Genomic DNA, 43,489 nt, shown 5'->3' on the forward strand with positions numbered 1-43,489 from the left:
GGCACGCTGTTCCTCGATGAAATCGGTGAAATGGATCTACTGTTGCAAGCCAAGCTGCTGAAACTGCTGGAAGACCGGACCATTCGCCGGGTCGGCTCGGTGAAGGAGCGCAAGGTCGATCTACGGGTGATCAGCGCCACCAACTGCAATCTTGAGCAAATGGTCCAGCAAGGCAAATTCCGCCGCGACCTGTTTTTCCGCCTGCGCATCATTTCGATCAAGGTGCCGCGCCTGTATGCCCGTGGCAACGATATCCTGCTGCTGGCCCGGCACTTCCTGGGGCTGCATGGCAAACGCTACGGCAAGCCGAACCTGCACTTCAGCAATCAGGCTGAAGATTTGCTGCTCAACTACAGCTGGCCGGGCAACGTGCGGGAATTGCGCAACATGCTGGAGCAAACCGTGTTGCTGGCGCAAAGCGACACCATCGCCGCCCATCAGTTGAACGTCTGCCTGAGCCTGGTGGATGATCCACCGATGTTTCATCCCGAGCCGCAACATTTCAGCGAGCCACGTCCGACCAACGGTAACGGTAACGGTAGCGAATCCATGAACCTGCCGGAAGTGGAGCGTGACATGGTGCGCAAGATGCTCGACAAGACCGACTGGAACGTCACCAAATCGGCACGCCTGCTGGGTCTTAGCCGGGACATGTTGCGCTACCGGATCGAAAAGCTCGGCCTCGCCCGCCCGGACAAACGTCAGTGCTAGGGGGCGTTTTCACTGCAGCACCGGGCCCTGCCTCATGCAGGACAGCACGCAACCGGAGTCCTGGACTTCCTGGTTCACGTAGACGCCATGCTCCGGATCGTAGGTGCGGACAAACACGCGAACCGTGGCGTCGGCCACCGTCGGCAGGCGCGAGTCGTAAAATACGTGCTCGCCTGAAACCGGAGTGAATTCCGCGGGCGCGGTCGGGATGTACGAACCCGGCGGCACGGTGCTCATGGACGGTGGTACGGGGTGGGCGAAGGGTTGGTCGGCGCCGTAGTAGTTGAATTCACTGCTGTAGTTGGTGGTGGGCAGGTCGTCGGCGTGGGCGACGGCGGTCGCGCTCAGGCAGACGGCGAGCAACAGCGTCAGATTGGTTTTGTTCATGGCAACACCTGCGCAATCGGTTTAATCACATGTCCCCAAGGTCATTAACTATAGCTGCCGCCGTGGGCAGCCGTTGGCACGGTGCGGATTACAAGTTCGCAACACCTGCCAGGATGAGGTTGAACTAGACTCCGGCCGGTCAAGTCGACGACCCGAACCCTGGAGCGTGCAATGGAACTGCCGACAAAAGAACAAGCCATCGCCAGTAACCGCGAGGCCTGGAATGACTCCGCCCGTCACCACAAAGACTCAAGCGAATGGCAAGCCTTGTTGAAGGACGTGGCCCACGCGGATTTCTCCTGCCTGGATGACACCTTGACCGCCTTGCTGACCCAGACAGGTGTCGACGGCAAGGAGGTGGTGCAACTGGGCTGCAACAACGGCCGCGAAAGTCTGTCGCTGTTTGCCCTGGGCGCGCGCAGCGTGGTGGGTGTCGACCAGTCCGATGCGTTTCTCGAGCAGGCACGGGAACTGGCGTTCCGCTCGCCCCATGCGCCGCAATTCATCGAAGCGGACATTCACCATTTGCCTGCGCAACTGCAGGAGCGCTTTGACCTGGCGCTGATCACCATCGGCGTCCTGAACTGGATGCCGGACATCGGCGAATTCTTGCGCCATGTGGCGTGCACGCTGAAGCCGGGTGGGGCGCTGGTGGTGTACGAAACCCACCCGTTCCTGGAAATGTTCGACCCCGAGGCAATCGATCCTTTTCGCCTGGCCAGCTCATACTTCCGTCGCGAACCGTTCGTGCAGCACGAACCGATCGTCTACGAAGGCAAGGTCGAACAGCCGTCGGCGGCGTCCTACTGGTTCGTCCATACCCTGGGCGACCTCTTCAGTGCAGCCATTGCGGCAGGGCTGCAGATCCGTCACTTCAGGGAGTACCCGCACTCCAATCGCGAAGAACTCTATGACCGCTATCAGCAGCAGGTGGCGCAGTTGCCGTTGTGTTTTACGTGGGTGGTGGTGAAGCCAGCGACATAACGCGGAGAATCAAATCAGAGATTTGAGTGATTGACGGTGTGCCCTGGCTGCGCGCAGAGATCTATGCCCAGGGCATGAATGACCTTCAGGACCGTATCGAAACGTGGTTTTGCTCCCGGCGCGAAGGCTTTGTAGAGGCTTTCGCGACCCATTCCCGAGTCTTTGGCTATCTGTGTCATGCCACGGGCTTTTACCACATAGCCGATAGCGCGAAGAAACTCCTCATTGTCACCGTCTGCCAGTACCTGAGACAGATACTCGCTAATGGCCTCATCACTGTCGAGCAGCGCCGCCATGTCGAAAGTCGTCAAAGTCTGGCTCATGGTTAAACCTCCTTTGCCATTTTTTTTGCGCGTTTGATATCGGCGGTTTGAGATGACTTGTCACCACCGGCCAGCAGGACAATGACGACACCACCTCGCGTCGTGACGTAAACCCGGTATCCGGCACCCACGTCTACTCGCAATTCAGAAACGCCATCACCGACAGCCTTGTTGTCGCCAAGATTACCTGCAGAGGCGCGGTCAATGCGACGAGCGATAGCTATCTTGGCTCGCAAATCGCGAACCGAGGCGTGCCATGCTGCGAAAGTAGCGGTTTGCTGAATAAGATAATTCATTGCTCGATCGTATCCAAATGGATACGAGTGAGCCGTCAGACATTTCCGCGTTCTGGCGGGTTTTTTCCGGGATGTTTGTGGGAGCCCCATCGCGAGCTTGCTCGCGATGGGGCCTGTCAGCCGACTCAATTCTCACAGGCGAACGAATCCCGCGATCAGGCCGGCCGGTAGGCCGCCTCGGGCGCTGTTGCGGTGTACGCCCCCTCGTGAGGCCGAGTGGAGGTTCTGCGCAGTGGGCAACCCGGCATGGATGCCGGGTTAGCCGCGTACGGCCATGGATGGCCGATCGCGGCGGGCCCACGGAGCAGGACCGGAGCGAGGGCATGCCGAGCCATGGCGAGGCACCGAATGTCAGGGGCAAGAGCCCTTGGTTACTTGGGGCCGGGCGGCGTTCCGTTTTTCCAAGTGACCCGCCATAAGGGCGGAACCATAAGTCGCCGTAACCGCAGCAACGGATATGTACACCAGTAAAAAACACGTCGCCCAGTACACCGCCATCGCGGGCAAGCCACACTCCCACAGGGATTGCGTATTACTCCAGAACGGCCCGCGCACGGTGAGGCGCAGCATCGCCCGCAGCGGTATAGGCCACCCTCGGCACACCCGGCAAGCGCTGTTCCAGCAGTGCACTCAAGGACTCTCCCGGCTCCAGGTAGGCATCGCCGAAGTCGGCGCCGAGCTGGTTCGGGTGGGCGACGATTTCCAGCAGTCCGTCGGGTGGCGGTTCGGCGTTGCGCAGATCCACCGGGGTGCACACGTAGTCGGCGGTGGCGCCGGCCAGGTTGCTCAGGCGACGGTTGAGCAGGTCCTTGAACACGCGCTTGGGCAAGCTGAGGTTTTGTCCCAGGTTGCGTGCCAGACGCACCGGAACCCCCTGGCGGGCGGCGAAGCGCGCGACGATCTCGCCGATCGGCCAGATGTTGTGCACGTGCTGATGGGAGTCCAGGTGGCTGGGGCGCAGGCCGTTGTCCAGGCAGCGCTGCCACTGGGCTTCGAGTTCCTCCAGTACGGCGTGGCGATCCCCGCGCCCGAGCCAGAGGCGGGTACGGGACAGGTTGAGATCGAACACACCGGCACCGTCGCAAAACGTCGGACGTTGCACAATGCTCTGGCTCAATGGACGGCCGTAGGTCAGGTTGAAGTGCAGGCCGATGCGGCCTTCGAGCAATGGATGCCGGGCCATGGCACAGGCCGCTTCGAACGCCGGCATGTTGGCCATGGCGGTGGCGGAGCTGATGAGGCCGGCCTGGAACGCGCCCAGGATCACCGCGTTTTCGCAGGCACTGAGGCCGAAATCGTCAGCGTTGACTATCACTTGCCGAGGCATGTTTACCCTCCTTGAGGTTTTCCGTAGGCGCAGGCGTTTTGACGACAGGTGTCGCGCCGGGCGCTGGGGTGGCGACTGCGGCCGCCGCGCGCCGGGCGCGCCATTGCTGCAATCGGGGTTTGAAACGTTGCCAGACCCGCAAGGCCAGACCCAGCACCAGACCGCTTGGACGCCAGGAGTAAAAACTCCAGCGCCAGTGTTCCAGTTGCCCGGTCATGCGTTCGTGCAGTTGATGGCTGGAGTTTTCCAGGCTGACCCGTGACGCATCGATCCACTGCCAGTTCTCTTCCAGGCCCCAGCGAATCCACTCTTCGAGCAGCACCCGGCCGCTGCCCAGGTCGGCATATTGCGGCAGGAACGCCAAGTTGTAGTCGTACAGTCGGCCCTGTTCCAGCAAGCCGAGGCGATAGCTGATGCAGCGCCCCTCCAGCTCCAGCACCACCACGCGCACCAGGCCCCGGGCCGCGAGGGCGGTAAAGGCGCGGTCCATCCACTGGCGATGGCGCGCATCGGAAAAGATCCCGACCCCTTCATCGCCTTTCCAGCTCACCGCTTCGACTTCACTGATGTCCTGCAACAGCGGCCCCATGGTCAGGGCGTCGGGGGTAATCCGCCGCACCTGGGCCCCGCACGCGGCGATGCGTTTGCGCGCGCGGCGCAGTTTGTAGCGCGGGTCGCCGGAGACTTCCTGATGGTCGGCCTCGCTGATCAGGTGCACCGGCACCCGACAACTGAGGCGTTGTTCGGCGGTCGAACTCAGTGCCTGCCACGGTGCCAGGGCCTGCGCTGTGGAGCCGGCCAGTTCGTTGAGTTGCAGCACGGCATGGGGCAGGTGTTGACGGATCTGCGTCAACGCATTGCGCATAGCGTCGTCGTCCAGCCTCGTCAGCAGCGCGAGGCGGTCGGCGAGGGGATAGCCCAAATGATGCAGGACCCGAAACGGCAAACGCGCAAAGCGTTCCACGGACGCCACCAGCGGCAGGCACAGCGCCAGTTCGTCACCCTGCCAGCCGAGCAGCACGTGCAACTGCTCGCCAGGCTTGAGTGCCAGTTCCGACGCATATAGCCAGGCCAGTTTGTTGAACGGCGTGTGGTCCGTTACGCGCTGGCGCAACGCTTCGTAAGCCGCTATCGGAAAGTCGTCGGTGCACAGCGAAGTGCGCCATTCGAATCGTGCAGACATAAGGTCAGCTCGCCTCGGCGGGAACGGGAGAGGGTGCCGGTTTGCGCAAGGCATCCAGGCGTGAGCCGCTGTAGCGGGTTTCACGGAAGAAGCGCCAGCCGAACAGGTGGTAGATGTTCATGATCCTTCCTTGCTCGCGATACCCCATGCGGATGTGCAGCTTGAGCGCGGGAATGTTGTGGGACTCGCAGATATCCACCACTTTGTTGCAGCCCTGATCAGCCATGGCTTTCCACAGGTTCAGCTGGAAATCTACCGACAGCGTGGTGCCCCGGTAGGCAGGAATCTGCTCGAGAGCGAACTCGAAGAACTCACCTGGCTTCACCGGGAACATGCAGCCGTAGTAGTGACGGTCGAAATAATCGCGGGTGCTGCCCCAGATAAAGGCCACGGCATCACCGTTTTCATTCAGGTACATATGCCCGGTGTACCCTTCGCACGCCAACTCGGTCATGGTGCCCACGCGATCGCCGAAGTGCCTGGCGAACGCCATGGCGTTTTGTGGGGTGATGGTTTCCAGTCGCAACGGTGTATAGGGCCGAAGCTTGTGCGGCGGTACCGGGCTCACCAGATCGCGCTCCATCCACAACAGTTCTTCGTGGAAAAATACGTAGTGTTTCCACAACTTGCCGACGGTGGCGCGCAGGCCTTTTTGCTTGATGTGATCGCTGAGTTTTTTCAGAACATTCATGTTTTTGACTCCTGACGGTGTTGGCCGTGAGTGGAGTGAGTCAATGCGCGGCGGATCGTCCACGGGCAAAAATAAATGACGTTCATGAGGCGCTCCAGCTGAGGGCAAACAGGGTTTCTCCCGGTAAATCGAAGCTGATGCGACCCTCCAGGCATTTGAAAGATGCGTCGCGACTGCGGTTGTCGGCGCCGAAATAGCGCAATGATCCCAGGGGCAATGGACATTGCGCGCCGGCCAGGCTCACACGCTGCAAGCGTGAGCCTTTGTTGACGCCCAGCAGGCTGCGTTGGTACCCGGCAGACATGGCCAGCACGTCAACCTCGAAGGCGTCGTTCTCCAGGCGCATGACATCGTGTAGCCAATGCTGGCGGATAAATTGTTGCGCCAGGCCTACGGGCTTGAGCTCGAATTCATCCTTGCCGAGCACGCGCAACATGCCCTTGGGATACTCAGGTTCGTCGGCGGCCTGGAACCAGCCGAGCATGTCGAGCAAGCCGTCCTGGGAAGCATTGATGATGACCGAGGCCCACCATAACGAGGCGTAGTGGGTTTCCTGATCGTAAGGGCTGAGGCTGGCCCCGCTGGACATGTTGGTCTGGTCCAGCAACAAGGCTTTGCGCGGTCGTCCCTGGGCGTCGAGCCCCACCAGCTCCGCCGCTTTGCGTACGCTATCGCGGTAGACACGGGTCGCCAGCAGGTCGCGGACCATCCATTCGTGCCACGCCAGCGCATCGATCTTGTCGCCGGACTCGGCCAGCAAGCGTCGGGCCCAATCGATGCCGCGCTTGTCGGCGGCATTGTCGATGAGCGGACCATTGACGAACCGGGAGCTGGCCGGCATGGCGATGCGGACGCCGGCTTTGGCGTTGTCCGGGTTGCTGCGCACTTGCCAGGCCATGCTATTGAAGAGGCGCTTGTAGCTTGCGTAGTCCGGATAGTTGAGGTTCGGTTCGTCGGCAAAGCCGATGTAGTGCGTGCCCTTGCCGCCAAGCGCGCGCGTGGCGGCGAGCCAGGCATCGAGGCCGGCGTTGCTGGTGGTGTCGGCGCGCAGGTCGGCCTTGCGCTGACGGCCGGCCAGCAGGGTGATGTCCTGAGTGATGCCCAAGCGATCCTGATACAACCGGCGGAACACGTCTTCGTAATGCGGCCGCGTCGCCATGATGTCGACCAGGCTGTAGTAGGTTCCGGCCTGTGGTTGCAGGGCATCGAGCACGGCGAAACTGGAGTCTGGCAGAAGCGCATAGGGCAGGGCGATACCCAGGTTCGGGGTCTTGCCTAGCACGTCGTTGTGCAGCGTCAGCCGGGTCTGGCCTTCGTCTTCGCGCAAGGGTTTGAGCTGTTGCGGGTTTTGGGCGAACAGGTTGGCCGTGCCGTCGAGCCAGAATGCGACCTTGCCGCTACCGCGCAGGTGCAGGCGCCAGACTTGATCGGTGGTTGCAACGGGCAACTCGACTTTGTCGAATTGCCAATAAGCGGGGTAAGGCTTTAGAGGCAGTGAAAGCTGTTGGCCGTCACTCACGCGCTGCGCTTGCAACGCGCCGACGCCACCGTGGAACTTACCGGCCAGCACCGCGTGCTCACCGGCCGCAACCTTGAAGTACAACTCGTCACCGTCCCGGGGCTCGGCGCTGAAATGCACCTTGGCCGGGGCGAACAGTGCGACGGTGTGGTCGTCGTGCTCAACCGTATAACGGCGGAAGCTGTAGCCAGGAATTTCCAGTCGATAACTGGCGGCGCCCGGCGCCAGGTCCCAGCGTTGACTACCGCTGGGCTCATTGGCGGCTATCAGTCGTTCGCTCTGGAGTTTGCCCTGGCCGTCGAGCAAGTAGAGGTGTTCTTCGTTGGCTTGCGCCTGCCACACCGGGGCCCAGAGCACGGTCAGGGTGTCGGGGCGGTCCGTTTGCAGGTACAGGCTGGCGTCGCGGATATCGGCCCAACGCATGGGCGCAGCTTCGGCGCTCAGCCCGAGGCCAAGACTCACCAGCAATAACAGGTGCTTCATGCCGATTTCCGTTGCAGCATCAGCAGCATCGGCGCGATGTCGCCGGGCAGGACGATGAGCGTTTGCCAGACCGGCACATGGCTCAACCGGCAATACACCACCAGCAGCGCCAGGGTCACGGCCAGGTACGCGATAGAGGATGCGGCTGCTGCGCCGACGATGCCGTAGGTCGGGATCAGCAGCACATTGAGCGCCAGGTTGAGCAGGGCGCTGAGACCCATCAACAACGAAATCGTGCCGGGACGGTTTTTGCCCAGCAGGTCCAGGCGCAGAATGCTCATGTAGCACAGACCAAACAGGCCCGGCAGCAGCGCCAGCAACGCAGGGTAGGCAGGCTGATAGGCCTCGCCAAACAGTGTCACGATCAACCATTCACCGACCACTGCCATGCTCAGACAAGCGCCGAGCATCACCGTAGCGGTCAGGCGCAAGGCCAGTGGCGTGATTTTTTCGATACCTTCTTCCTGTTGCAGCAGGCGCTTCATCAGCGGGGTGGTCACCGCTTCCGGAACGATCAGCAGCAACTCGGCGGCCGCGCTGGCCATGGCGTAATGACCCAGCGCCGTGGTGCCGAGCAGGGCACCGATGAACAGGTAGTCGGAGCGCAGAATCACTTGCTGGAACAGCAGGTCCGGATGGCTGCGGGCGCTGTAGCGCAGTAGTTCGTTTTGACTGGCGCGGTCCCATTGCAGGCTCAGCGGGTGCTCGCGCTTGAGCCAGACCCAACCGGCCAGCACCACCAGGCTGATCCCCGCCAGCCAACTGATCAGCGCCGCTTCCAGGGCTGCGCTTTTCCACATCCAGAACAGGGCAAGGAACACCAGCAGCGGCGCCAGCGACTCGACCAGGCGCAAGGCATTGAAGGCGACCACGCCGCCCGAGGCGTTGTGCAAAGTCAGCAAGCCGCTTTTGAGCACGGTCAGCGGCACCGCCAGCAGCAACAGCCAGGCGAGCAGGCCCAATTGCGTGGTGATGTCCAGTTCTTTGCCGAACTCGCGGGTCAGCGCCACCACCAGCAAGGTCAGCAATGCCGCCAGCAGACAACCGAACAGCAGCACCTGGCTGAGCAGCAAGCCCATCGGTCGTTGCTTGGCCGCCTGATAGCCCACGGCTGAATTCAAGCCGCCGCTGGTGGCGGCGCTGATCAGGTCGGGCAGGGTGTTGAGCAAGGCAAACAAGCCCCGTTCGCTGGGGCCGAGAATCCGCGCCAGCAGTATGTTACGCAGCAAGCGCAGGGCGATCATCGCCAGCTTGGTGCCCATGCTCAGGGCCAGGTGCCTGAGGTAGTTGCTGCGGCTCATGGACGTGCCCCACGGTAGATGCGCCAGGACAGCAACCCGGGATCGCGCGCGGTACGCTGGCTCACGCCGAAACGTGGCAGGGCCAGAGGATCTTCCACCCCTCGATAAATACCGGTGCCGGTACCCAGGGCAAACGGGAAGCCATGCCTGGCCACCTGTTGGCGCACCCGCGCATCGTTGTCGCCATTGGGATAGCAGTAAACCGGCAACGGCCGGTTGCAGCCGTGGAGCAGCGCGTCGCGACTGCGGCTCAGTTCTTCGTCCAGGCGTTGATCGTCGAGGCCGGTGAGGATGGCGTGGCTGGCACCGTGGGGGCCGAAGCGCACCAGGCCGGACGCTTCCAGGTGGCGCACTTGCTGCCAGTCCAGCGCCTGGGGCAACGACTCTTGCGGGCAGGCGTCGGTCAGGCGATTGAGGTCTAGCGGCGACAGGGTTTTCAGACTCTGCAAAAAATTCAGCAGTGCGAGGCTGCGGCGTTGTTCATCCGGGTTTTCGCACAGTCCCGGCAACGGACGCCCAAGTTGCTGCAGGCATTCGATCAGATGCCGGCGTGCCGGTTCGCCATGGCTGTTCCACAGGGTTTCGCCGATGCTTTCCCACCAGAACCGCTGGCGGCTGCCGATGAAATCGGTGGACAGAAAGATGCTCGCCGGCACCTGGTGTTTTTGCAGCAACGGGAAGGCATTCAGCGCGTTGTCGCGCCAGCCGTCGTCGAAGGTCAGCGCCACTTTCGGCCGTTCCGAGCGCGGTGTGCCGGGTTGCAGAATGTCCATCAGCGGCACGCAGTCGAAGTGTTTTTTCAACCACACCAGCAAGTGTTCAAAGGCCTTTGGCCCGACGCACAGTTCATTGCGATGGGGCAGTTCGGCGGCCTGGTCGCTGGCCAGCACCCGGTGCAGCATCAGGATCACACCGGCGCCGTGCAGTTGGTTGCGCCCGACCGGGGAGTTCAGGTACAGCCAGCCACTGGTGCGTTTTAACAGTTGTTTGATTGCCACGGCACGCACCTCTCATCGATTTTGCTCGGGGTTCCATTGGGCGTAACGCTGCCCGCGCAGGAACTGCCACAGACCGATGCTCATCCCGGCAAGGGTCACCAGGAGGAACGCGGCCAGGCGAAAGGGTTTGGGCAAGCGGCGTTGCGAATCCAGCAGGCCGGCAATGGCCATCGTGTAACCGAGCAATTGTGCAATCAGGCTCAGGCGATAAAAGCCGTGGTCTTCCCACAGCCAGAAATTGCTCAGCAGCAACGGCAGCAACAGGATCGGCGCCAGCCGCCGGATCAGCTTGTGGCTGATCAAGGCAATCGCATACAGGCCGTGGGTCAGCGGATTCATCAGCTCCCGGCGCTGGGCCAGGCTTTGCAAGCCACCCACCGTGACCCGCTGACGACGGCGAAATTGCTTGTCGGCTTCGTCCACGCCCTGATCGATCACCCGGGCTTGGGGCACGTAGACAATCCGCTTGAACGCGACGGGTGCGCAGGTGCTGATAAAGAAGTCGTCGTTGACCTCCGCCGGCACGTTCTGAAACAACTCGCGGCGCAGGGCTAGCAATGCGCCGTCGGCGGAGACCATGCAGCCGGTGCGATTTTCCACGTAGCGCAGCCAGCCTTCGTAATGCCGATACAGGCTGTCACCCACGCTCAAGCCCTTGCCGGTCACCGGGATCACCATGTGCCCGGCGCAGCCACCGACCTGCGGGTCGTTGAGCGGCGCGAGCAAATGGCCGAGGGTGTCGGTGGACCATTGGTTGTCGGCGTCGGTGAACACCAGGATCGCGCCGCTGCTGATCGCGACCCCGGCATTGAGCGTCGCCGCCTTGCCCTGGCGGGGCAGATCGAGCACGGTGATGCGCGGATCCTCGACCCGGCGCGCGCAGGCCACGGTGTCGTCGGTCGAACCGTCACTGGCCAGGATGATGTGCAGCGAGCTGGCCTGATAATCCTGGGCCAGCACGGTGCGCAGTTTTTCTTCGATATGCCGCGCTTCGTTGTGCGCGGCAATCACGATGCTCACGTCCATCGGTTGTGCCGGTCCATGGCGCGGTGCCGGGTAAAACGGTGCCAGCAAGGTCAATAACAGGGGATAACCGAGGTAGGCGTAAACCGGTAGCAACAGGCACAACCAGAAAATGAATTCAGCCACGGGCGGGCCTCCTGGCATTCCAATGACAAAGGCTGAGGATGAACCCGGCGCCCGCCAGGTGCAGGCGCACCCAGTGCAGGCCCCAGAGTTGCAGGGTCAGGAGCGGGTCGCGGTGCCTGGCACTCTGACGCAGGCTCAGGGCCAGGGCGGGCAGGACGGTCAGCAGCAGCATCAGCAGCGAATGATGGGGGAAACCGTCGAACAGGGCGGAAATGGCCATGAAATCGATGACCCAGGCGGCAATCGACAGTAGCGGAAAGCGCAGTAAGCGCAGGCTCGGTCCATGGGTGCGCAGCAGTTGCAGATGACTGCCCTGACGCCATAATTCCTTGCCCATCCATTCCCGCCAACTGCATTCATAACCCCAATGCAGCGCCACGCTTTGGTTGACTGAGCGCAGCTTGGCACCGGCGTCGACCAGGCGCATGGTCAGTTCCTTGTCCTCGCCGGTGCGCAGTTGTTCATTGAAACCACCGACCTTGTCGAACCAGCGACGGCGCATCAGCAGGTTGCAAGTAGGCAGCCATTGCGCGACATGCAGCGGCTGCGTGTCGGGGCGCAAGGTGCGGCGCTGCCAGGCGTCGGCGTACCACGGCGCTTCGGTCGGGGTGTGCAGGTCCAGGCCGATGACATCGGCCTGGCCGCTGGACTCGAGGTCGAACAACAGCTTGAGCCAGTTCTCGGGCATCTCGACGTCGGCATCGATAAAGGCCAGCCATTCACCACTGGCAATCGCCGCTCCGCGATTGCGCAATGCGCCGATGAGCAGGCCGGGCAGGACCAGAACCTGGGCACCGAGCTGCCGGGCAATGTCCGGGCCCTGGTCGTCGGAGCCGTTGTCGAGCACGATCAACTCGCATTCGACGTTGGCCGCCTCGGCGGCATGTCGTGCCGCGAGCAGGGTCCGGGCGATGTGCTGCTCCTCGTTGTACATCGGGATGATGATACTGATGCGGTTCATGCCTTGACCTCTTTCAGCGGGGCTTCTTCGGCTTTCGTGCGCAGCACGCCGGTCAACGCGAGCATGATCCACAGGTACTTGTGGTTCGGTGCGCTGAGGAACATCAGGAACAACGTCAACGACAGAAAGCTCATGCTCAGGTGGGTCATCAGATCGGCCTGATGACTGTCTCCTCGCAACAGCCAGATGCGGCGGGCGCGAATCAGGTTGTACAACCCCAGGGCCAGCATGCCGACGAACATCAGGCCGGCGGGAATCCCCAGTTCACTGAAGATTTCCAGGTAGGTATTGTGGGCACGGCGGTACAGGTCGTCGGTCTTGCCGCTGACGGAAAAGGTCTTGGCATAACCGGTGGTGGCGTAGTGTAGCGGGAACGTGCCGGGGCCGGTGCCGAGCAAGGGGTTCTCGGCGATCATGGCGCTGCCGACCACAATGTAGGAGGCGCGACGGCCCAGGGACGCGTCCTGACTCTTGGCCCCGGAGCTGAGGATGCTCAGCGACTGGATGCGCGCCACGTAACTGGCCGGCATCGCATAGAGCCCAAGCGCAATCACAATCGTCAGGCCGAGCATGGCAAAGCCCAGGTGGCGTGGACGAATATGTGGCAACTGCGCGCGGTAGTGCCACGTGCCGATCAACAGGCTGAGGAGCAACACCACCAGCCCCGAACGGGATTCAGTCTTGGTCATGCCGGCCAGCAGCACGAGGGCACAGGCCCCCCAGAACAACCGGTGCAGCCGGTTCGGGCTGCGGACCACCAGCAACAGCGCCATGGGCACGGCGAAGGCGATCATCAGGGCAAATTCGTTCGGGTCATTGAGCATGCCGGACGCACGGCCTTCGTCCTGGTATTTGGCAGAGAACATCGCCATGGCGCAGGTCACCGCGACACTGACGGCAACCAGTCTGGCGAACATGTCGAGGTTCAACTCACGCCCGACCAGCAAGGTGATGACAAACAGAATCAGGCCGACGCTCAATTCGCGCAGGTGGCCCAGGGAGAAGCCCATGTTGTCGGTGTTCAACAGGCTGAGCAGGTACAGCACCATGAACCCGATCAGGAAACGCCAGATATTGCTGCGCAAGCGCTCGGCCGACCGTTGGTGAATCGCCAGTTGCAGCATCAGGATCAGCGCCAGCGAAGCCCCGAGGAACTTGGAACCTGATAACGCGCTGTCCTTGAACAGGCCCTCGAAAGGCAGGATGGCGACAATGCCCAGCAGGCCCCAGGTCGGCTTGCGGTACAGCACCGCGACACCCACCAGGCCCAGCACCGCTCCCGGCGCCAGATACGGATAAGGGCTGGCCAGCAATCCGAGGCAGACCAGGCCGAGCAAGCTGACGATCGAGAGCGGAACAATCACGCGCGTGCCTCCCGTGCAGTCCGGATGTAAAGCTGCGACCAGCGTTCGGCCAGGACCTTGAGGTCGTAGTGATCCCGTTGCGTACGTTTTGCGTTGTCGATCAACTCGTCGGCCAGGGCCGGGTCATCCAGCAGCGCGCCGATCTGGCGGGCGAGGGCGGTGCTGTCGGTGGGCGCGGCCAGCAGGCCGTTGTGGCGGTCCTGCAAGACATCGGGAATCCCGCCGACGCCGAAGGCCACCACCGGCACCCCGGCCTGCATCGCTTCGAGCAGAATCATCGGCGTGCCTTCAGTGCGCGAGCTGATCACCAATGCATCGAGTTGCCGCCACCAGGCGCGCATGTCGGTCTGGTAGCCCGGCAGCGTGATGCGCGCCTGCAAGCCTGCCTCGTCAATGCGTGCCTGCAGGCTTTCCCGCTCCGGCCCGTCGCCGAGCATCACCGCGTCCAGTTGCGGGTACTGCTGACACAGCGGGATCAGCGCATCGAGAAACAGGTCCGGGCCCTTTTCGCTACTCAGGCGCCCGACGTAACCGGCCAGCCAGCGTTGACGTGCGTCACTGTGCGGCGGCAAGTCGTGCGCCGCCGGCAGGCCGTTGGGGATCACCTGCAACTTGTCGGTGCGCACATTGGCCTGACGGTGCAGCGCCGCAATGCTTTCGGCGACACACACCACCCGGTTCACCGAGGCCGTGCGGCACAGTTGCAGGCTCAGCCAGGTGTAGAACTTCTGCTTGCGACTGCGCGGGGTGAAGCCGTGCTGGGTGATCACCAGTGGCAGGCGCAACAGCGTGGCGCCGAGCCAGCCGAACAACAGGCCCTTGAAGTTGTGCGTATTGATCAGTGGCCGCTGGTGCCGTCGCTGGCGCAAATGCCCCAGCAATGCGCCCAGGCCTGCACAGCCGAGGCAATCGACACCGGCCTGGCGAAATCGCGTGATCAGCTCTGGCGGCGCATCGAGAAACAGCACCTGGTGTTGCCCCGGCGTCACCAGGCAATGATCCAGCAGCATCCGCTCGGCACCATAGAAGCCGCCGCTGCTGAGCAAATGAATGATCGGCAGGTCGTGGGTGGTGCCGAGCGGCGCGTTCAATTGCGCACCCAATGCACGAGGGCCGGTACGCTCCAGTTCTTGTGCGGGTTGTTCGGCTGGGTGCTGTGATCATTGATCACCAGCAGCACCGGCAAGCCCAGTTCATGGGTGATTTGCGCAGGGTGCTTGAAGCGGTGGTCGAAGAACTCACGCACATAGACCAGGGCAATCGCCAGCAGCAAACCGGTGAACAGCCCGAACGGAATGATCAGCATCGGCTTGGGGAACGCCGCTTCGGTCGGTTCGAACGGCGGGCTGAGTATCCGTGCGTTGGACAGGTCGTTGTCCAGCGCGCGCGCGGTGCTGCTTTCAGCGAAGCGCTGGGCATAGGTGGCGAACGCCTTGTGCAGCGCGTTGATCTCGGTGTCCATCTGCCGCAGTTTGCTGCGGGTTTCCTGCAACTGATGGATGCGATTCTTGAACTCGGCAATGCGCGCGGTTTTCTGGTCGATGACCGAGCTGATCGTCACCAGGTCGCTGGTGCGCTCTTGAATCCGGTTGCTGACGATCTTCAGGAATTGCCCACGGGCCCGGATGATTTGCTCGCGGGCCATTTGCATCGGATCACTGCCGGGCTGCAAGACCGCCAGGTCGTCCATGTAGCGGCTGACCAGGGTCGTCAGTCGCTCACCCAGTTGCTTGATCTCGCGGTCTTCGAAAGCAACGCTGTCGACCGTGGTGGTGAAGGTGTAGGGGAAGGTGTAGTCGTTGAATCTGGCATTGTTGGCGGTCGCCAGGCTGGTTTTCAGGTAATCGAGCCAGCGCTGGCTTTGCAGCAGTCGGTCCTGATACAGGTTGAGCGCCTGCTCCTCGGTGTTGATCGCGTTGAGGCGGAACGTGATTTCTTCCCTGGGGTCGGACGAACCGATGCTTTCGAGCAAGGCCAGGCGATTGGCTTCCAGGCCATCGAGACGCACCTGGTACTGCAATTTCTTGGTCTCGTAGAAACTCTGCGGCAGGTCGATCGATTGCATTTCCTGGCGGGTGACCAGGTAGTTTTGCAGCAGGGCGGTGACGAATCGGGTGCCCTGGGCCGGGTCAGGGAAGTGGTAGACGATCGAGATCACGTTGGAGCCCGGCAAGGTTTCAACCTTGAGGGCAGCGGACGCTTGTTGCGTGAGGGCATCGAGCAGGGTGTCGCGTACCGGATCGGTCTGCAGCCCGAGCAGGCTGCGAACCGGGTTGATCACGTGTTCGCGAACGGGATTGATCACAAACCGTTTGAGCGGCTGCACCAGCAGTTTGTTGAAGGCGCTCACGGGCTGCGTGTACTCACCCTTTTCGCGCAACTGGCCGATGGTCTGGCGGATCAAGGCCGGCGAACGCAGGATATTGCTCTCGGTCTCCATGTCGGCCAGCGACGGCGGGATGAAGGAAGCGTTTTCCTGAGTGAGGGTGCTGGTGGCATCCCCCTGGGAGATTTTCTTGGACTGCACGATCACCTGCGCGGTGATATCGAAACTCTGCTTGAGCAACAGCGGCAAGACCACGGCGATCACGGCAAAGACCAGGAAGACTCGCTTTACCAACTGCCTGTTGGCGAAGAAGATCCTGAAGAACTCATGCAGGTAGTTTTCCTTTGGATTCATGTGGGTACCTGAGAGTTAGTTGCTGCCGTCGTCTTTGTTGTCGACGCGGTAGCTGAAGCTGAGGCCCATGCCCTGGAACAACACGACGTCCGCCAGTTGCCGCGCGAGCTCACCGGCGCTGGCCAGTTTGGTCTTGGGCACGTACAGCATGTCGTCCGCTTGCAGGTAGGCGATCTGGGTGGCGTCGCCGGACAAGGCTTTTTCCACGTCGTAACGATGCGCGACCACCTGGTTGCCGTTGCGTCGCATGATCATCACCGAGTCCAGGCGTGCCTTGGCGTTGGAACCGCGGGCCATGGTCAGGGCTTCGAGCACCGACACCGGGCGGCGGATCGGATAGGAGCCCGGCTGGCCGACTTCACCCAGTACATAGATTTCGTTGCCGGCGGTGGACTTGAGCAGCACGTCCACGGTCATGCGCCCCGGCAGGGTGGCATAGCGATTATTCAGGTAGGCCTCGAGTTGGCTGATGGTCATGCCTTGCAGCGGCACGGCACCGATTTCCGGGAAGCTGGCGTAGCCGTCGCTGCCCACGGTGATTTCCCGGGTCATGCCGGTGGCGGGGTGGTTGAGTACGGACTTGAGGTTCCATTCACTGGCCAGCGGGTTCACCACCATCACTGACAGCTGATTGCGGTTGGGCTGGAACAGCTGTTTGCGATCGTAGGCGCGCTGAATCGCGTCCCGTGCTTCATCGCGGGTCAGGCCCTCGATTTTCACCGCGGTGTGGGCCCCCGGCAGTTCGATGGTGCCATCGGGCAGCACCAACTGGTTGCCGTTGAACTGGCTGGCGGCGGTGAAGTTCAGCGCAATCGTGTCCCCGGACTGCACGCGATAGGCGGCCGAGCCACTGGTGCTGATGTGGAAGATCACGTCCAGCACATCCTGTGGGCGCAGGGTCTGTTCGACCTTGGGCACGTCGGTGGCCTGGGCGTTGGCCGGTGGGGCCGTGAGGATTTGCACCGGCATGCTTTGTGATTCTTCGGAGGAAGTGCTGGAGCAACCTGCAAGGGGCAGCAACAGCAGGACAAGCATCTTGGCGTTCATGGCGTCATCCTTGTCTGACTGCTCACAGGTTTTTGTACAGCCATTCGGGCATGTAGTACTTGCGTCGGTTGAACACGCTGCCGACCAGCTTCGCTCCCGCCTGGCTCAAGCGCTGGGCCGCGGCCTGGGCCACTTCCCAGCGAGTGTCTTCCGCGGGCACGACCAGGACCACGCCGTCCACCTGGGTGCTGATGACCAGGGTGTCGGAGGCCGAATACACCGCGTCGCCGTCGATCACCACGAAGCGGTAGCGGATGCCGAGTTGATCGAACAGCGGGCTCAGGCGCTCGGGTGTCAGGTGCTCGTTGCCACGGAAGTATCGGCCCAATGGCAGAACGTGAAAGGGTAGGCTGGAGACGTCCACCACGCAGTCCTGCAACAAGGGCGGGCTCTGGGTGTTGAACATCAAGTCGCGAAACCCCCGTTCCTTGCTCAGCCCCAACTGTTGCGTGAGGTTGGTCGCCGAGTGGCTGGCATCCACCAGCAGCACCAGGCCGCTGCTCATCTTCGCCAGTTGACTGGCCAGCGCCAGGGCGCTGGTGGTGGTGCCCGCGCCGGGGTTGGCGGCGGTCAGGTACAGGATCCGCAGGTTCTGGTCGAGTACGGTCGATGTCAGGTTGGACTCGCTCGGGCTGGCAATGCTGAGGCTTTTAGCCGATGAACCGTCCATTTAACTCGCTCCGTGACCGCTGAACACTTTGAAAGGGGTTTTCAGCAGAATCTTCAAATCAAGCAGCAGGCTCTGCTGGGCGATGTAGGCGAGGTCCAACTCAACGCGCTGGTCGAAGTCGATATTGCTGCGCCCGGAGATTTGCCACAGGCCAGTCATGCCGGGGTAGATGCTCAGGCGCGCGAGGTGCCTGTCCTCGTAGCGGTAGGCGTTGAACGAAGTCGGCCTGGGGCCTACCAGGCGCATGTCGCCGGTTACCACGTTGAACAGGTTCGGCAGCTCGTCGAGACTGGTGCGTCGCAGGAAACTGCCGATACCGGTGATGCGCGGGTCTTTGTCGATCTTGAAGTCGATGGCGTCGGCGCCATGCTTGTTCAGGTGCCGCAGGGACTCCTTGAGCTCCTCGGCGTTGACGACCATGGTGCGGAATTTGTACATGCCGAACAGGCGGCCGCGGTAGCCGGTGCGTTTCTGCACGAACATCACCGGCCCCGGGCTGGTCAGTTTGATGGTCAGCGCCAGCCCCAGCAGCACCGGGGAAATCAGCACCAGGACCAGTGCTGCGCCGAAACCGGCCAGGACGCGGTTGGTGCGCGACAGGGTCCACGGCCGGCCACCTTCGCGGCCGGTTATCCAGCCACAACCCTGCATGTGGATGGCGGCATCCATGCGCTTGCGTTGCTCGGGGTCCAAGCGCTTGTCTCTACGCATTTTGTTAAGAGGCACACTTTTTTCGTGTTCAGACATAGATTCTCCGCAGAGTTAAGCCGTGTGCGGCATGGCCGACGCAGTCAGTCGTAAGTGCGGGACCAGGCAACGACGCGCCCCGGTCCCTCATCGGACACCCATAAACCGGCTGCTGCGGTGACGAGAGTCTTCATGGATGGACGGCCTCGGGCACGATGTGGCGCAAGCCAATGCCGCTGTAATGCAGGCCGGCGGCCGCCACCTGTTCCGGGCTGTACAGGTTGCGCCCGTCCACGATCACCCGGTTACGCAGTTTGCTCGCCAGCTTGTCGAAGTCGACCACGCGGAAGTTCTTCCACTCGGTGCAGATCACCAGGGCGTCAGCGTCTTCGAGTGTGTCATCGCGGGTGGCGCACAGATGCAGGTCGTCGCGGTAGCCGTAAAGGCGCCGGCATTCGGACATGGCTTCCGGGTCGTAGGCCTGCACGCTCGCGCCTTCGGCCCAGAGTGCTTCCATCAGGTAGCGGCTGGGTGCTTCGCGCATGTCGTCGGTGTTGGGCTTGAACGCCAAGCCCCACACGGCGATGGACTTGCCGGCCAGTCCGTCGGGAAATTGCGCCTTGAGTTTGCTGAACAGAATATGCCGCTGGTGGTCGTTGACGTCGGTCACGCTACGCAGCAACTTCAGGGGCATTCCGGCATGTTCGGCGGTGTGCAGCAGGGCGCGCAGGTCCTTGGGGAAGCACGAACCGCCGAAGCCGCAACCGGGGTAGATGAAGTGGTAACCGATGCGTGGGTCCGAGCCGATGCCTTTGCGCACGGCTTCGATATCAGCCCCCAGCAACTCGGTGAGGTTGGCCAGTTCGTTCATGAAGCTGATGCGCGTGGCCAGCATCGCGTTCGCCGCGTACTTGGTCAGCTCGGCGCTGCGGTTGTCCATGAACATCAATTTGTCGTGGTTGCGGCAGAACGGCGCGTAGAGCTCGCTCATCTGGCTGCGGGCTTGATCGTCGTTGGTGCCGACGATGATCCGGTCCGGGCGCATGCAATCGGCCAGGGCACTGCCTTCCTTGAGAAACTCTGGATTGGACACCACCCGTACCTTCAGTGAACCTTTGCCGCCGCGCTGCAACTCTTCAACGGCAGTCGCGCTGACCTGATCCGCCGTGCCAACCGGCACCGTGGACTTGATGATCAGGGTGCGGTCGGCCTCCATGAAACTGGCGATCTGCCGGGCCACGTTCAGCACATGGCTGAGGTCGGCCGAGCCGTCTTCGTCGGCGGGCGTACCGACGGCGATGAAAATCAGCTCGGCGTGCTCCACCGCATCGCTGGCCTGGGTGGTGAAGAGCAGGCGACCGGCCTTGATGTTTTCTTCAAGGGCGCCGGAAAGCCCCGGCTCACTGATCGGTGGCACGGCCTGTTGCAGTTGCCGGATCTTGTTCGGATCGATGTCGACACACAGGACGCGATGTCCGACATCGGCCAGTGCCGCGGCTTGAATCAGGCCAACATAGCCCGTACCAAATACGCTTACGTCCATATTAGCGTGCCTCGCAAGACGTGGAGAGTTGCAAAACAAGACTGTCAAAAGGGGTATAGACCAGCCTCGGTAAACCGTGTCAGCAGACCGGCATGTAATAGGGACAAGACACCCCCAAATGTGGGGGCGATTGCCATCAGGGGCGCAGCACTATTGGCTTTCCCCCCGATTTTGGCTGTTCAGCGAAAATCTCAAGAAAACGACAGGCGGTCGTAAGCCTTGAAGTACAAGGGTTGTAGCTGCTAAGTGTGTCAGGTTTGAGTCGCCGTCTTGATGACCATTTTTAACAGAGGTCGCCAGTTCTCACGCACGAATGGCGTAAACCCAGTGTTAAAAAATGTCCAACAACCTACTGGTCAAGTGCCTGATACACCGCGGGCATTTCGGCGGTCTAGCCGAGGATCGGTGGACAGGAGTCCATGGTGCAGTCCATGAACATGATGTTGTTGGGCCTGGATCAGCAGGGCGTCGCACAAACGTGGTTGTTCATTGATCTTGCCGGGTTCGCCAGGCGCCCGGCGCGCACCCCAGCCAGCGCAGGCATGCACGGTTGAAGCTTTGCACGTCGCTATAGCCCAGGCGGTCGGAAATCTCCACCAGCTCCAGGCCTGTCCCCTGCAAAAAGTCTTCGGTCCGGTAGCGGCGGTATTCGTCGAGCAACTCGGAAAAACTCCAGCCCAACGCCTTCAAGCGTCGGGCGGCGGTGCGCTCGAGCAAATGCCGGGTGGTGCAGAATCGCTGCCAGTTGGCCTCGGCGAGGTCGGTGATCAAATAGTCGCAGACTTGCTCCAACAAGGTCGGTTCGCTGTTGCGTCGGGTCTGCTCCAGCAGTTCGACCAGCATGAGTTCCAGTTCATGATTGCCCGGCGTCAACGGGGTCACGAACAGCTGTGGATCGAGGCGGATCGAGTGCTGCGCCTGCCCCCATTGCACCGGTGCGCGAAAGGCTTGTTCATGTTCCTGCGGATTGGCCGTGCAGGCACCGGCCAGCCCGACGCCCAGAACCGGATCACGCTCCAGGCCGCTGGCGAGGAATTTGCTCCGCAACATGCTGCACAGGCTGATGAGGATGTAATCGGCGGTTGACGCGCTGGTTTTCACGCTGCCGCGGTCGAGCAGGTGTAATTCGACGCGGTCGTCGCCGCACACGATCCGGGCCTGGAAGTGCCCGTTGAAAAACGGAAAGAAACGCACGAAATACTGGCAGGCGCTGTCCAGTGAATCGGCCACGTCGAACAGGTACGTCAGGCCATTGGTGGCGGTGGAAACGAATCGCCGACCGGCCGCCAGGCCGATCAGCGGGTCTCCGGTCTGTTCCAGGGCAAACGCCCAGAAACGCCGCGACATGAACAGCGGAATGCGCATGAATGGCGTGCGCAACTCGAACAGGCTGCGTCGCAACAGGCCTTCGATGCGTTCGCGGTCCACACCGCGGGCCAGCAACTCTTCGATGGCCGGCAACAGGGTCGGCGCGTAGAACGCGTTGGGTATCGTTTGGTCGTGCAGCGGCTGATCGCTTTTTGTCATGCAGGGCTCACAGCTTGTTGCGGAACACGGGTCAGGCTGGCCGACGTTAAGCGATTTGCCGGAGCAAGACCATGCTTGATTTACGCCAGCTCGATGCCTTGCTCGAATCGCCCCACGCCGATTGGCAGGTGCGTTATTTCGAGGTGACACCAAACTCTGTGGGATCGTGTGTAGTTCAGGTGCGCCTAATTCGACGCCAGCAAGCGCCGGTCGACCGTCAACACCGCATCGACCATCGCCAGCGCGGCGGGTGTCAGGGAGTGGCCGGCGCGGCTGACGATGCCGTAGTGCAATTGCAGGCCGGGATCCTCCTTGGGTACATCGGCAAATTCCAGCAGGCGGACCAGGTCCTGGTCGACCAGTTCGGCCAAGGCCTCCACGGTGGCGATGCCCACCGCGTCGGAGCGCATCACCACGCGGCGGATGGCGTCGAACTGCGCGCATTCCACGCTCGGATTGAAGTCCGCTTCGCCCTGCACGTCGGCGAGGATCTTGCGGATCATCGGCGGTATTCGCGTGCCGACCACCGCGTAGTCGAGCAGGGCGCGCAGGGACAGATTCTGCTGCTGCGCCAGGGGATGACCGACACGGCAAAAGAACCACCCGTGCCGGGGGCGCAACAGCTGTACCTGGTATTGCGGGTCGCCGGTGAAGTACCGCGCGTCAGCCACGAGGAATTCGATCTGCTGCTCACGAAGCCAGACCGCCAGTTGTTCCCAGTCGCCCTGGTGGAAACTGATCCGGACCGCCGGGTGAGCCTGAATGAATTCCGCCAGCGCCTCGGGCACCAGCACCTGGGCCGGATACGGACCGCAGCCGAAGCGCAGCTCGCCACCGGTCAGGCCGTTGTATTGCGTCAGTTCGTTGTGCAGGGCCTGGCTGCCGGCGAGCAGGCGCCGGGCATGTTGCAGCACCAGTTCGCCTTGACCGGTCAGGCGCAATTCGCGGCTGCTGCGCTCCACCAGCACGCAGTCGAGGTCGCGCTCCAGGGTCTGGATGCTGCGACTGAAGGCCGGTTGGCTGAGATTGATCGCCTCGGCGGCGCGCCCGAAGTTGCGGTAATCGGCCAGGGCGACAAGGTGGCGGAGCTGTCGTAGGTCCATCATGCGTCTCCTGCATTCAGTGGATACTTTTAATGCATTGGATCGATAACACAGAGGCTGGCATAAGTACACGCCTGTCCTCTCGCCGTAACCTGCCATGACCAGCCAACCGTTCATTTCCAGCGCCTTCACCCGCACCATTCTCAGCCATGCCCGGCAGTCCGGCCTGTGCCAGGACCAACTGCTGCAACGGGCCGGTATCTGCCTGTCGTTGCTCGAAGGTCAGGACCTGCAGGTGCCCGCGCATCTGGTCGAACGCCTGTGGAATGAATGCGAGCGTGCGGGTGCGGGCGCATCGTTTGGCTGCGAACTGGTCAACGGTATGGCGACCACCACGCTGCGAGGTCTGAACATTCTGCTGGACTCCGCAGCGACCTTGCGTGCGAGCCTGGCGTGCTTCATCGATTTCCTGCCGCGGGTGACCAACTACCTGGTGGCGGAACTGGAGGCGGGTGACGGGCAGGCCCACCTGCACTTGCGCGGTGCCGGTCAACAGCCGCATTTTTTCGGTCTCGATGCGGCGACCCTGACGTTGGTGCGCAACATCGCCCGACGCCTGGGACGAGCACCGGCGCAGGTGTTTGTGGCCGTTCGCGTGACGCCGCAACAGGCTGCCGGGCAGTGGTTGCGTGGCGTTGGTATTGAGGTGCTGGAGGGGTCGCATCCGTGTTTGAGCCTGCCAGCGGCCAGTCTCGATGAGCCGTTGTCGGGGGCCAATGGGTTTTTGCATCAGAGCATGTTGCGGCACTGGCAGACTGCTGCGGCGCAACATACCCGCAGTGACAGTCTGGAGTTGGCGCGGCACTGGTTGACGGCAGGTGATCAGCCGATTGAGCGGATTGCCGAGCGGTTGGGGTATCGGCAGCCGAGTAATTTCATTCGGGCGTTTCGCAAGCAGTTCGGGATTACGCCCAAGCAGTTTCGCCTCTGTGATGTATCTGGTCGGCCAGCAGGTCGCCTTCGTCGGAACGCCGCCCGGACCAGGCTCGCGCCTTGATCAACGATTTTGCAACCAGCTCAAAAAACCACCTTTCTTGACCGCCACCGGTTTGGCCATCAATGCCATCCGGCTGTTCTGCTGGCGCACCGCTTGCAGCTTGTTCAACGCCCGGTCGACTTCACGGCGTTGCTCCATGCAACTGCGGGTCAGGGATTTGTCGAGGCGGTAAATGATGCTTGAGGTCAGAGCGGTGAACCGTGCCTGGGACGGCGTGTCGGCAAGAATGCTCTGTTCGCCCATGACTTCACTCGGCCCCATGCGTCCGGCTTCGATCTGCGTGCTGCCGTCGGGGACAGTGGCGCTGACCACGCCGGTGGCGATGATGAACAAACTGTCCGGCACTTCCTCCAGATCCAGCACCACCTCACCGGCCGCGTATTGCTGTGCCACCATGTTCCGGGCCAGACGATCACGTTCCTCGGCGCTCAGGGAACGGAAGATTTTCACTTCATCGAGCAAGGCCCGTGCGCGGGTCGACGGCTCGATCACGCCATCGGGCTGCCGGGAAATGCCTGCTGCTTCGAGGTGCCGATGGGCCAGGTCGAACAGTTGATTGCGCACTTCGCCCTTTTTGCCCAGTTCGGCGATGAAGCCGCTGGCCACGTATTCGGACATGGTTTCGCCGGCCTCCTTGAGCACGGCCTTGGGCGGTGGGTTGAGCAGCAGACTGCTGCTGCCCTGAAGGGTGCGGTCCAGGGCATCGAGTACCCGACGCGGGCGGATGTGGTTGGGCACCTGAATGCTGATCGACACGCCGTGCAGGTTGGTCGGGCGGCTGAGGTTGACGATCTTCGCCTTGGCCGCCACCGAGTTCGGCACCACAGCGGTGCTGCCGGCACTGGTCAGCAGGTGGGTGGCGCGCCAGTCGATGTCCAGCACCTTGCCTTCGACACCGTCGATGGAGACCCAGTCATCGACCTGATAGGGCTTGGTGGTGTTGAGCACGATACCGGAGAATACGTCGCTCAAAGTGCTCTGCAATGCCAGACCCACCACGATGGCGACGACGCCGGAGGTCGCCAGCAGACCTTTCACCGGCAACTCCAGCACGTAGCCGGCGGCGGCGACGACGGCAACCAGGAACACCAGAGCGCCGATGACATCCTGCAACAGCCGGCCGCTGTGGCCGATGCGTCGCATCAGGACCAGACCGATCACTTCGGTCAGCACCCGCGCGGCGTACAACCACCACAGTATTCCCAGCGCCGTAGCCCCGAGTTGCGCCACGCGATCATCGGCAAACAATGGCGCCTGCAACGGGCTGACGCCGGCGTTGATGATCACCGCGCTGAACAGCACAAACAGCGCCAGACGCACACCGACCCGGCTGACGCGATGCTTGAATGGCGCCAGGTGCCAGAGCAGGGCATCGATGGCCAGCAGCAGGGTGCTCAGGGAGAGCAGGTGACCGAGGAGAAAGGACATGGGGATGCTCCGGCAGAAATGAGGTCGCGCAGGTGGAGAGTGCTATTTGTGGCGAGGGAGCTTGCTCCCGCTTGAGTGCGTAGCACTCACAAAACCGGCATTGACTGCGAGGATTTTGGGGCCGCTACGTAGCCCAGCGGGACGGTGCGGCGTTCCGACAAGCTCCCTCGCCACAGGTATCTCGGTGCTCACAAAAAATCGCCATACATTGCTGTGTGGCGATTCTGGTCGGTCTCACTGCAAATGAACCTTGAGCTCCAGCGCAGCCTGGCGCACCGCTGCTTTCACTTCGGGAATCTGGCTCAGCGGGTTGAGCAGGCCGAAGTCGTGGATCATGCCGTTGTAGCGGACCGAGGTCACCGGCACGCCCGCCGCATCGAGGTGGCGGGCATAACCTTCGCCTTCGTCACGCAGTACGTCGAATTCGGCGGTCTGCACCAGTGCGGCCGGCAGGCCCTTGAGCTGTTCGGTGCTGGCGTTGAGTGGCGAGGCATGAGTCTGCGCACGTTCGCCAGCGTCGGTGGTGTAGTTGTCCCAGAACCACCTCATCATGTTTTGGGTGAGGAAATGGCCTTCGGAAAATTGCTGGTACGACGCGGTATCGAACTGTGCGTTGGTCACCGGCCACATCAGTAGTTGGAAACGCAGGGCCGGGGCTTTTTGCTCCTTGGCCATCAAGGCCACGACCGCCGCCATGTTGCCGCCGACGCTGTTGCCGGCCACTGCCAGGCGCTGACCATCGACGCCGATCTCTTTGCCATGCTCGGCCACCCAGCGGGTCGCGGCGTAGGCCTGGTTGATCGCGGTCGGGTAATGCGCTTGCGGCGACGGCGTGTAGTCGACGTACACCGCGACCGCGCCGGAACCCACCACCAGGTCACGAATCAGGCGTTGGTGAGTCGGGAAATCCCCCAGTACCCAACCGCCACCGTGGAAGAACATGAACACCGGCAATTCACCTTTGACCTTGGCCGGGCGCACCACTTTGAGGTTGATCGTCTGACCGTCAACCTTGATCGCCTTGTCGCTGACTTCCACACCGGACAGGTCAACCTTCACTGACGCCTGGGCACCGGTCAGCACCGCACGGGCGTCTTCCGGGCTCAGTTGTTCAAGCGGTTTGCCACCACCGGCGGCGAGGGCTTCTAGGAAGGCCTGGGTGTTGTGTTCGACACCGGGGGTGCCCGCGGCAAAAGCGTTGCCGACGGCGAGGGCGAGGAGGGATGCAGTCAGGGTTTTCTGGACGAGGTTCATGGTCAATTCCTTTTTGATCGTGGGTGTACGCGGTTAGGTGGGAGCTGCCGAAGGCTGCGATCTTTCTGGCCGTTTCGAAGCGCTGGATCAAAAGATCGTCCGAACGCGGCCCGAGCCTTCGGCAGCGCCTGCATGTAAGGGTGAATTCAACACCGTGAACACAGATTAATAGGGTGCCTGGAAGAGAAAAAGCGGCTATAAAGTGTTTGACTGTCAACCGGAAAGTGACAATGAACCCCTTCGAAGATATGCGTATTTTTTGCCAGGTGATGGACTCCGGCAGTTTCACGGCTGCCGCCGATCAACTGGGCCTGTCCAAGCAGTTTGTCAGCCGCCGCTTGATGCAACTCGAAGAGCGCCTGGGCGTGCGCTTGCTCAATCGCTCGACCCGGCGACTGGATGTCACGCCGCTGGGGCAAAGCTATTACGAGTCAGCCTTGCGCCTGCTCAGCGAAGTCGAACAAGTGGAGCAGGGCATCGCCGGCCAGACCACCGAGCCACGGGGGACCATTCGTGTGAGTGCGCCGCTGTCGTTCGCACTGGCGCATCTGGGGTGTCTGTTGCCGGTGTTTTTGCAGCGCTATCGCGATGTGACGGTGGAGATGGATTTGAGTGATCGCCCTGTGGATTTGCTCGGTGAAGGTTACGACCTGGCATTGCGCATTGGCACACTGGAAGACTCGACGCTGATCGCCCGACGCATTGCCTCCATTGAACGGGTGTACTGCGCAAGCCCCGCGTACCTGGTCGAACGCGGCACGCCGCTCAAGCCTGAGGATTTGCACGGACACGACTGCCTGCCGTACGGCCATGGTCGTCAGGTGCAATGGCGTTTTGCGGGGCAGGGCAAGCCATTGAGCGTCAATGTCAGCGGGCGGATGCGGGTCAACAACGGTGAACTGCTCAAGGACGCAGCGATCGCCGGGCTGGGGATCACCTATTTGCCGACGTTCATTGTCGGTACGGCGTTGAAGGATGGAAGGCTGGTGGAAGTGCTGGAGGATTTCAGGCCGGAGCCGCTGACATTGTCTGCGGTCTATCCGCAACACCGGCAGAGTTCACGGCCGGTGCAGGCGCTGGTTGAGTTCTTGCGCGAACGGCTGGATCGGCTTGAGGGTGGGTTGTAAGGCACAGTTCACACAAACCACTGTGTGAGCGAGCTGTGGCGAGGGGGCTTGCCCCCGTTTGAGTGCGCAGCACTCACAAGATCTTCGATACATCGGAAATTTTGGGGCTGCTTCGCAGCCCAACGGGGGCAAGCCCCCTCGCCACAGCTCACTCCCACAGGGTTTTGTGTTGTATGGGAGTCAGTGGGAATCAGGTCCTTTTGTCATCGCCGGGTTCGGCATGGACGCCGCGGTCATCGCCGGGCTCGCCATTGGCATGGACGCCGCGGTCATCGCCGGGTTCGCCATTGGCATGGACGCCACGGTCATCGCCGGGTTCGCCATTGGCATGGACGCCACGGTCATCGCCGGGTTCGCCATTGGCATGGACGCCACGGTCATCGCCGGGTTCGCCGTTGGCATGGACACCGCGATCATCCCCAGGTTCATCATGGGTGCCGCTGCGTCCTGAGGACGAGGCCGTTCCGGAGTGGCTCGAACCGCTGTTGGCACTGCCATGACCGCTGTTGCTGCCATGGTCGCCACTATGGCCGCTGCCACCGTGACTGCCGCCACCGCCGCCACTACCGCCGCCACCACCACCACTACCGCCGCCACCACCACCACTACCGCCGCCACCACCACCACTACCGCCACCGCCGCCACTACCTCCACCACCACTTCCGCCACCGCCACCGCCACTACCCCCATCCTTGGCCTGAGCACTGGATACCCCGGACAGGCTGTCCGGAATCAATACGGTAGACGCCGACAGAACCGCGCCAATAGCTACTGCCAGTAAAAGCTTATTGATGAGCATGTCGTTCTCCGTCTTCTTGTTCAGATTGGAACGTGGATGAACATTGCTATGTGCTGCTTTTTTCCCATGGGAACTTGTTAAACACCTCGACGGACTGGTTTATTCAATGGGAGATTGAAAAGATGCAACGGGTAGCGCGGCCCTGCTCCATCAGGTCAGTGAATGCTCGAGGCCAGTTCAAAAATCGGGATGTACATCAGGATCACGATCACCCCGATCAACAGGCCGATGAAGGTCATGAGCAGAGGTTCGAACAGCCGCACGAACCATTCGATCCAGCGGCCGATTTCTTCGTCGTAGAAGTCGGCGCTGCGCTCCATCATCTGCCCGAGGTTGCCGGACTGTTCGCCGGCGCGCAGCAGGCGCAGGGATACCGGAGTCACCAGGTGATTGAGTTCCAGCGCGGTAGAAAGCGATTGCCCCTCGCGCACCCGGTCGCAGGCCTGGTCCAGACGCGCGCGGGAGGCGACGCTGAGCAAGCCACGGACCATGCCCATGGCGGTGACCAGGGGAATGCCGCCTTGCAGCAGTATGCCTAGCGAACGGTAGAAGCGCGCCAGCTCATACATGAAGATGCGCTGGTGCACCGCGGGGAGTTTTTCGATCAGGCGGTCCAGCCCCCGACGAAAGGCCGGTTGGCGCTGGAGCAGGGCGAGGGCGACGATGATGGCCAGCAGGCCACCGAAGAATTCGCCCTGGTGGGTGTGCAGGAACATGCCGCTGCTCATCAGGATCTGCGACATCCACGGCAGGTTCGACCCCAACCCTTCGAATACCAGGCTGAAGCGCGGTACGACGTAGCCCATCAAAAACAACACCACGCCACCTCCCACCACCAGCAACAGCATGGGGTAGATCGATGCGCTGACGATCTTCTGGCGAACCTCGTCCATGCGCTGGCGATAGCTGACATACCGGCCCAGGGCATCGCCCACGGCGCCGGTCTTCTCACTGGACTGCACCAGCGCCACGTACAAAGGCGGGAAAACCGCCGATAGCTGCCCCAAGGCCTGGGAAAACGATTTGCCCTCGTACAGCAAGCGCACCAGCTCGCTCAGGGTCTTGCGGGCTTGTGGCGCGTTTTCCTTTTCCGCCAGGCTTTCCAGCGCATCGATCAACGGCAGCCCGGCGTTGAGCAAAGTGGTCAGTTCCTGGCTGAACAATACCAGGTTGAAGGTCTCGCGCTTGTGCAGGCGCAAGGCCCGCCAATGTCGCTCGGCGTGCAGGCTGACGACTCGCAGGCCCTGGTCTTCGGCGATGCGCCTGGCTTCGCTGTGCCCCGGCGCCTCGATGGTCATTGAGACGACACCGGCCTTGCCAACGGCTTTGAGATGAAAGCGCATGGTCGCCTTTCCCGTCAGTTCCAGTTGGTGACTTCGGCGTTCTCGCCTTCGCCGCCGGGCTGTCCGTCCTTGCCCAGGGACAACAGGTCGTACTCGCTGTTTTCACCGGGATAGCGATAGTTGTAGTTGTGGCCCCAGGGGTCTTGCGGGATTTTTTTCTGCAGGTACGGGCCGGTCCAGCGCGGCTCATCGGTTGGGGCTGTGACCAGCGCCTGCAAGCCCTGTTCGGTCGACGGGTAGTGGCCGACCTCCAGGCGATAAAGGTCCAGGGCTTTGCCCAAGCCTTCTATTTGCGCCTTGGCCACTTTCACTTCGGAACGGCCCAGTTGGGCGAAGTACTTCGGCGCCACGATGCCGGCCAACAGTCCCAGCACTACCAGTACCACCAACAGTTCGAGCAGGGTGAACCCGCTTTGGGGGCGCCGGGCATAGCCCAGATGCTGATTCATGATGACCTCCCACAGTCGACAGCAGAGTCTCTATACAGGCGCATGCAATTGCCATGCTCATGACTGGACATCCTTCCGCACCCCCTGTGCTACGGGCCTTTCACTTACGGCACGGTGCTTGCGTATAGCTATTTTACTACCGGCCATTGGGGCAATACCCCCATTTTTCGGGGCCAGGCAGGGGAGGCAAAACAATGAAAGCCATCACCGCAGGATTGCTCGGATTACTCGCGCTCGCTGGTGCTGCACAGGCTGATGTGTTCGTTTCCCTGGACGCCAAGGGCAACTATGTCCTGTCCAATGTCCACCGCCCCGGACGCCACTATGAACGGGTGATCCATGAACCCGATGCGGCGCTCGTCAGTCTCGACCAGCAGCCGCAGATGATCGCCGCGCAACCCTACGCCGAGCTGGTGTCGGCGGCGGCCACGGCCAACGAACTACCGGCGGCGCTGCTGCACGCAGTGATCAAGACCGAATCCGGCTACAACGCACGCGCGACCTCACCCAAGGGCGCTCGCGGACTGATGCAGTTGATGCCCAGAATCGCCCGTGAAATGGGTGTGACCAACGCCTACGACCCCAAGGCGAACATCCAGGGTGGCGCCCGCTATCTCAAGCGCCTGATGACGATGTTCGACAACGATATCCGCCTCGCCGTGGCCGCCTACAACGCCGGCCCGCAAGCGGTGCTCAGCCGGGGCAACAGGATCCCGCCGTTCGCCGAAACCCAGCGTTATGTGCCCAATGTGCTGAACCACTATCGGCGTTTACAGGGGTTGTCCGCGGATGCGCCGCTGTGATCGAAACCCCGTGGATGGTTTTCCCCAATAGTGGGGAATGGTGGCCCTGGCGAGAAAATGGGGGATTGGGTGGGGAATATCCCCCCGGCTTATCAAGTCGTGATCATAACCAACTGATTAATAATGTGATTTTTTGTGGCACGCGGATTGCTCCGGACGATTTATCGAGAAGAGTTCCCCGATAACCCGCAGCGAGGCCCGAGTCCAGGATCGGCATCTCCCACGCTTCGTCCTTGATCAATTTGCTGCGGGCGGCTGCCGGCGATTGCCTGACCATCAATCTGCAGAACCCGCAGACCTCCTACAAGGGTTGGGCAAGGCAGGAACAGATCGGTAAAGAGGATTGTTGTTATGGACAGGACCACCACATTCGCTGGCAGTTCGGTGATTCTCGGGATGGCCTTGATCGGGTTCGGGGTATGGCGGACCGCGCCCCCGACTGCGCTCAACGAAATCACCTTGCCTGACACCTGGAGCGACCGGACGCTGGAACGTGACGGGATTTCGGTGGCCCTCGATGTAAAGCCCCTGCCCAAGGACGGTGTACTGCGTGAGGGCGGCATTGCCGACGTGCAATTTCGAGTGACGGACAAAGCCTCCGGTCAACCCTTGTCTGGCGTCGCGCCGGGTGTTCGGGGCATTCCCGGCGATACCCACTGAGAGGAAGCTGACATGAACCGATTCGCGCATCGCGGCCTGCTGACGTTCGGTCTGTTGGCCTTCGGTATCGGCCAGGCGCTGGCTCACTCAGCGGACGAGCACCCCGGGCAGGAAATGGCGGCCAAAATGGCCAGCCCGGAGACCGCCCGGATCAAGTTTGCCGACGTGACCCTGCTGGACCAGAACGGCAAGGTCGTCAGCCTGGAAAAAGACCTGGTGAGCAACAACATCGTGGTCATGGGCTTCATCTACACCAGCTGCACTACGGTCTGCCCGGTGGTGTCCTCGATCATGGGCAAGGTGCAGAAACAGTTGGGCGCGCGGGTTGGCACCGAGGTGCAACTGGTGTCGATCAGCATCGACCCGCAGCGTGATGATCCCCAACGCCTGAACGACTACGCCCGCACCTTCCAGCAGGGGCCGGGCTGGAGCTGGCTGACCGGTTCGCCGCAGTCGGTCACTGTCACCCTCATGGGCCTGGGCGCTTACAGCGCAGATGTCGAGAACCACTCGCCGCTGATTCTGGTGGGGGACGGCAACAACCGCTTCTGGACCCGCTACTACGGTTTCACCGACCCGACGGAGCTGGCCCGGGCCGTCGAGAAACTCAGTGGTGAACGCAACGCCCACGCCAAGCACACCGCCATCGCCATGGAGCATCAGCCATGAGAGGCATCACCTTTATTTCCCTTACCAGTGATCCGCTGCGGGACACCCCGGCGGTATTCAAGGCTTACACCTTGAAACAGGGCGTCGATGAGCCCCACTGGTTTTTTCTTACCGACGACAAGGCGCAAATGGACCTTGTCCTGGGGCGCATCGGCCAGATCGTGCCGCCCCCCGAGCAACACTCCACCCAGTCGATCGTCGGTGACGTGGCGAACAAGCGCAGGAGTAAAATCCGTCCCGATGCTCCGGCAGCCGCCATTGCCCAGCGCTTGCAGTGGCTGACAATGCCCGTGGCCGGTCGCTGAGCTACGGCCATGAATACTGCCCTCGTCCTTGGCCTGCTGCTTTTGGGCAGCATCGCGCTCAGTGCCCAGGCGCTGCCGCTGAGTCTCAGCGAAAGTGCCGGCAAGCGGTTGTACCGCGAAGGCGTTTCGGCCAGCGGTGAGCCGAACATGGCCTGGGGCGGCGCATCGAACACGGTGCTGCCGGCCAAGCGCTTGACCCAAGACCGCGACCCGGGCCTGACCCCCGACAGTCTGTACCTGGGCACGTTGTTGCCGGCCACCGGGCCATTGAGCGAGGAGGGCGCCACAGTGGCGGCGGTGCTTAACGGCTACGTGGCGCGTATCAACGAGGCGGGCGGAATTCATGGCCGGCAGTTGCGCCTGACCATCCTCGACCCCGGTACCGACCGCGCCAGTGCCGAAAAGGCGCTGGACCGGTTGATCGATGAAGAACAGGTATTTGCCCTGATCGCACCGCTGGCGCCGGCATTGGACGTGGACCTTGCCGTGCGTCTGGAGCGGGCCGGCATCCCCCTGATCGGGCCGCTGTCCTTGCAGGGCACGCCCCACACCAGCCGGCAGATATTCGAACCGCTGCCGGGGCTTCGCGAGCAATTGATCGCCTTGGCCGAGTACGCCGGTGCCAGCCTGCGGGTGCTGCAGGGGCCGACGCTGATCGCCTATCCGGACGACTCCGGCCAACGGCTGGCGGCGCAGGAGCTCAGCCAGTACTTGCGGGGGCACGCCTGGCAAAAGGTGCGTCTGCAAGCCTACGACCCGACCAGGGATGATTTGCCCTTGGGCTCGCGCTCGGTATTTTACCTGGGCAGCGGCAGCGACTTCAGTCGTCTGGCCGAGCGCTTGCAAACGGCGGGGCAGGTGCCTTACCTGTTCGCCGCCTCGGACCAGGTGGCGGGCAATCTGATGCAGGTGCCCGAGGGATTTTCCCGGCGGGTGTTCCTGGCCTATCCGTTCGTGCCCAGCGACTGGACCCTGGCCGGGCGCCAGGCCCTGACCCGGTTACGCGAACACCAGGGCCTCGGCGGCCAGCACACGGTGCTGCAAGTGGGCGCGTTCAGCTCGATGATGCTGCTCAGCGAAGGCATGAAGCAGGCCGGGCGGGATGCCAGCCGCGAGAAACTGGTCAGTGCCCTGGAAGGCCTGCATGACTTCGATACCGGGCTGACGCCACTGATCAGCTTTGGTCCTGGCCGGCGCCAGGGCTTGAGCGGTGCCCATATCGTCACGGTGGATCTGCCGGGCCAGCGTTTCTATCTGGTCGCCCCCTATAAACCCGTTGCTGCAACGCCCTGACCGGAGGCCGATCATGAAGTACAACAGTTTGCTGGTCCTGCTGCCGCTGTGGCTGCCCGGTGCAGACGCTTCCACTGTCGACGCCGCGCGACTACGCTTAACCGGGACGAATTCATTGGCGCCATTGCGCTCGCGCAATCGAATCGAGCGAATTGACGATGAATAGGGGATTTCCCCAACATTGGGGAAAAAACGACAATGCCAATCCGGTCGCTTTCCCCATTTTTGGGGGATGGAATGGCTGTACAAGAAGGCATTGTCTTTGAATTCAAGGACATGAAGACCTGAAATAACCGGTGTCCAGCCTGGCGTGAAGTGTGCATAAGCCCTGTCAAGGCGTGCACTCAGCCAGGTTCAAACCCGGACCTGAGGTTTCAAGGAGTCCACCTTGTTAAACAAAGTACTGGTTGTTGATGACGAACAGTTGCTGGCGGAAAACCTCCAGGGTTACCTGCAGGCGCAAGCGCTGGAAGTCCGGATTGCCCACGACGGTGCGCAAGGAATCGCTGAAGCCGACGATTTCGCACCGGATGTGATGGTGTTCGATTACCGCTTGCCCGATATGGAAGGCTTTCAGGTGCTCGATACCATCCGCCAGAACAGGATTTGTCATTTTGTGCTGATCACAGGACATCCCACCGCGGAAGTCTGCGAACGAGCCCGGCTAATGGGAGTCAGCCATATCCTGTTCAAACCCTTTCCATTGGCGGAGTTGGCCCGTGCAGTGCTTGATCTTCTGGGCAGGCGGCGCGACCCCAAATCGGGTGTGAGCACTTGCAAAGGATTCGTCGAACGACGCCAGAGCAAGACCGAAAGTTTCCCGCTGCAGTTGTACGACGGTAGTTGGGTGCTTGCAGATCGCCGAAAAAACACATCGGCCTCCATGGCACAAGACGACGAACAATTGCTCACCGGGGAGTAGTGGCGCGACAGGACGTTCCGGCCTCCGCCGAAATGGCTCGCCGCGCCGACAGGGCTCAAAGCCCCGGGCGTTGGAGAGCAAGCCATGGACCGTTTATCCCTTGCCGTAGAACCGGCGCAACCGGAATGCGTACCGACTCGCTTCACCAGTGAACAACTGGCCCAGGCCCGAGCCCTGGCGACCAGTTCCGGCGAGCGCATGCTCGATGCCCTCGCAGCGTTGAGTGAACTGGCTCCCATGCCCTTCATCCAGTGCCTGGGCATCACCTTGCATTATCCGGTGCTCGACACCGACAGCCTGTTCAAATCCACGCCGGTGTTCGACCGGGTGACCCTGGCCCAATGCCTCAAGCGCGAATTCATCCTGCTGCGTCATAACGATGCGGTCATCGGTGTGTTCGCCGACCCCTTCGACAGTGCGCGTCTGGCCTGGATCGATGAATGCCTGCAAGGCGCGCCGCTGTACCTGGTGCATGCCGATGACCTGAAGGCCTACCTGGCGCGTCACGAAGAGAGCTTCCATGCGGTGGAGTCGCTCAACGCCCAGAGCGACGCCGGCGTAGAAATCGATAACCTGCAAAGCCTGTCCCTGACCAGCATCAGCGAAGATTCCAGCGTGGTGGTCAAACTGGTCAACTCGACCCTGTACGATGCGCTGAAAATGCACGCCAGCGACATCCACCTCGGCACCACCGGCAGCGGTCTGGTCATCAAGTACCGGATCGACGGCGTGCTCAACAACATCAGCAAGATCCAGGGCAACGAGTTCGCCGAGCAGGTGATTTCCCGGGTCAAGATCATGGCCGAACTGGATATCGGCGAAAAACGCGTGCCTCAGGATGGCCGCTTCAAGATCGGCATCAGTGGCCGGCAGATCGACTTCCGGGTGTCGATCATGCCGAGCATTTTCGGCGAAGACGCAGTGCTGCGGGTGCTCGACAAACAAGACCTCGCCGACAAGGTCTGTGGCGTGCAATTGCAGGCCCTGGGTTTTGAAGAAGAAACCCTGCGCCAGCTGCGCCGGCTGGCCGCCGAACCCTATGGCATGGTGCTGGTGACCGGGCCTACCGGTAGCGGCAAGACCACCACCCTGTACGCGATGATCACCGAGATCAACCACGGCGTGGACAAGATCATCACCATCGAAGACCCGGTGGAGTATCAACTGCCGGGCGTGCTGCAAATCCCCGTCAACGAGAAGAAAGGCCTGACGTTCGCCCGGGGTCTGCGCTCGATCCTGCGCCATGACCCGGACAAGATCATGGTCGGTGAAATCCGTGACCCGGATACCGCACAGATCGCTGTGCAATCGGCGCTCACCGGTCACCTGGTGTTCACCACCATCCACGCCAACAACGTGTTCGACGTGATCGGCCGTTTCACCCAGATGGAAATCGATCCCTACAGCCTGGTCTCGGCACTCAATGCCGTGCTGGCCCAGCGGTTGATCCGCCTGGTCTGCACCAGTTGCAGCAGCCCTTACAGCCCGACAGAAGAAGAGCTGGAGGTCTCGGGGCTTGATCGACAAAAGGTCGCTCATTACCGGTTCGTCCACGGCAAGGGCTGCGGGCATTGCCGGGGCACCGGTTATCGCGGGCGTAGCGCGATTGCCGAGCTGCTGCACCTGGACGACGAACTGCGGCAAATGATCGTCGAGCGCCAACCCATTTCGAAAATCAAGGCCCATGCCTGCAAACGTGGCTTGCGCCTGTTGCGCGAGTCGGCGCTGGAGATGGTGGAACAAGGCCGGACCACGCTCGAGGAGATCAATCGTGTCACTTTTGTCTCGTGAGCGATTCGTCGCCGTGCTCGGCGCCAGCGGTGTTGGCCTGGGGCAACGGCAAGGCAGTGCAATCCGTTGGCTGGGCAGCGTCGGCTACATCGACGAAGGCTTCCAGGCCTGGACGGTGGCGCTCGACACCCTCGACCATTTGCTGGCCGATCACACCGTTGCCAGGGCGGAACTGACCGTGGTGATCTCCGGGCACTTCAGCCGCTATTGCCTGGTGCCCTGGAGTGAGCAGATCAGCAGCCCGGCCGAATTGCTCGGCTTCGCCCAACTGTGTTTCGAAGACCTCTACGGTGCCCCGACGCAACCCTGGAGCCTGGTGCTCTCGCCTGAGCCCGCCGGTTACGACCGCATCGCCACCGCGCTGCCCCAGGACTTGCTCGAACGCCTGCGCACCCTGGTCAGCGCGCGCGGATTGCGCCTGCGTTCGGTGCAGCCGTACCTGATGGCGGCGTTCAACCATTTCGATAAAAGCTTTGAGGCCGGTGACTTCCTGTTCGTGGTCGCCGAACCGGTACGCAGCGTGTTGCTGCTGGCCCGGGAAGGGCGCTGGACCTCGGTGCGTTCGGTGGGCAGCAGCGACAGCGATGCCGCGCTGACGGCGCTGATCGGCCGTGAAAACCAGTTGCAGGCTTGCTCGAGCAAACGACCGTTGAATGTCTACCTGCATGCACCGGCGCGCATCGATTCGCCTCCCGACGTGCCCGGTGTGCATCTGCGCAACCTCGAAGAAGACCGGACGGCCGTACGCGATTGCCTGTACGTCATGTCTCGGGCGGTGGCCTGACATGCGCCCCCTGATGCTCGACTTCCAGCCGCGGCGCCGTTCAGGTCCCTTGGGCTGGAGCCTGCTGGCCGGTGGCGTGGTGCTGACCCTGACTTGCGCCTTGGTGCAACAGCATCTGAGCAACGAGGCCGAACAACAGCAAGGCCACCTGCAAACCACACAGCGGGTGCTCACTGGCGATACCGGCAGCAAGCTCAGCCTGACGCCGGCGCAAATCCGCGAGCAGGCGCAGAACCTGGCCGAAATGCGCAAGGTCTCCCAGCAGTTGCGCCGTCCCTGGGAACGTTTGTTCGCCACCCTCGAAGCCATGCAGCGGGACAACATTGCCCTGCTGACCCTGACCCCGGATGCCCGCAAAGGCCAGGTGCGGATCAGCGCCGAGGCGCTGGACCTGGACGCCATGCTCGATTTCCACCGCCGTCTCGAAGCCAGCGACGAGTTGTCAGACGTGTCGCTGCTGAGCCACGAAATTGTCGCCAACGTGCCGGAACACCCGGTGCAGTTCAACCTGTCGGCTACCTGGGAGATCGGCGATGCAAATCCATAAATTGATCGTCCACGAATACCTGCAAGGCCTGGGCGTTCCGGGGCTGGCAGGGTTGGCCATGCTGGTGTTGGCGCTGAGCTATGGCCTGGTCGGGTTGCTGCCGGACTGGGAGTCGTTGCAAAGCCTTAGCCAGCAGACTCGCGAGGCTACCGAGTATCTGGCCAAGGTCGAAGACGGCACCGTGGCGGCACCGGTGGTGCCGCAGCGTCAGCTCGACGATTTCCGCAGCAAGTTGCCGTCCCAGCCTCAGGCCACCGTGGCCATCGACAAGATCTATGCCCTGGCTGCCCAGGAACGCATCACCTTGTCCCGGGGTGAATATTCCCTGGGCGTGGACCCCAAGACACACCTGGCCCGTTATCAGATTCTGCTGCCGGTACGTGGCAGCTATCCGCAACTGCGGCGTTTCCTGCATGCCTTGCTCGGCCAGTTGCCGGCGGTGGTACTGGAGGATGTGGAGTTTCAGCGCAAGAAAATCGCCGATACCGAACTGACCGGGCGGATCCGCATGACCCTTTACCTGTCGAGGTCATGATGAATACCAAGCGAGTGGTGGGTTGGGTCGCGTTCTTCGCTGTAGCGGCAGCGCTGGCCTGGTTCCCCGAATACTTCAAACAGGCTGACGACAGTGACCCTGTGGTGACCACCGTGACCACGCCAGCCAAGGACAAGGCCCCTGGCGCATCGGCGACTGCATCGAGCGCCGCGGCGCAAGTGCCGATCAAGGACCTGAGCCCGGCAGGCGATTTGTTCGCCGCCCGCAGCTGGAAAGCGGAGCCGGCCCCCGGCACAGTCACTGAACAACCGGCCGTCGTGGCTCCGGTGGTGCAAGTCCCCACTGCACCGCCGTTGCCCTTCCAGTTTGTCGGCAGGCTGGATGACCGTTCCGATCTGCAGGTGTTTTTGCAGAACGGCGAAAAAATCTACGTCGTGCGCAAAGGGGATGTGATCGACGAAACCTGGCGGATCGAGCGGATTTCCGATGTGGAACTGAGCTTGGTTTACCTGCCTCTGCATGTATCGCAGACCTTGCCTGTGGGGAGTACGGAATGAACAAATCCCGTTTGCTGATGAGCCTGTGTCTCTGTGCAGGGCTGGCCGCGTGCAGTTCGGCAGAGATTGCCAAGGACGAAGCTTCCACCCTGATGGAATCCGGCCAATACGAAGCCGGTCTGGCTCGCATCGAACAGGGATTGCGTGAAAACCCTCGCGATACCGATTTGCACATGGCTCTCAACAGCGGACGGGCCCTCGCCGTGAAGGCGTTGCTGGCCCAGGCCGACATGGACCGCGCCCAGCGTAATTTCGCCGGGGCCCGCATGACTTACAGTCGGGTCTTGAACATTGAACCGAACAACCGCCGTGCCCAGGACTCCCTGCGCCAACTCGACTACCTGCGCAGCATGGACGAGAAACTCGAACTGGCCCGTGGCGACCTGCGTCGCGGTGACATCTACGGTGCCGACCGCCAGGTCAAACAGATTCTCGAACTGGACCCGAAGAACGACGGCGCCCTGGAACTGCAAGACAGCATCCGCCTGGTGCAGAGCCGCAACGTGGTGCCGTACCCGCAGCTGCGCACGCGTCTGGACCGGCCGGTGACCCTGGAGTTTCGCGACGCCAACCTCAAAACCATTTTCGAAGTGCTGTCCCAGGTCGCCGGCCTGAACTTCATCTTCGACAAGGACCTGCGCCCGGACATGAAAGCCACCATCTTCGTGCGTGAGGTACGTATCGAAGACGCCGTGGAGCTGTTGCTGCAACAGAACCAGCTGCATCAGAAAGTGGTGAATGAAAACACCTTGCTGATCTACCCGGACTCGCCACAGAAGATCAAGGATTATCAGGAGCTGGTGATGCGCACCTTCTACCTGACCAGCATCGATGCCAACACGGCGTTGAATATGATCAAGACCATGCTCAAGACCCGCGATGTGTTCGTTGACGAGCGCCTCAATACCCTGACCATGCGCGATACCGGTGACGCGGTGCGCATGGCGGAAAAGCTCCTGCAATCCCAGGATCAGTCCAATCCGGAAGTGGTGCTGGAAGTGGAAGTGATGGAAGTCGCCCGCCAACGCATTCTCGACCTTGGCCTGCAATGGCCCAACACCTTCGGTGTGGTCAACACCGATGGCTCGCCAGTGACCATTCTCGATCAACTCAAAGGCATCAACTCCGGCCGGATTACCATCTCGCCATCGCCGCAGGCTCAGATCAACGCCCAGGACAAAGACGTCAACACCCTCGCCAGCCCGGTGATCCGGGTGAGTAACCGCGAACAGGCGCGTATCCACATCGGTCAGCGCGTGCCAATCATCAGCGCCACCTCGGTGCCTTCGACCCAGGGGCCGGTGATCACCGAAAGCGTGACCTACCTCGACGTCGGTCTCAAGCTCGAAGTGCAACCCATCGTGCACCTGAACAACGAAGTGGCGATCAAGATCGCGCTGGAAGTCAGTAACGCCACGCCGCTGACGCCGACCGCTCAGGGCACCGTTCCGGTCCAGGTCGATACCCGCAACGCCCAGACCACCTTGCGTCTGCATGACGGCGAAACCCAGATCCTCGCCGGGCTGGTGCGCAACGACCACGGCGCCACCGGCAACAAGATCCCGGGCCTTGGCGACATTCCCGGCCTGGGTCGCCTGTTCGGCAGCAACAAGGACGATGTCAGCAAGTCCGAACTGGTACTGTCGATCACCCCGCGGATCGTGCGCAACCTGCCGTACCAGAGCCCATCGGACATGGAATTCCCGACCGGTACCGAAACCAGCATGCACATCCAGGCACCGGACCGCTCGATGAGCACGACGGTTCAGACCAACCCCATGAGCGCACCGATCGCCACCACCGTTACTGTTGGGAAGCCTTGATCATGAACGCCTCACATCGCGGTTTCAGTCTGATCGAAGTCGTGGTGACGCTCGCCCTGGTCAGCCTGCTGGCCGGCATGGCCGCACCGCTGACCGAGACGGTGGTGCGCCGGGGCAAAGAGCAGGAATTGCGGACAGCGCTGTACCAGATCCGCGATGGCATCGATGCCTACAAGCGTGCCTTCGACGCCGGCTACATCGAGAAGTCGCTCGACAGCAACGGCTACCCGCCAAACCTGAAAGTGCTGGTCGAGGGTGTGCGTGACGTGCGCAGCGCCAAGGGTGCCAAGTTCTACTTCCTGCGGCGTATCCCCCATGACCCGCTGGCAACCGTCAAGCGTGACGACGAGGGCGGCTGGGGCCTGCGTTCCTATGACAGTTCCGCTGAGAACCCGCGGGAGGGCCAGGACGTCTTTGACGTTTACTCCAAGGCCCGGGGCAAGGGTCTCAACGGTATCGCCTACCGAGAGTGGTGAGCCTATGCGTCGGCCAAAGGGTTTTACCCTCATTGAACTGATGGTGGTCATGGCAATCATCGCGACCCTGATGACGATCGCCTTGCCACGCTACTTCAACAGCCTGGAGGCCTCCAAAGAGACCACCTTGCACCAGAGCCTGTCGACCATGCGCGAGGCGCTGGATCACTACTATGGAGACACCGGGCATTATCCCGATTCCATCGAACAGCTGGTCGAATTGCGCTATCTGCGAAGCCAGCCGCTGGACCCGATTTCCGAGCGCAAGGACACCTGGGTCATCGTCGCGCCACCGGATGGCGTGGCGGGCGGGGTTGCCGATATCAAGAGTGGGGCCAGCGGGAGGGCGCGAGATGGCAGCCTTTATTCCGAGTGGTAGGCCATCGGGTCAGGATGGCTTTACCTACCTGGGTGTGCTGTTTCTGATCGTCGTGATGGGCCTGGGTCTGGCCAGTGCCGGCGAGTTGTGGGCCACCGCTGCGCGCCGCGATCGCGAAAACCAGTTGCTCTGGGCCGGTACGCAATATGCCCAGGCGCTGCGCAGCTATTACCGCAGTTCGCCCGGTGTGGCCCAGTACCCGAAAGAACTGGCGGACCTGTTGCAGGACGAGCGTTTCCCGTCGGCCAGGCACCATATCCGGCGGTTGTACCCGGAACCGATGACAGGTGGCGAATGGGAGCTGATACGCGGTATCGACGGACGGATCAGCGGTGTGTACTGCCCGTCCACAGAGAAGCCGCTCAAGCAGGTGAATTTTCCCAGCGAGTGGTCGGACTTCAACGGCATGGCCAGCTACAAGGACTGGCAGTTCGTGGCCGAGAAAGTCTCCCTCGAAGATACCGGCGGGCCGCCAAAAGACCCGTCCACCGCGCCTCAGGCATTGCAGCCTTGAACCGCCTTCATGAGCTTGCTCGCGAAGGCGGCCTGGCAGCCGACACATTTCTTTCAGATGTACCCAGCCCAACTGTAGGAGCGAGCCTGCTCGCGATGGCGGCCTTACAACCAACGATAATCCTTTGGCTCACACCACAGGAATTTGTGGATGTCAGAGGCGACTGTAGGACCAGGAGTGAAGCTACACCGCCTTGCGTCGTTGCCTACAACTACGCCAGAATCCGCCGTCTTGTGGGCCTTGGACTCTGACTCTATCGTTGCCGGGTCGCTGCAAATTCAGCGACCGGGTTTCGCAGCCCAGGTTAATCAAGGCGCTCAGCGCCACCGTTTCCTTGCAGTTGGCGCTTTTTGTTCGCCCACTGCTTTGTGTTATGGCGGCTGTGCGCGGGAGGCTTTCGGGTCTGCCGGGTTCCTTGATTCCCGGTCTGCGAACCCGCGTATGGCTGCCACCTTCTTCGTTTCGCAGCGAATCGTGGTGGCTCCATCAATCAAGGAGTTTCGTCATGGTCAAACCCACACCCAATCCCCCCGAATCAGAAACTGCTACAACTCAACGTGCATCCGGTCTGCACCTCAAACCCGCCATCCTCAAAAACAACGCACCGCACAATCCCAGCACGATGTTCGTCATTGCACCCGACATCGACACCGAAAGCCTGTTGGCCCACGCCTGCGAATCACTGGCTTCAGCAAGCGTCATGGCCAGCGATTTCGCCACCTTCCTGGACGGCCCGCAGCGCAGCATGTTGTTGGGCATCCAGCAGGTGATCATGCTGGCAGACCTGGCAGTCAACCGCGCACTGGATAACGTCGCTCCGCTGGATTAAGCACTTAACCTTGTGGCGCAGGAACCGGCTTCCTCGCCACACGCCCGTCCCCAAAGCTTTAGCGCTGCCAAAGAAGCTCGCGTCGCACTGGCCGGGCTGAAAAAATTCTTACGGAATCAAGTGCACCCGGCTACTGGATGCTTCCTACGCACGCCTCGGAAACGTCCTATTTCAAACCTTGCCCGCTTCTTGAAAGCTTTCACCCCCCAGGACTCGGGTGAAAGCACCGCCTTTCCTGCACGTCCCCCCACAGACCAGGAAGGCCTGACCATGAGCACCACCCTGCGCACCTTCTTCGACCACAGTCGCC

44 protein-coding genes and 2 pseudogenes (1 of these 46 running past the window's edge) are annotated in these 43,489 nt (G+C 61.8%); 21 read left to right on the forward strand and 25 right to left on the reverse strand.

What is annotated here, in order from left to right; translation table 11 throughout:
* Positions 1–711, forward strand: partial view of a sigma-54 dependent transcriptional regulator gene (locus KW849_RS17670; RefSeq protein ID WP_218430586.1) — the 3' portion only. It extends 732 nt beyond the left edge of the window; only the last 711 of its 1,443 coding nucleotides appear in the window; its start codon lies beyond the left edge, outside the window; the stop codon is at positions 709–711.
* Between the two features lie 9 nt (positions 712–720).
* Here the strand turns inward: KW849_RS17670 and KW849_RS17675 are convergent, their stop codons facing one another.
* Positions 721–1,098 (reverse strand): hypothetical protein, encoded by a 378-nt coding sequence (locus tag KW849_RS17675; RefSeq protein WP_218430587.1) that lies wholly within the window; start codon positions 1,096–1,098, stop codon positions 721–723.
* A gap of 171 nt (positions 1,099–1,269) precedes the next feature.
* Between KW849_RS17675 and KW849_RS17680 the strand changes: the two genes are divergently transcribed.
* Positions 1,270–2,082, forward strand: coding sequence for a bifunctional 2-polyprenyl-6-hydroxyphenol methylase/3-demethylubiquinol 3-O-methyltransferase UbiG (locus tag KW849_RS17680; protein WP_218430588.1), 813 nt, complete (start codon positions 1,270–1,272; stop codon positions 2,080–2,082).
* Between the two features lie 14 nt (positions 2,083–2,096).
* On the opposite strand, the gene KW849_RS17685 is transcribed toward KW849_RS17680, so the two are convergent.
* From KW849_RS17685 to KW849_RS17775, 19 genes are all read right to left on the reverse strand, one after another.
* Positions 2,097–2,405 (reverse strand): addiction module antidote protein, encoded by a 309-nt coding sequence (locus KW849_RS17685; RefSeq protein WP_057397260.1) that lies wholly within the window; start codon positions 2,403–2,405, stop codon positions 2,097–2,099.
* Between the two features lie 2 nt (positions 2,406–2,407).
* Entirely contained in the window at positions 2,408–2,701 is a 294-nt protein-coding gene (locus KW849_RS17690; protein ID WP_218430589.1) for a type II toxin-antitoxin system RelE/ParE family toxin, read from the reverse strand.
* A gap of 532 nt (positions 2,702–3,233) precedes the next feature.
* On the reverse strand, positions 3,234–4,028 hold the full coding sequence (locus KW849_RS17695; protein ID WP_218430590.1) for a ChbG/HpnK family deacetylase: 795 nt from the start codon (positions 4,026–4,028) through the stop codon (positions 3,234–3,236).
* A complete protein-coding gene (locus KW849_RS17700; RefSeq protein WP_218430591.1) occupies positions 4,000–5,211 on the reverse strand; it encodes a GNAT family N-acetyltransferase in 1,212 nt (403 codons plus the stop codon). The genes KW849_RS17695 and KW849_RS17700 overlap by 29 nt, the downstream gene beginning before the upstream one ends.
* Before the next feature lie 4 nt (positions 5,212–5,215).
* Positions 5,216–5,902 (reverse strand): N-acetyltransferase, encoded by a 687-nt coding sequence (locus KW849_RS17705; protein ID WP_218430592.1) that lies wholly within the window; start codon positions 5,900–5,902, stop codon positions 5,216–5,218.
* A gap of 82 nt (positions 5,903–5,984) precedes the next feature.
* Positions 5,985–7,904: a hypothetical protein gene (locus KW849_RS17710; RefSeq protein ID WP_218430593.1), complete on the reverse strand. Its 1,920-nt coding sequence runs from the start codon at positions 7,902–7,904 to the stop codon at positions 5,985–5,987.
* Positions 7,901–9,205, reverse strand: coding sequence for a lipopolysaccharide biosynthesis protein (locus KW849_RS17715; RefSeq protein WP_218430594.1), 1,305 nt, complete (start codon positions 9,203–9,205; stop codon positions 7,901–7,903). The genes KW849_RS17710 and KW849_RS17715 overlap by 4 nt, the downstream gene beginning before the upstream one ends.
* Positions 9,202–10,203, reverse strand: coding sequence for a polysaccharide deacetylase family protein (locus KW849_RS17720; protein ID WP_218430595.1), 1,002 nt, complete (start codon positions 10,201–10,203; stop codon positions 9,202–9,204). Before KW849_RS17720 ends, KW849_RS17715 begins: the two co-directional genes overlap by 4 nt.
* A gap of 12 nt (positions 10,204–10,215) precedes the next feature.
* Complete coding sequence (locus tag KW849_RS17725) at positions 10,216–11,352, reverse strand: glycosyltransferase (RefSeq protein ID WP_218430596.1); 1,137 nt, start codon at positions 11,350–11,352, stop codon at positions 10,216–10,218.
* Positions 11,345–12,313, reverse strand: a complete 969-nt coding sequence (locus KW849_RS17730; RefSeq protein WP_218430597.1) for a glycosyltransferase — start codon at positions 12,311–12,313, stop codon at positions 11,345–11,347. The genes KW849_RS17725 and KW849_RS17730 overlap by 8 nt, the downstream gene beginning before the upstream one ends.
* Positions 12,310–13,677: an O-antigen ligase family protein gene (locus KW849_RS17735; RefSeq protein ID WP_218430598.1), complete on the reverse strand. Its 1,368-nt coding sequence runs from the start codon at positions 13,675–13,677 to the stop codon at positions 12,310–12,312. Before KW849_RS17735 ends, KW849_RS17730 begins: the two co-directional genes overlap by 4 nt.
* The gene (locus KW849_RS17740) at positions 13,674–14,768 is read right to left on the reverse strand and encodes a glycosyltransferase family 4 protein (protein WP_218430599.1); all 1,095 of its coding nucleotides are present in this window, start codon (positions 14,766–14,768) and stop codon (positions 13,674–13,676) included. The genes KW849_RS17735 and KW849_RS17740 overlap by 4 nt, the downstream gene beginning before the upstream one ends.
* Positions 14,765–16,357, reverse strand: coding sequence for a Wzz/FepE/Etk N-terminal domain-containing protein (locus KW849_RS17745; RefSeq protein WP_218430600.1), 1,593 nt, complete (start codon positions 16,355–16,357; stop codon positions 14,765–14,767). Before KW849_RS17745 ends, KW849_RS17740 begins: the two co-directional genes overlap by 4 nt.
* A 15-nt stretch (positions 16,358–16,372) precedes the next feature.
* Positions 16,373–17,404, reverse strand: coding sequence for a polysaccharide biosynthesis/export family protein (locus tag KW849_RS17750; protein ID WP_218430601.1), 1,032 nt, complete (start codon positions 17,402–17,404; stop codon positions 16,373–16,375).
* A gap of 22 nt (positions 17,405–17,426) precedes the next feature.
* A complete protein-coding gene (locus KW849_RS17755; RefSeq protein WP_218430602.1) occupies positions 17,427–18,074 on the reverse strand; it encodes a CpsD/CapB family tyrosine-protein kinase in 648 nt (215 codons plus the stop codon).
* A complete protein-coding gene (locus KW849_RS17760) occupies positions 18,075–18,821 on the reverse strand; it encodes a sugar transferase (RefSeq protein WP_218430603.1) in 747 nt (248 codons plus the stop codon). It abuts the gene before it with no gap.
* A gap of 130 nt (positions 18,822–18,951) precedes the next feature.
* On the reverse strand, positions 18,952–20,304 hold the full coding sequence (locus tag KW849_RS17765; protein ID WP_218430604.1) for a UDP-glucose/GDP-mannose dehydrogenase family protein: 1,353 nt from the start codon (positions 20,302–20,304) through the stop codon (positions 18,952–18,954).
* Positions 20,305–20,790: 486 nt separating this feature from the next.
* Positions 20,791–21,831: an AraC family transcriptional regulator gene (locus KW849_RS17770; RefSeq protein ID WP_218430605.1), complete on the reverse strand. Its 1,041-nt coding sequence runs from the start codon at positions 21,829–21,831 to the stop codon at positions 20,791–20,793.
* 185 nt (positions 21,832–22,016) lie between these two features.
* Complete coding sequence (locus KW849_RS17775) at positions 22,017–22,934, reverse strand: LysR family transcriptional regulator (RefSeq protein WP_218430606.1); 918 nt, start codon at positions 22,932–22,934, stop codon at positions 22,017–22,019.
* Positions 22,935–23,031: 97 nt separating this feature from the next.
* On the opposite strand from KW849_RS17775, the gene KW849_RS17780 reads away from it, so the two are divergent.
* Positions 23,032–23,931, forward strand: coding sequence for an AraC family transcriptional regulator (locus KW849_RS17780; RefSeq protein WP_256357260.1), 900 nt, complete (start codon positions 23,032–23,034; stop codon positions 23,929–23,931).
* Here the strand turns inward: KW849_RS17780 and KW849_RS17785 are convergent, their stop codons facing one another.
* Both KW849_RS17785 and KW849_RS17790 read right to left on the reverse strand, forming a co-directional pair.
* Positions 23,932–25,359, reverse strand: a complete 1,428-nt coding sequence (locus tag KW849_RS17785) for a mechanosensitive ion channel family protein (protein ID WP_218430607.1) — start codon at positions 25,357–25,359, stop codon at positions 23,932–23,934. It abuts the gene before it with no gap.
* 234 nt (positions 25,360–25,593) lie between these two features.
* Positions 25,594–26,613 carry an alpha/beta hydrolase gene (locus tag KW849_RS17790; protein WP_218430608.1) on the reverse strand — a complete coding sequence of 340 codons (1,020 nt, stop codon included), beginning with the start codon at positions 26,611–26,613 and terminating at the stop codon, positions 25,594–25,596.
* Positions 26,614–26,843: 230 nt separating this feature from the next.
* Here KW849_RS17790 and KW849_RS17795 point away from each other — a divergent pair, with 230 nt between their 5' ends.
* The gene (locus tag KW849_RS17795) at positions 26,844–27,740 is read left to right on the forward strand and encodes a LysR family transcriptional regulator (protein ID WP_218430609.1); all 897 of its coding nucleotides are present in this window, start codon (positions 26,844–26,846) and stop codon (positions 27,738–27,740) included.
* 190 nt (positions 27,741–27,930) lie between these two features.
* Here KW849_RS17795 and KW849_RS31390 read toward each other — a convergent pair whose 3' ends face one another.
* The 3 genes from KW849_RS31390 to gspG all read right to left on the reverse strand — a co-directional run bounded on the left by KW849_RS31390 (position 27,931) and on the right by gspG (position 30,331).
* Entirely contained in the window at positions 27,931–28,539 is a 609-nt protein-coding gene (locus KW849_RS31390; RefSeq protein WP_256357261.1) for a hypothetical protein, read from the reverse strand.
* 155 nt (positions 28,540–28,694) lie between these two features.
* On the reverse strand, positions 28,695–29,882 hold the full coding sequence (locus tag KW849_RS17810; RefSeq protein ID WP_218430612.1) for a type II secretion system F family protein: 1,188 nt from the start codon (positions 29,880–29,882) through the stop codon (positions 28,695–28,697).
* Between the two features lie 14 nt (positions 29,883–29,896).
* A complete protein-coding gene (gene gspG / locus KW849_RS17815; protein ID WP_218430613.1) occupies positions 29,897–30,331 on the reverse strand; it encodes a type II secretion system major pseudopilin GspG in 435 nt (144 codons plus the stop codon).
* Positions 30,332–30,525: 194 nt separating this feature from the next.
* Between gspG and KW849_RS17820 the strand changes: the two genes are divergently transcribed.
* The 17 genes and pseudogenes from KW849_RS17820 to KW849_RS17900 all read left to right on the forward strand — a co-directional run bounded on the left by KW849_RS17820 (position 30,526) and on the right by KW849_RS17900 (position 43,179).
* Positions 30,526–31,134, forward strand: coding sequence for a lytic transglycosylase domain-containing protein (locus tag KW849_RS17820; RefSeq protein WP_218430614.1), 609 nt, complete (start codon positions 30,526–30,528; stop codon positions 31,132–31,134).
* A gap of 351 nt (positions 31,135–31,485) precedes the next feature.
* Positions 31,486–31,764 (forward strand): annotated as a pseudogene (locus KW849_RS17825) (hypothetical protein); the annotation flags it as partial.
* Positions 31,765–31,806: 42 nt separating this feature from the next.
* Positions 31,807–32,463, forward strand: coding sequence for an SCO family protein (locus KW849_RS17830; protein ID WP_218430616.1), 657 nt, complete (start codon positions 31,807–31,809; stop codon positions 32,461–32,463).
* Positions 32,464–32,465: 2 nt separating this feature from the next.
* A pseudogene (locus KW849_RS17835) lies at positions 32,466–32,768 on the forward strand (SCO family protein); the annotation flags it as partial.
* Positions 32,769–32,777: 9 nt separating this feature from the next.
* Entirely contained in the window at positions 32,778–34,061 is a 1,284-nt protein-coding gene (locus KW849_RS17840; RefSeq protein WP_218430617.1) for an ABC transporter substrate-binding protein, read from the forward strand.
* Between the two features lie 13 nt (positions 34,062–34,074).
* Complete coding sequence (locus tag KW849_RS17845; RefSeq protein WP_218430618.1) at positions 34,075–34,227, forward strand: hypothetical protein; 153 nt, start codon at positions 34,075–34,077, stop codon at positions 34,225–34,227.
* Positions 34,228–34,449: 222 nt separating this feature from the next.
* A complete protein-coding gene (locus KW849_RS17850; RefSeq protein WP_218430619.1) occupies positions 34,450–34,983 on the forward strand; it encodes a response regulator in 534 nt (177 codons plus the stop codon).
* A gap of 84 nt (positions 34,984–35,067) precedes the next feature.
* Complete coding sequence (locus tag KW849_RS17855) at positions 35,068–36,774, forward strand: GspE/PulE family protein (protein ID WP_218430620.1); 1,707 nt, start codon at positions 35,068–35,070, stop codon at positions 36,772–36,774.
* The gene (locus tag KW849_RS17860; protein ID WP_218430621.1) at positions 36,755–37,558 is read left to right on the forward strand and encodes a hypothetical protein; all 804 of its coding nucleotides are present in this window, start codon (positions 36,755–36,757) and stop codon (positions 37,556–37,558) included. The genes KW849_RS17855 and KW849_RS17860 overlap by 20 nt, the downstream gene beginning before the upstream one ends.
* A gap of 1 nt (position 37,559) precedes the next feature.
* Entirely contained in the window at positions 37,560–38,105 is a 546-nt protein-coding gene (locus KW849_RS17865) for a PilN domain-containing protein (RefSeq protein WP_218430622.1), read from the forward strand.
* Positions 38,092–38,640 (forward strand): pilus assembly protein PilO, encoded by a 549-nt coding sequence (locus KW849_RS17870; RefSeq protein WP_108218005.1) that lies wholly within the window; start codon positions 38,092–38,094, stop codon positions 38,638–38,640. Before KW849_RS17865 ends, KW849_RS17870 begins: the two co-directional genes overlap by 14 nt.
* Complete coding sequence (locus KW849_RS17875) at positions 38,640–39,158, forward strand: hypothetical protein (protein ID WP_218430623.1); 519 nt, start codon at positions 38,640–38,642, stop codon at positions 39,156–39,158. The genes KW849_RS17870 and KW849_RS17875 overlap by 1 nt, the downstream gene beginning before the upstream one ends.
* A complete protein-coding gene (locus tag KW849_RS17880; protein WP_218430624.1) occupies positions 39,155–40,981 on the forward strand; it encodes a secretin N-terminal domain-containing protein in 1,827 nt (608 codons plus the stop codon). Before KW849_RS17875 ends, KW849_RS17880 begins: the two co-directional genes overlap by 4 nt.
* 2 nt (positions 40,982–40,983) lie before the next feature.
* Positions 40,984–41,457, forward strand: coding sequence for a type II secretion system protein (locus KW849_RS17885; RefSeq protein WP_218430625.1), 474 nt, complete (start codon positions 40,984–40,986; stop codon positions 41,455–41,457).
* A 4-nt stretch (positions 41,458–41,461) separates the two neighbouring features.
* Positions 41,462–41,836 (forward strand): type II secretion system protein, encoded by a 375-nt coding sequence (locus KW849_RS17890; protein WP_218430626.1) that lies wholly within the window; start codon positions 41,462–41,464, stop codon positions 41,834–41,836.
* Positions 41,811–42,350, forward strand: coding sequence for a type II secretion system GspH family protein (locus tag KW849_RS17895; protein ID WP_218430627.1), 540 nt, complete (start codon positions 41,811–41,813; stop codon positions 42,348–42,350). Before KW849_RS17890 ends, KW849_RS17895 begins: the two co-directional genes overlap by 26 nt.
* Positions 42,351–42,855: 505 nt before the next feature.
* A complete protein-coding gene (locus tag KW849_RS17900; protein ID WP_218430628.1) occupies positions 42,856–43,179 on the forward strand; it encodes a DUF6124 family protein in 324 nt (107 codons plus the stop codon).
* Positions 43,180–43,489: the final 310 nt, after the last annotated feature.

Source organism: Pseudomonas sp. PDM26 (assembly GCF_019219185.1).
GTDB lineage: Bacteria > Pseudomonadota > Gammaproteobacteria > Pseudomonadales > Pseudomonadaceae > Aquipseudomonas.

Bases quoted from the DNA above. Each gene is read 5' to 3' on its own strand.
- KW849_RS17870 (WP_108218005.1), top strand. From the start codon at position 38,092: ATGCAAATCCATAAATTGATCGTCCACGAATACCTGCAAGGCCTGGGC.
- KW849_RS17755 (WP_218430602.1), bottom strand. From the start codon at position 18,074: ATGGACGGTTCATCGGCTAAAAGCCTCAGCATTGCCAGCCCGAGCGAG.
- KW849_RS17790 (WP_218430608.1), bottom strand. From the start codon at position 26,613: ATGAACCTCGTCCAGAAAACCCTGACTGCATCCCTCCTCGCCCTCGCC.
- KW849_RS31390 (WP_256357261.1), bottom strand. From the start codon at position 28,539: ATGCTCATCAATAAGCTTTTACTGGCAGTAGCTATTGGCGCGGTTCTG.
- KW849_RS17810 (WP_218430612.1), bottom strand. From the start codon at position 29,882: ATGCGCTTTCATCTCAAAGCCGTTGGCAAGGCCGGTGTCGTCTCAATG.
- KW849_RS17840 (WP_218430617.1), top strand. From the start codon at position 32,778: ATGAATACTGCCCTCGTCCTTGGCCTGCTGCTTTTGGGCAGCATCGCG.
- KW849_RS17705 (WP_218430592.1), bottom strand. From the start codon at position 5,902: ATGAATGTTCTGAAAAAACTCAGCGATCACATCAAGCAAAAAGGCCTG.
- KW849_RS17680 (WP_218430588.1), top strand. From the start codon at position 1,270: ATGGAACTGCCGACAAAAGAACAAGCCATCGCCAGTAACCGCGAGGCC.
- KW849_RS17760 (WP_218430603.1), bottom strand. From the start codon at position 18,821: ATGTCTGAACACGAAAAAAGTGTGCCTCTTAACAAAATGCGTAGAGAC.
- KW849_RS17730 (WP_218430597.1), bottom strand. From the start codon at position 12,313: ATGAACCGCATCAGTATCATCATCCCGATGTACAACGAGGAGCAGCAC.
- KW849_RS17710 (WP_218430593.1), bottom strand. From the start codon at position 7,904: ATGAAGCACCTGTTATTGCTGGTGAGTCTTGGCCTCGGGCTGAGCGCC.
- KW849_RS17675 (WP_218430587.1), bottom strand. From the start codon at position 1,098: ATGAACAAAACCAATCTGACGCTGTTGCTCGCCGTCTGCCTGAGCGCG.
- KW849_RS17770 (WP_218430605.1), bottom strand. From the start codon at position 21,831: ATGACAAAAAGCGATCAGCCGCTGCACGACCAAACGATACCCAACGCG.
- KW849_RS17750 (WP_218430601.1), bottom strand. From the start codon at position 17,404: ATGAACGCCAAGATGCTTGTCCTGCTGTTGCTGCCCCTTGCAGGTTGC.
- KW849_RS17875 (WP_218430623.1), top strand. From the start codon at position 38,640: ATGAATACCAAGCGAGTGGTGGGTTGGGTCGCGTTCTTCGCTGTAGCG.
- KW849_RS17895 (WP_218430627.1), top strand. From the start codon at position 41,811: ATGGCAGCCTTTATTCCGAGTGGTAGGCCATCGGGTCAGGATGGCTTT.
- KW849_RS17715 (WP_218430594.1), bottom strand. From the start codon at position 9,205: ATGAGCCGCAGCAACTACCTCAGGCACCTGGCCCTGAGCATGGGCACC.
- KW849_RS17890 (WP_218430626.1), top strand. From the start codon at position 41,462: ATGCGTCGGCCAAAGGGTTTTACCCTCATTGAACTGATGGTGGTCATG.
- KW849_RS17900 (WP_218430628.1), top strand. From the start codon at position 42,856: ATGGTCAAACCCACACCCAATCCCCCCGAATCAGAAACTGCTACAACT.
- KW849_RS17690 (WP_218430589.1), bottom strand. From the start codon at position 2,701: ATGAATTATCTTATTCAGCAAACCGCTACTTTCGCAGCATGGCACGCC.
- KW849_RS17685 (WP_057397260.1), bottom strand. From the start codon at position 2,405: ATGAGCCAGACTTTGACGACTTTCGACATGGCGGCGCTGCTCGACAGT.
- KW849_RS17780 (WP_256357260.1), top strand. From the start codon at position 23,032: ATGACCAGCCAACCGTTCATTTCCAGCGCCTTCACCCGCACCATTCTC.
- KW849_RS17845 (WP_218430618.1), top strand. From the start codon at position 34,075: ATGAAGTACAACAGTTTGCTGGTCCTGCTGCCGCTGTGGCTGCCCGGT.
- KW849_RS17795 (WP_218430609.1), top strand. From the start codon at position 26,844: ATGAACCCCTTCGAAGATATGCGTATTTTTTGCCAGGTGATGGACTCC.
- KW849_RS17700 (WP_218430591.1), bottom strand. From the start codon at position 5,211: ATGTCTGCACGATTCGAATGGCGCACTTCGCTGTGCACCGACGACTTT.
- KW849_RS17695 (WP_218430590.1), bottom strand. From the start codon at position 4,028: ATGCCTCGGCAAGTGATAGTCAACGCTGACGATTTCGGCCTCAGTGCC.
- KW849_RS17820 (WP_218430614.1), top strand. From the start codon at position 30,526: ATGAAAGCCATCACCGCAGGATTGCTCGGATTACTCGCGCTCGCTGGT.
- gspG (WP_218430613.1), bottom strand. From the start codon at position 30,331: ATGAATCAGCATCTGGGCTATGCCCGGCGCCCCCAAAGCGGGTTCACC.
- KW849_RS17855 (WP_218430620.1), top strand. From the start codon at position 35,068: ATGGACCGTTTATCCCTTGCCGTAGAACCGGCGCAACCGGAATGCGTA.
- KW849_RS17885 (WP_218430625.1), top strand. From the start codon at position 40,984: ATGAACGCCTCACATCGCGGTTTCAGTCTGATCGAAGTCGTGGTGACG.
- KW849_RS17785 (WP_218430607.1), bottom strand. From the start codon at position 25,359: ATGTCCTTTCTCCTCGGTCACCTGCTCTCCCTGAGCACCCTGCTGCTG.
- KW849_RS17775 (WP_218430606.1), bottom strand. From the start codon at position 22,934: ATGGACCTACGACAGCTCCGCCACCTTGTCGCCCTGGCCGATTACCGC.
- KW849_RS17765 (WP_218430604.1), bottom strand. From the start codon at position 20,304: ATGGACGTAAGCGTATTTGGTACGGGCTATGTTGGCCTGATTCAAGCC.
- KW849_RS17830 (WP_218430616.1), top strand. From the start codon at position 31,807: ATGAACCGATTCGCGCATCGCGGCCTGCTGACGTTCGGTCTGTTGGCC.
- KW849_RS17865 (WP_218430622.1), top strand. From the start codon at position 37,560: ATGCGCCCCCTGATGCTCGACTTCCAGCCGCGGCGCCGTTCAGGTCCC.
- KW849_RS17880 (WP_218430624.1), top strand. From the start codon at position 39,155: ATGAACAAATCCCGTTTGCTGATGAGCCTGTGTCTCTGTGCAGGGCTG.
- KW849_RS17745 (WP_218430600.1), bottom strand. From the start codon at position 16,357: ATGAATCCAAAGGAAAACTACCTGCATGAGTTCTTCAGGATCTTCTTC.